Source organism: Salipaludibacillus daqingensis, assembly GCF_029891575.1.
Lineage (GTDB): Bacteria > Bacillota > Bacilli > Bacillales > Salisediminibacteriaceae > Salipaludibacillus > Salipaludibacillus daqingensis.
This window is the reverse complement of the sequence record NZ_JARZHF010000007.1, coordinates 173014-230684: the sequence shown is the minus strand read 5'-3', so window position 1 is coordinate 230684 and position 57671 is coordinate 173014. Positions and strand designations below refer to the sequence as shown.

The following is a 57671-nucleotide window of genomic DNA, read 5'->3' as shown; positions in this document are numbered from 1 at the left end:
ATCCCCTCTAGAGTTCTAAATCCACCAGTTAATACGAGAGGCACGTTTGATTTCTTTTTTAATTTTTCAGCATAATCCATGAAATATGCTTCTCTTTTCATGGTGCTTGCTTTGACATTTTTTCCTGTCATTTCAGGTTTTTCGTATGTTCCACCAGATATTTCTATGAGATTTACTCCTAAGTTGTCCAACTTTTCAATGACAAACTGAGACTCCTCTTCTGAAAAACCTGCTTTACTAAAATCTGAACTATTAATTTTCACACCAATTGGAAAATCATCCCCTACTTTTTCTCTCATCGTTAAATATATTTCAGATAGAAAACGGAATCTATTTTCAATAGGTCCTCCCCATTCATCCATTCGTTTGTTGTGGATCGGAGATAAAAATTGACTAATTAAATAACCGTGTGCTGCATGGATTTGTACACCAGTAAAGCCTGCTCGCTTTGCTAATAATGCTGTCTGAGCGAAACGATTAATAATCTCTCGGATTTCTAACACTGTTAAAGCCCGGCACAATGGAAAAAAGCGCTGTAGTTTTGATTCAAATGGAACAGCAGAAGGTGCCACCGCTTCTTTTACGACCCCTTTGAAAACTTGCTTACCTGGGTGATTGATTTGCATCCATAACTGAGTGTTGTTTTTCGTCCCAGCATTTGCCCACTTTTTAAACAAAGAAAGGTTATTATCATCTTCTAAAACAACATTTCTAGGTTCTCCTAATGCTCTTCTATCTACCATGACATTTCCTGTTACTACTAGCCCAGCACCACCCTCTGCCCAAGCTTTATATAATCGCAGAAGTTGATCATTCGGAAGGTGGTTTTTTGTAGATAACCCTTCACTCATAGCAGATTTAAAAATACGATTTTTAATTTTTACTTTATTACTTAATTCCATTGGTTCGGATAATAGGGTTGTTGAGGACATACATAAACTCCTTTTTTAATTTTGTTATGACGATTACTTAAGCGCTCCTCCAAGGCTCTAGTCTCCTGATGCCGTGATGATGTTTCTCAGAAATATGTTAATGAACAAGACACCTGTCCGAAACAGGTGTCTCATGATTATCAAGAAAAAGCTTTTTTGAAATCATTCATCACTCGACGCTGACGTTCAATGTAACGCCATACCCAAATGACGAACAAGATGGCAGCGATGAATAAACTAGCTATAATCCACACATTTAGAGTTAAATACAAGTAACTAATCGTAAGTAGTAATCCGGTGAATAAATGATGAATCGCCGTATGAGCATTACTAGATATAATATCTGTAGAAGGTTTATCATAGTTTCGTTGCGCATACTTAATGGCCTGAATCATAAAAGGTAAAGATAAATAAGATAGATATATACTATAAGGCGCTATGTCAAACAGCGGTAACATAGCAATTATACTATATCCTATGATAAACAAACTAATTAAGACGTTTTTAGATCCTTCTTTTCCTATTCGGACAACTAATGTATTCTTATCTGATGCTTCATCCGCAGCAGCATCTGGGAATTGGTTAATTAACAGAACATTAGTAATTAATAATGCAACAGGAACAGAAATAAGGAAGACTTCAAGGGAATATGATCCTGTCTGAACGTAAAAGGAACCTAACGTCATCCCAATACCATATGTGGTTGCTATCAATAATTCAGCAATACCTGGGGATAAATTGATAAATGAAAATTTTCCTTGTCCATTTGTATAGAAAAAGCCAGCTAATAAACCGTAAGCGATGAGTGGTAAAATCCCCCAACCACTTTGAAATACTAGAAACAAACCAATTAATCCTGCAGTTATCGTTAGTAAAATTCCGAAAAAGCCCATGTCCGCCTTTGAAATTAAACCTAACTGGATCATTTTCGATCCACCTGTAAATGGTCTAATACCTTGTGTATTGTCTGCATCTCGTTCTGCATCTTTCCAATCATTAATCATGTTCGTGCCTGCTTGAACCATCAAACCGCCTAATAGGGTGAGGATAAATAATGACCAAGTAAACATTTCTGTTAACGAAAAAGCCATCGCACCCCCTAGTAATAATGGAATCAAGGAAGCGGTCAATGATAGTGGTCGAACGGCCTCTTTCCATGCTCTAAATCGAGATTTCAATTCTTGACGATCATTAGAAGAATCCTGATTTTCTTTAAACTCATAAACGGTTGGTGCTTCCCCTTGGAGAATTTCAGGAACATATCGGTATTTAACTGTAAGGGGGGTAATTTTAATGAATTCCAACCGATCGAGTGCCTCCATGTCTTTGAATTGTGCAACAATTGGGGAACGAGGTGCTAAGAGTTGAGCTGCCTTTTCTCTCTCTTCATCTGTTCTTACAATCGAAGCACGCCCCATAATCTCGCATTCTTCCATTTCCATAAAAGATTTCCCTTGGTGGATTAAAATAGCCGTTTCAGGAATGTTGCTCCATTGAATCACTTTCGGATCACCTTTCATACTCGTTAAATATAAATGAAAGTCTTCGTCTGCAGCAAAGTGCATCATTCGTTGCCTAGGTTTACCCATGTTTGATGTTCCAACGGAACCTACTTCTGCTCTATTTAAGTATTCATAGATCTCTTTTTTAGTTCTTTCTGCCATGGTGGATAATCCCTCCTCTATATTTATTCACTTACATTAACGAATGTATTTCGGGCTAACCTCGCTTGAGGCTTTAGGTGACCTGCTCCATTTACCTCGGGTAGATGTCCCCTTACTTTTTTAATTACTGACTTATTCCCTTTTAACCAGCGTTTAAAAGGGAATGTGACAAACTGAGCATTCACCCCAATTCCAATATGAACAGTCAATGACCTTGTGTCATAAATAGCCGTATGAATCGTTCCAGACCAATTGCCATAGTCCACTTTTGCTATTCCATGCTGTCGCTCATTTAATAGCTGAGACATCTCCTTTGCAGTAGGATTTTGCTGTTGAAATTGTTGAAGAGTAATAAGTCTATTTTGAGACTCTTCAATTTTATAGCGATTTTCTTTTTGTTTGTTTTTCGTTTGAAAATGATTGGTACAAGCTCCTTGATGTTGTTGAAAAACTTCCACGCCTTGTGCTGAACCTTCCACTACAGCTGCATTTCCATGATAATCTGCTAGAGAGTAATTAAACGCATGGCGATGAGGGATTTTTTTCAATGTTAGTATCGCATCTGTTACATTTTCACATGAATCTAATACGAATCGTGCAATGCTCGTGCAAATAAATCCATCATTTGGTCTCAATCGATTAACAAAGTGATACCCGATAGCTAACCCTTTTTCATTCATACCATCCATGCGACCTATCATTCTTTGCGCAAAACCAATATGAGCAAACCCTTTATGAGGCTGCCAAAGTACAAATCGACCGTCGTAAGTTTTGGGATGATAGTCATAATTTCTACCATAAATCCCATTTGCCATGATCGCACTACATCCAGATTTACGCCAACTTTGTTGATAGCCACCGTATTCATGCATCACATCTTGTATGGACCATTCCAACCCATCTGCAATACCTTGTATTTCTTCCATCAACTGGGGGGAGTATTCCATCATATATTCCGTAGCCATTTTATAATCTGTTGTGTATTTTTTTATCGACTTTTTACGTCGTTTAGCGTGCTTCTCAAATAGAGGCATATTAATCAAGGAATATGCTTGTTCTAATCCAAAAGTATACGCATCACCCCGCCCTTGGATAACATCAACTTCCATCCGCATCATCGCTTAACTCCTCTGCTAGTCTTAGATTGATTGTTGAATGATTCGAATAAATACTATTTTTGTGTAAGTGTTTATAAACTTAAATCTTTGTTAAGTGTATTATATCGATAAAAGCTCAAAAGATAAAAAATAATGCACTAAAAAACTAGAAGGAGGTCCTTCTAGTTATATTAAAATCATCATTATTCTAATAAAACGCTGTTAAGATCAATGATTCGTTGATTCGTACTTCCTCGAAAATGCAAGGTTGTATCTCTTAAATTCTGTATGAAAGGTCCGTCTACAAGAGTATCGATATAAGTTAACAACGTCTTCTGATATTCATTCCCATGGCTGTGTAACCATTCAAATGTATAACCCGTATAACACCATATATTTTTTTCCATTGCTTTAATCTCTTTTGCTAATGGGATAATTTCCATTGCTTGATGAAAAGGTTCTCCTCCAGAGAAAGTGACCTGATTTAATGGAAAATCGGTAACTGTTTTTAGTAAAGCATCTACTGAATAAAGTTGTCCATTCTCATATAGCCAGCTTTCTGGATTGTGACAACCAATGCACTCATGAGGACAACCAGCAAAAAACATCGTTGTTCGTAAGCCTTCTCCATCCACAATAGAATCATGAATAATTGATAAAATCCGGATCATAAGTGTTTTACCCGGTTTTCTTCTTCTTTTCTTTTTGCTTTATTCCACCTTTTCATATCCCCAACAAGGTATCCCGTAATTCGCCTAATATGATGTAATTTGTGTTCATCCATTTCTCCACAGGACGGACATTGTATATTGATTTCACCTTGATAACCACATGTCATACAATGATCTACGGGATGATTAATCGAACCGTATCCAATGCCTGATTGTTTCATATAATCGACGATCTGCATGAGAGCTTTTGTGTTTTTACAAGCATTACCGTCAAGCTCTACATAAGTTATATGACCTGCATTACATAATGCATGAAAGGGTGCTTCTAGTCTAATTTTTTCATGAATAGATAGAGAATAATGAACGGGAATATGAAAAGAATTTGTATAGTAGTCCCTTTCGGTTACATTAGTAATCGAACCGAAATCATTACGATCAGTCTTAACAAATTTTCCTGACAAACCTTCTGCTGGCGTAGCAATGACTCCAAAATTCACACAATAATGTTGCGTTGCTTTGTCAGCTGCTTGTCTAAGTTTTGCAACAATCTCTATTCCTAATTCCCATGATGTTTTAGACTGTCCGTGATGTTCTCCAGTTAAAACGACTAGCGCTTCTGCTAATCCAATAAATCCTAGGCTCAGTGTTCCTTGTTTAATTACCTTTTCTACCTTCTCATTTAATTTTAGTTGGTCTCCATCTTTCCATATCCCTTGTGAAAATAAAAAAGGGAACTCTGCAGCAACTTTGTCACATTGATAGCGATAACGATCGAGCAATTGTTGAATGACTGTTTCAATCGCTTCTGATAAGCCAGACCAAAATTTATTCCTATCTCCATTAGCTAATAATGCTAATCGAACAAGGTTTAATGAAGAAAATGACAAATTCCCTCTACCGACAGACGTTTCTTCTCCGTGTATATTAGCCATTACCCTTGTTCGACATCCCATATAAGCAACTTCTGATTCTGGTTCACCATTGAAATATTGCTTATTGAAAGGGGCATCCAAAAAACTAAAATTCGGGAATAACCTTTTACTGGTTGTTAGTATGGCTTTTTCAAATAAATCATAATTAGGATCTTCTTCCTTCGCATTGACACCATTTTTCACTTTAAAGATTTGTATTGGAAAAATCGGCGTTTCGCCATTTCCTAATCCATTTCTAGTCGCTTGAAGTAATTCATCTACGAGCATTCTCCCTTCAAATGATGTATCCGTCCCGTAATTGATCGATACAAAAGGAACTTGGCCACCACCTCTAGAATGCATGCTATTGGCATTATGAATAAATGCTTCACAAGCTTGAAACGTTTCTTGTCTTGTTTCGTCCCAAGCAAACGCCTCTAATTCTTTTTCATTATTAAAGGATGTTTTATGTTTCTCAATCAATCGTTGTTTCATATTTTCATATGATTTGCGGACGAAAGGTGCCAAATCATAATCGAACTTTTGAAACGATTGACCGCCGTGTTGATTGTTTTGATTCGATTGCAAAATAATCGCTGCAAGGGACATGGCTGACTGAATCGATTTTGGTGCCCTGATATGACCATGTCCTGTATAAAACCCTTTATCCAATAACTTGTCTAACGGAATTTGGCTGCATGTCGTTGTTCCTGTAGGATAAAAATCTTTGTCATGAATATAGAGAATGTTTTCATTTTGAGCTTGTTTTGTTGTTTCTGATAACAGAAACTCATCTGTATACCATTTACACGTTTCTGATGCGAAAGTATTCATTTTACCCAACGGTGAACAGCCGTCAACATTTGCATTTTCTTTTAATGATTCACTGTTTATTTGTTCAATTTCTTGAAAAGATTTGATTAACTCCTTCATCGTTTCTCCCCCTAAATTAACAATCTTTACAGATCGTCAAACCCGTTATCCTCTGATACTTTTGTATATTGTCTTGATTTTTGCTCGAAAAAATCAGTCTTCCCTTGGTTCACATCTTCATAAACTTTAATCCATTTCATCGGATTGGACCGATGTCCCTCAAATGGTCGTTCAATTCCTAATTCATTTACACGTTTATTCGCCATGAATTTGATATAGTTTTCCAAATCGTTGATCGGAATTTCTGGTATCTTTTCACCAATAATGTGATTCGCCCATTTGATTTCTAATTCTGCTGCATGTATAAACGTTCGTTGAACGAAATCATCTACTTCCTCTGTTTGAAGTTCTGGAAATTCCCTTCGAAGTTCTTTAAACAGATTTGCAAAAAGAAACACATGAAGTTGCTCATCGCGATTGATGTAATTGATCATTGTCGATGTAGAGACCATTTTTTGATTTCTTGCCAAATGATAAAAGAAACTAAATCCTGAGTAAAAGTTTAAACCTTCTAAAATCACATCGTAAACAATTGATTCTAAGAGCGTCCGAGGAGTCGGATTATTTATGAATGCTTCATATCCTTCCGCGATAAAATCATTTCTCTCTCTCAATATAGGATCATGTTTCCAGTATTCAAATATTTCATCTTGTTCATCTTTGTTTACAAGACTCGAAAGCACATAAGAATAGCTTTGGTTGTGAACCACTTCTTGGAATGCCAATACGGTCATTAGGGCATTTAGACTGGAGTCTGTTAAATACTTCGAAACGTGCATGGCATAATCTGTTTGAATGCTATCAAGAAAGGCCAATAAACCGATAATTTTTTTAAAAGCTTCCTCTTCTGTTTCGGATAAATCTGCAAATTGTTTGGCATCTGAACTCATATTAATTTCAAATGGTGTCCAGAAGTTGCCTAACATGTTTTTGTATAGAGGATAAGCCCAAGAAAATCGAACATCATCCCAGTTCAGTACGTTTGAACTTTCCCCTAAAATAATTCCTGTAGAAGAATTCGGTGCTTGTACATCATATAGTTTTCTTTCCGTTAACTTTGTCATTGTTTTCCCTCCAATTAACTTGAGCAGCTTTCACAGTCTTCTAATTCACTAGAAGTTGAGCGTACATAATAAGTCGTTTTCAATCCGTTTTTCCAAGCATCACTATGCAAATCGAGTAATTCTTTCGCTTTAATATTATTTTTCACATATAAATTGAAAGAGACAGATTGATCGATATGCTTTTGTCTGGCTCCATTTTGTTTGATACTCCAATGCTGATCAATTGTATGGGCCGGCTTATAATACCATGTCGTATCTTGATTCAAGTTAGGCGCAGTCACTGGAATTTTGTAATTCTTTTTTTCCTCGGCATACTCTTTTTTAAAGATAGGGTCAATTGATGCCGTAGCCCCTGCGATCAGAGACGTACTGGAATTTGGAGCTACAGCCATTAAATACCCGTTACGTACTCCTTTTTCTTTTACTTGTTGCTTCAGGTCTGACCATCTTTTTGAATGGTACCCACGACTATCAAAATATTCTCCAGTAGAATAAGTGGACCCTTCAAAAACAGGGTATGACCCTTTTTCATTCGCAAGTTCCATGCTAGCTTTCACTGTATAATAATGGATGTTTTCATAAAGCTCATCCGCATATTGCACAGCTTTTTCTGATTCCCATGGAATTTTCATTTCTGCAAGTAAGTGATGCCAACCAAATGTCCCTAGACCAATCGCGCGATATTTTTGATTCGTCATTTCGGCTTGAGGGACTTCGATCGTGTTCAAATCGATGACATTATCGAGCATTCTGACTTGAATGGGAATCAGTCTTTCAAGAACATCGTTTTTAACAGCAGTCGCTAAAGAGATCGAACTTAAATTGCATACGACGTAGTCACCTGCTTTTTTCGTTGTAATAATTTCACCGTCACTAGTCGTTTGTTCACGTACTGTCGTCGCACTCATGTTTTGCATAATCTCTGTGCATAAGTTTGATGAATAAATCATTCCTTCATGACGATTAGTATTCATACGATTCACCGTATCCCTGTAAAACATATATGGTGTTCCTGTTTCCAACTGTGAAATCATGACTCGCTTCATAATGTCTATAGCTGGAACTTTCACAGAAGATAAGTCTTCATTTGCCACACATGCATAATAATAATCTCGAAAGCTTCCTCGTCCCTTTCTCTCGTCATAAACATCTTCTAACGAAAATCCCATCACTTGGCGAACTTCGTGTGGATCAAATAAATGCCAATCTTCTCTAGCTTCCACCTTTTCCATAAACAAGTCTGGAATACAAACACCAGTAAATAGGTCATGTGTTCTCTGACGCTCATCTCCATTATTAAGTTTGGCATCAAGAAAAGAAAAAATATCTTTGTGCCAAACATCTAAATAAACAGCAATCGCTCCTTGTCTTTGGCCTAGTTGATCGACACTGACTGCGGTGTTATTTAATTGCTTCATCCATGGAAGAACGCCGGATGATGTTCCTTTAAACCCTTTAATTGTTGAACCTTTTGCACGAATTTTCCCTAAGTAGACACCTAATCCCCCTCCGTTTTTGCTAACGGTTGCTGCGTCTGTATTACTATCAAAAATGCCTTTTAAACTATCATCTACCGTATCTATGAAGCAGCTCGAGAGTTGACCGTGCGTTTTACCGGCATTTGCAAGTGTCGGAGTAGCAACAGTCATATACAAATTCGAAAGAGCCCAATAAGATTCTTCAACTAGTTTTATTCGTTTTTGCTTAGACTCTTTAACCATCAAACTCATCGCAATGATCATCAATCTTTCTTGGGGTAATTCAAGCAATTGTCCCCTATGTGTTCTTGCCAAGTAACGGTCAGCCAGTGTTTTTAACCCGATGTATGTAAAGAATTCATCTTTCTTTTTATCGATGTAACTCCCTAAATGTTGTAATTCTTCTTCTGAGTACTCTTCGATTAATTCTTTTTTATAGAAACCTTGTTCAACTAGTTGTTTGATTAATAACGAAAATTGTTCGTAAGCTGGGATGTGACGTTCAGATGATACTTCCTCATATAGATTGTGAGAATATAGTTTTGATGCAACAAAGGTCCAATCAGCCTCTTGAGCAGTTAACTGATCCAACGCTGCCATAACTGGAATATTTGCTTCCGTTTGGTGCTGGCTTGTCATGGCCTTTAATCTTTCTAGGAACGGTTTCCATGTTAGGTGTGGAAATCGATGCCTTAATTCTCCTATGATTTCATCTAATCCATTCTTTGTAATAGTACTTTTGCTCATCTTATTCATCCTTTCAAAGTGTAGTAACTAACTCATTTGTGAATAGCGAATGCAACGGTCATAATAGGAAACGTCAAAGCATACAAAAAAGCCCCCTTGATTTCAAGGAGGCTGATAAAACGGCAGGTTAGGTCTGAAGACGAAGTTAAAAAATCGCAAAAAGCGATATCCACTACCGTTTCTCATTCTCAACCCCCGAAGATCAGAAACTATAGAAAATCAAGGCAGGTCTCCTGACTTATGCTTCACTCTACTTTGAGCCTTCCCATATAAGCACCATTTCCATGACGTTCTTATACAGTGGTTGTCTCAGTTCGTCCACATTTACAGTTGCGGGGACAGCTCCAGATTTACACTGAATTCCCTTTTAAGCCTCTTTAGAGGCACCTGATATTCCGTTCATATAAAATTGTATATACTATATATTGACATCACTATTAATTTTTTTGCAATATATTGATATAAAAACAGAATAACGTATTTTTTTATGAAAAGCAATGGTTCTTTTCCATTTTGAGAAAACATGTTATAAAGTCTTGAAAAGGGAATTATTCTCTAGTAAAATATGTACCTGTGTTTTAAATCGGAAACTACGTTGAAAGGAGTAATGAGTTATGTTAGCTCCTGCCGTTTATGAGCCAAAGCAGGATAAAAACAAAGAAACATTAATCGAAGAAATGGAAGATTTAGAGTTTCAAATGTTTCGAATGCAAGAAAACATGAAAGAGATCGCTAAAAAATGGAACGTTTTAGGAATAGATCAAACAAAAGAGGAAAAGTGGGTTATTGTCTATTCTTCAGATGATGGTAACGTTTGTAAAATAATGGCCCATGATTGTGAAGAAGCTTTTCAAGGTAATTGGGCTTTTTCCATTCACGCGCATTATAAGCCAAACTATCACATTCACATAGATGATATTCGAGGAGAAGAAAATCGCGGTTATGGATCCGTTTGCATGAAATTTCTTAAAGAATACACCATCGATCAAAATATCCATACGATCTCAGGAGACATCTCACACCGAGACTGGGACCACTTAGATCGACTCATTCATTTTTATAAGAAGCATCATTTTTATCTAGATCTTGAGCATTCAGAACAAAAAGGTGAAATTTATTGGCATCCTTAAATGAATCAAAAAATGGAAAGGGAGGTGGCGATAAAACCACCTCCCTTCTACCTTATTATTTAAAACTAGCTCATGTATTTTCAATTGGAACTTGGACATCCCACGGGAATGGATCAGTCATCTTTGTCCAATCGGTCTTCATCTCTTCGTCCGTTAATAAACAATTATTCAGTTCAGAAATGATTTGAGCTTTATCCATATCCGTCCCTATAAAAACAAGTTCATTTTTCCGATCTCCAAAATCCTCATTCCACTCCTCTTTCATGTCTGCATTTTCTTCTAAAAACTGCTGTTGTTTCTCCGAAGACATAGAGGCAACCCAAAACGATACTGGCTCTAAGGAAACAGAGGGTCCTGCTTGCGACATTAATAAAGCTAAATCATTACGAGTTGCGCACCAAGCAATTCCTTTCGCTCGAACGACCCCTTTAGGGAAATCATCTCCCCATTTGAAAAATCGTTCAGAATGAAAAGGTCGCTCACGTCGATATACAAACGAGCTAATCCCATACTCTTCTGTTTCTGGTACATGCTCTTCTGCTTCTAATTCTTTTAGCCAACCTGCAGACATACTTGCTTGATCAAAATTAAATAAATTTGTATTGATAATTTCTGAATAAGCTACCTTTCCGTGATTGCTTTTGATGATTTTTGCATCAGGCTGTAGCTTTCGCAAAATACTTTCTAATTTATTTAATTGAGGCTTCGTGATCATATCAGATTTGTTAATGACAAGGACATCACAGAATTCTATTTGATCAACGAGTAAATCTGATACATCTCGAATATCATCATCTGTAGCTGCTTGCTGTCGTTCTAATAAACTTTCCCCAGACTCATAGTCGTACCAAAAACGATTCGCATCGACGACCGTAACCATCGTGTCCAATTGACAGCTTTCCGTTAAATCAACACCAACTTCTTCATCGATATAAGAAAAGGTCTGAGCAACAGGAACTGGTTCTGATATACCTGAAGATTCAATGACAATGCAGTCAATGTCCCCTTGCTTTGCTAGTTTGTCTACTTCTAAAAGCAAATCTTCACGTAATGTACAGCAAATACATCCATTAGACATTTCTACTAGCTTTTCTTCCGTTCTTCGGAAGCCTCCTTTTTCAACAAGCTGCGAATCAATATTGACTTCACTCATATCATTAACAATCACAGCAACTCTCAATCCTTCACGATTATCGAGAATATGGTTTAACATACTCGTTTTACCTGCACCTAAATAACCGCTTAAAACGGTTACGGGGATTTTTGTATTCATATTTATTCAGTCTCCTTCGATTCAAATCGTAATTATTACTATTTAATATCTTACAAACGATTAGCTGATTTGTAAAGCAAATCATTATCTTACTTTTAGAAAGATTGATAAAATCAATTTATAAATAGCTAGAATAAATCTGTGAGGAGATAAATGATTATGTGGAGAAAAATTAAAAAACATGGATGGAAAATTGCAGTTGCTTTAATGACAATTTTGATTGTTGGAGGTTATTACTTATTACGCCCTTACGAGCCAAATCAGTTAGCGATGGAAGCCTTAAAAGGTGATCAGCGTGTTGATGTGGAGGAAATCGATCAGATCATTTATTTCAAATCTTATGAAGAAACGCAAGGTACAGTAATATTTTATCCAGGTGGATTAGTAAAAACAGAAGCCTATGCTCCTCTTGCATATAATTTGGCGCTTAACGGAATGGATACATATTTAGTTCATATGCCTCTGAACTTAGCTGTTTTTGGTGAAAATCGTGCCTCGAACCTCAATTTTGACGAATTAGAGCAGCCCATTGTTATTGGTGGACATTCACTAGGTGGAGTGATGGCTTCAAGATTTGCAACAGAAAACGAAGATCTTGTGGATGGTGTATTTTTCCATGCTTCTTATCCAGATGAGGACGGAGATTTATCAAACAAGAATCTTTCGGTGCTCTCCATTACAGCAACAAACGATGAAATATTAAACTGGGAATCACATGAACAGGCACAAATATATTTAGGAGAAGAAATAACGAAAATTGTCATCGAAGGTGGAAACCATGGTCAATTTGGATCCTATGGTCAACAACGAGGAGATGGAGATGCTGAGATAACAGAACAAGAGCAACTTCAAGAAATTACGGAAGCTATGCTTAATTGGATCCAAATAAATTGATAGCAGAGAGTTTAAAGGTATTGTATCCAAATCAAAGATCACACAATTTTTTTGTGCATTTAATTTCAATACATCCCTCCTCGTAAAAAGAGGTTAATGGTTCTATACATTCCCTTCTTTTTTATTTCGGTGGTTTACTGAAAGTAGCCGATGGTTTAATCAACCGAGTAATTAAACTTAATAAGTTATATTCTCCAGTAATTGCTTTTTTAGTTAAACGTCTCTGAACTAGTTTTACAATAAAATCGAAATCCCTATTATCAAACGATGACCAGACATCCCGAGCGACGATCCCTTGATGGTATGTTTTCCAAATTGGCTTTGTTAAATTCTCAAACTCTCCCATACCCAACAAATCTTGAGCGGCATATACTCCTGTTAACATATGAGTGAAGTACCCTGCTCCAATATATGGAAGTGCCGAAGAATAACAAGCGCCTATAAAAAAAGTATTTCCTATTCGTGGGTAGCGACAAAGTCCTGTCGCTCGATCATTTGCCTGATATTTTTTATTCGGGACGTGAAAAGACATTTGAAGGTTTTTTTCAGCACGTTCCATAAATGTTTCCCAATAATGATCTAATCCTCCATCACCAATGTGTTCTTTCGAAGGAATGGAAATGCCCAAACAAGCTTCTTTTGAATTATACGGAATAAGAAATCCATACCCTTTGGGTGCGATATTATTATCCAACCATGCTGTAAGCTCATATCGGTCAAAATTGCCTTTGATATTTTTCCAAGTAAGCGATCCTTGTTTCTCTTTCTCGAATAACCCAATTTTAGCCGTGAATTCTTCAGGTTCGGCTGTTGCAACTAAAACGTGAGAGTATTCGTGAAGTAACTCCTCGTAGCTTACTTTTGAATTGAAGTGAATAGGTGTCTTTATTTGTTCTTTAAGTTGCAAACTGATTGATGGTTTGTGCTGTGAATTTTGAATAAAATATCCGAACTGACCGTGAATAGACACCTGTTCACGTTCAGAAAATACTGTCAACTTACGGATATTCGCATCAGGACGGATAATGATTCCGTGTTCCTCTGTCATATATCTGACGACATCTCCTGTCAGGGGAGAAAGATTTGAGAACAAAACATGCCCGCAATCAAATAAATCGCCAACTTCCTCTTTTATTTCAAAAATATCAGGAAAAATGCCATGCTTCTCCAGCGTAATCGCTGCACATAAACCTGAAAAGCCAGCTCCTATAATAGCTACTTTCATGAAAGCACCACCTCTTTGAATACATTTTTATATTTTGTACAACAATATAAAAAAATATGACAAAGAAGTTTGATAGCTCAATTACAAGAATATGAAAGCTAAAATTTATACCCCAGATCGAAGAGTTGACGATTTAATTTTTGAAAATATTCTGTTGACACTCTTCCTTGAGCACCTCTTAATATTTCTGTCGCATAGTGTTCTGGTGGTGCAGTAGAAGGTTTTTTATCTATCACCGTAAAGGTTAAAACTTGCTCTACTAACTCTCCATTAATATCAACATTGACAAAAGTAGGTCGATAATTATGAGAATAGACCCCTTCCCGTTGAAACAAATAATTAATTGCTTCTTTTGGTAAGCTATACACAATTCCTTCTACAAATTCGTTGCTATTAGTTTCTATAATGTCTGCTCTAGCACCGTCTGGTTGCGGAAAGGAATAGGCAAAGCGATAACCATCTAGTTTACCGATTTTAACTTCCTTTGAGAAATGTTCAATCATTCCTGCTTTTTCGATCCGTTCTGTGTCCATACAAGACCCATAAGCAAAGTAGTATACATGTGTGAACGATTTAAACCACTGGTGGACATTCCAATCTTGAAATGGAATTGCTTCTCCTAACGATTTTTCATGACGTTCATCTAACACATATCCCCAACATGTATAAGTGTCTTCATCTGTTGTCACTTCTTTTTTGCAGCGATAATAAAGGTTTGACTCTCGTCCTTCTTCATACCCCTCCAGAACATCTAAACTATTGAGGGTTTCTTTGTTAACCTGATAAATTTCACCAAATACGTTCAGGTTATCATTCAGAAGTAAGGCTGGATAACCATGACCTGTGTCATAAAGCCCACCTATTATTTTGGCTTGCTCTGATATAAGGACTGCATTTTTTAATAACGCATGATTTGTTTGATTTTTCCTTAACGTTCCATAAACAAAAACATAATCTTCTCTATTATTCATTCAAACACACCTTCCTAAATAGTTTATAAATTAGTGCTGTTATTGCTCCATCTTGATATTGAAAAACTGCTCACTTAGATCCCTAAAAGTGTGATTTATAGAGGTAGCCTAGAACAAGACAAGGGGCAGAGTATTTATCCTTTAAAGAAAGTCTATCTTTATCGTAATCTATTCATTAAACAGCCCATTTTTTGTCTGCAGTAAATGAAACAGTTAACCATTTATTATAAGGAATCTTAGACAGTAATAAATCTAGTTCTTCCCTAACACGATCTTGTTCACTAATTTTATTAATCGGTTGAGATATATCATCTTCAACTATAAAATCTACTTCTATAAAAATACCACTACCTACTTTTTGTACTCGAGTGATCGATTCATGAATATGATATTTCTCTTCTAAAGACTCAACTGCTTCTTCAATCATCTGAACCAATGAATGGTCTGGTGCCATTCCGATTATCTCTCTTCCATTCTTAAACATTTCTGACAACGGTACTTTTAAGAAATATATAGAGACGAGCAAAACCATCACTGGATCTACATATGGGATGATATAATCAAACGGGGTGAACACGAGGGCAAACGCAATGAGAAAACCGCCTAGTACCCCTGCACTTAATAACATATCCATGTACCATTGATTCGCTTCCGCTTTTACAAAATCTGATGATGAACTAGTTTGTTTTCTTCTTAAATACTTGAAAACGAAAAAACATGCAATAGTTGAAATAGCAGCGTAACCTAAAGCGATTCCTACGGACACTTCTCGACCACCAGATATCAAATCACTTATCGCAGAAATCATAGCAGCAATACTGATGACACCAATCATAAAATATTTAAACATGATTACTATCGGTTCAAGCATATCTTTTCCATATGGGAACCTTCTCATATCATGCTTTCTAATAAACTTTGCAGCAACAAATGACATGCCTGATAGAAGTACACTAATAAAAGAGTATAAACCATCAAACAGAATCATCTGTGAACTAGCAATCAACCCCAAGGTAACGCCCCCTGCGGCAAAAAACAATGCACCCATTACCGAAAATTTAAGTAATCGATCTTCTAATGAATGATCATATTCCATTTTTCCACCTCAAAAAATATATTCTGTACCTAATCATATATCAAATGAAAGAACTCTTCAAAACAATTGCTTTAGGTTGAGTTATGTTTTGAAATAAGAATAAGTACAGAAATACATCCATTAGTTTACATAATATTATTATCGTAACTTAAGCTTTTTCAATCATTTTAATCCTCTTTATTGATAAATCATTTAACTTTTCGAACATCTCTTTTTGTTTCTTTTGAAGCTGATAAATCGTTTTGTTAACGAGACTATTTGTTGCCTCAATTTGATTTGCTGCATCTGAAATTTTATCATGAACCATCCAATTGACTATTATTCCGTCGAAGAAATAATCTGCGAAAGTGAGAAGTTCTCCAATATTTAAGTCTACTTTCATATGATTTTTAATATCCAATAGTTCATCTTGAAACTGCCTTAACCTTCTTTCAGCATGGTGAACGGTTTCTTTTGCTGTATCTAAATGACTATGTTTTATTGCGGTAGTTATAATACCTCCACCAAACAAATCAAAAGTAGACCATCCTTTTGCCTTATCGAAAGAAGCGGATGCTTTGTTCAAAGCATTCTGAGCAATCTCTCCTGCATCTAGTGCTTCTTGAACCTCTTCTATTTGCCCTGCCAACTCCGCTTCTTGTTCCGTGATATCAAATAGTTGTTGACTCCATAAACTCGTTTCATTGTGAATCAACTCTTCTTTTCTATTGATTAAAGAATGATAGTCTCGCTCCACGTCTCCTAGTTGATTGACAGAAAATTGATACTCATCATGTTCGGCTTTTAATTCCTTTAACGTTTGATAAGCTTCTTGATATTTTAATTTTGCTTTGACAACCTCTTTTTTTCGTTCATCCATTTTTTCTTGCTTATTACCAGCGATGGTAGAAAAAACATTCGCCAAGGAAAAGCTATGTAATTTTTCAACATCCTCTTTTTCTAACATTAATTCATTCTCCAATGACTGTACTTCTTTTTCATTTAATTGAAGACTTTCCTCTAATCTTCCAAGGTGTTCATTCCATTTTGTGTGCTTTCGTATTTTCTCTTTCACTTCTCTAATTTCTTCATTCAAACTTATCATGTATAAATCCCCCTTCATTTTTTATACGAACTTAAATAAAAAATGTTCCACAAAACGATAATTTTATAATTAATATCCAAACAAATAATTGGTCTTCTGTTGCCAAAAATGGAAAAACGTTCCTAATATATATTAGGAACGTATGTATTACATATTACTTTTAGTATCAAATGCATCTCTTAATCCATCACCAATAAAGTTAATCGCTAATACTGTCAACAATATGGCTAAACCTGGTGGTACCCATGCTTCCGGATGTTGTGTTAATACTCTTAAACTTCTTGCTTCGGTAACCATATTTCCCCATGTCGGTGTAGGTTGCGGTATACCAAACCCAATGAAGCTTAGACCAGATTCAATGATGATTAAAGTTGCCATCATAATAGTTGCATTTACTATAATAGGTCCAATTGCATTTGGCAAGAAATGTTTAACTATAATTCTTAAGTCAGAACATCCAATAGAACGTGCTCCTATAATGTATTCTTTTTCTCTTAATGATAAGAATGTTCCCCTCAATATCCTCGTAATATTAGGCCAAGTTGTTAGAGCAATGATTGTAATAAAAATACCAATCGTCACACGATCTAAAATTGCCATGACTGTTAATACTAAAAGTAAGAAAGGGAAAATTAACATTAAATCTGCTGCTCTCATAATTAAGCTATCTACTTTACCCCCATAAAAACCAGACAAAGAACCAAGAACAACGCCAATTGCCAATGTGAATAACATCGCAAAGAATCCAATTAAAAGAGACACTTGCGAGCCATATACGAGTCTAGAAAAATTATCCCGCCCTGAACTATCCGTTCCAAGCCAATTTTCTCCACTCGGTTTCTGCATAACATTAATTAAGTCCGATTGCCTCGGGTCATGTTGTGCTAGTAAAGGGGCGAAAACAGCAATACTAACCATAATAATGATGATAACAATTCCTGCTACAGCTAACCGATTACGAAGAAAGCGACGCATGGCAAGCTGTAATGGACTTTTACTTTTTTCTGGTTGTGATGATTTTACGTCTTCTGTTTTTCTAATTCCCAATGCGCTCACCTCAATCGTAACGTATTCTAGGATCAACTATTGCATAAAATATATCTGCTAATAGGTTTCCAACTAATATAGTAACAGCAAGTATTAAATTAATCGCCATGATTACAGGATAATCACGATTTTGTATTGAATTCAAAAACAATGTTCCTAACCCTGGATAATTGAATACAGCTTCTGTAATAACGGCTCCACTTAATAACGTTCCAAACTCAAATCCTAGTAACGTTATAATAGGTATTAAAGCATTTCGAAGCGTATGCTTGTACAATACAGAACCAGGGCCTAACCCCTTTGCTCTAGCTGTACGGATAAAGTCACTTCCCATAACTTCAAGCATTTCTGTTCTTAAGTAACGCATATATATAGCCGTGCTTGCTAACCCAAGAGTAAACCCAGGTAAAATTAAGTGACGAAGTTTATCAATAAAATACTCAAATCCTGTTAGACCAACGGAAGAAACAGTTCCTTGTGATGGGAACCATCCCAACTGAAACGAGAAGAAATAAATCGCTATTAATGCAGCGAAAAAGTTCGGTGTTGCAAGACCGAGAAAAGCAAATGTTGTTGCACTATAATCAAGTAATGAATATGGTTTTTTAGACGAATAAATCCCTATAGGAATGGCCACAAGAATCGTGACTGCAAGTGCAAATAAAGATAGATATAATGTATTCATTATTCGTGATGTTACTAACTCAGAAACTGATCGGCCTGTGTAATGCATCGATTGACCGAAGTCACCAACTGCCACAGAACTAAGCCAGTTCCAATATTGCACAGGAATTGGATCGTTCAATCCTAGTGCTTCTCTTCGCTCTTCCAATACTTCAGCTGGAATATCAGGATCTAAAATCTCCCCACTCATCGGATCACCTGGCGCTGCTTGGGCTAATCCATATACGACCACTGTTACTAAGAAGAGCATTGGAATAAACTGTAAAACTCTTCTAGTTATGTATTTATACATACAGGTTTCCTCCCACTCAATAAAAGGGGCGCATGGCTGGTCTAGACCATACGCCCAAATATCATTTATCGTTAGCTAATATTATTGTTCTAGATACCATAGATGAGAATCATCTAGGATTTGATGTGTTTTAAATGTAATACCTTGTAAATTTGCATTGTGTGCATAAATAACATTTTGTGAATACAAAGGAATAACTGGAAGTTGCTCAGACATATATTCGCTCCACTCGTTATACTTTTCTTCTCTGTATTCTTGATCAAAAGCGTCAGGAGCAGTAATTGCTTCTAGCATTAATTGATCAAACGTCTCATCATCGTAACGAGGATAGTTATATGCTGCTGTAGACAAGAAGTAACCTGATGGATCTGGATCACCAGAAGCTAGACTCCATCCAGCAAGGTAAAGATCCATATCTGTATCATTTTCTTCAATTCTATCAAAGTGAGCACTGGCCTCACGTGGACTATTTAAGTTCACTTGAATGCCTACTGCTTGAAGGTTTTCTTGAATAATTGGAGCTGTTCTTTCGCGAATCTCATTCCCTGTTGGGTAATCAAGATTTAACGTGAACTCTTCTCCATCTGGGTTGGTTCTGAAATCGCCATCCCATTCATATCCAGCTTCATCTAAAATTTCATTTGCACGATCTTCATTGTAATCATATTTAATTGGTGCATCTTCATTGTATGCCCATGAAGCTTCAGGGAATGTTGCGTGCATGACCTGACCCGCTCCATACATTAAACCATCGACAAAACCTTCTCTGTTAATTGCATGAGCAATTGCCTGGCGAAGTGCTACATCTTGCACTTTTTCATTTGGAACCCAAGAATCTTTATCTGTAAGACTGTCATTAGGTCCGTGATTATGTTTAAATGCCATATATTGATAACCTAAGTCTTGCAATTCAAGGATTTCAACATTGTCCATCGCTTCTACGTCTTCTCGATCAGCTGCTGGAACACCACCTGGTCGATTAAGTAAATGAATTTCGTCATTTTGAAGCATACCTGTCATAATTGCTTGGTCAACTACTTGCCATACGACACTATCTAAATAAGGAGTACCTTGCCAATAGTCTTCGTAAGCTTGAAGGATGTATTGCTCACCTTCTTGATATTCAGTAAGGTTAAAAGGACCTGTTCCAATAACTTCTTCCGCATTATAAGCTGATGAATGTTCAGCCATTTCTGCTACTGGAATATCTCCTAAAATATGTTCAGCTACAATAAAGAAACTAGTATCTGCTAAAGCTTTAATGTTTGGTTCAGCAAAAGTAAATTTAACTGTATAATCATCAAGAGCTTCAACACCTTCTAATGTATCCGCATCTCCTGACACATACTCTTCATATCCTGCAAGAGTGCTGGCATAGTTTGTTCTTACCCCACCTGCTGCAACATAATCAGGGTCTGCGATAGCTGTGTAAGTAAAGACAACATCGTGAGCTGTCATTGGCTCTCCATCATGCCAAGTAACATCTTCTTCCAATTGATAAGTTAATTCTGTAAACTCATCATTAAATTCCCAGTCATGAGCTAATCCAGGAATAAATTCTAAGTTTTCATCTTGTTTCACAAGGCTTTCAAACGCTATATCTAAAATATTTGCGTCATAAGCAGAACTGTAGAATAAAGGATTAAATTGGTGATCTGGAGCTGAATACATTGCAGCTGTAATCGATCCACCTGATTGAGGTTCTCCGTCAGAATCCTCTGCATCATTATCATTATTATTGTTGTTAGCATCATCGTTGTTATTATTCACTTCATTGTTTACGTCGTTACCGCCATTTTCTGTTCCTTCTTCGTTATTTCCACCACAAGCTGCAAGAGCAACCATAAGTGATAAAAGAAGAACAATCATTAGCCAAAAGCTTTTCTTCATAATACTAATTCCCCCTATTTTTTAATCTTGACCAAATGAAAACCTTAAATAGTTACAATACTTTGCTGCCTTTCTTGCCTCACCTCCCTTAAATCATCAAATTTAGGCTAAATATCAGCTTTGTAAATCTTCAGATGATTTAGATTCTGGGTTTGTATATAAGTGGCAAGCAACGTAATGTTCTTCTCCCATATGTACAAGTTCAGGTCGATCAACTTTGCAACGGTCATGTACTTTCGGACATCTTGTATGAAAAGCACAACCAGTTGGAGGATTGGATGGACTAGGTAAATCTCCTTTTAACGGAGTCTTTTCTCTTACATTCAAAACATCTGTTGAAGGAACAGCTGCAATAAGTGCTTGTGTATATGGATGTAATGGTTTGTCATATAAAGATTTCTTCGGTGCAATTTCTGCCATTCTTCCTAAATACATGACCCCTACTCGGTCACTGATATGTTTGACCACACTCAAATCATGAGCAATGAAAAGATATGTAAGTTCAAATTCATCTTGTAAATCTTCCATTAAATTTAATACTTGTGACTGAACAGAAACGTCTAATGCAGAAACTGGTTCATCACCAATAATAAATTTAGGTCTTGTAGATAAAGATCGAGCGATTCCAATTCTTTGACGCTGACCACCAGAGAACTCGTGAGGGTACTTCATCCTTGCTTCTGGACCTAAACCAACTTTGCCCAATAAATCAACAACCATCTGTTTTCGATCTGCTTTTGATAATGTATTTTGAACGATCATAGGTTCTTCTATTAATTCTCCTACACTCATTCGTGGATTCAAAGAAGCATATGGATCTTGAAATACCATTTGCATATCTTTTCTTAATGGTCTTAACTTCCCTTGCCTTAAACTAGCAATATCTTCATTGTTGTAAATAATTTCGCCTTCTGTCGGATCCAACAATCTTAATATCGTTCGCCCGAGTGTCGATTTTCCTGAACCAGATTCTCCTACAATCCCTAACGTTTCTCCTTTGTAAATAGTGAAACTAATATCATCGACTGCTTTTACGTGACCAACCGTTCGCTGTAATACTCCACCCTTAACCGGGAAGTATTTTTTTAAATTCTTTATTTCGAACAACACTTCTTGTTTTTTACTAGTTTTACTTGACATGAGAGACTCCTTTGCCGCTTCCATCGTATAATACACAGCGGACTTTGTGATTCAAGCCATCTTCAATTAACTCCGGAAGGGCTTCTGTACATTGCTCCATTGCATGTTTACATCTTGGAGCGAATCGGCATCCTTGAGGAAAGTTATGAGCTGGTGGAACCATTCCAGGAATGGATTCTAACCGCTCTGTATCTTGTTCAATTTTCGGCATACTATTTAAAAGACCTACTGTATAAGGATGTTTTGGATTAACGAATAACTCTTTAACAGAAGCTGATTCGACGATCTGTCCAGCGTACATAACAGCTACACGATCGGCCGTTTCCGCTACAACTCCAAGATCGTGAGTAATCATCAAAATCGAAGATCCAGTTTTCTTTTTCATATCTAACATCAGATCAAGAATTTGAGCTTGTATTGTCACGTCAAGAGCTGTTGTAGGCTCATCAGCAATAATTAATTTAGGAGCACAAGATAGAGCCATCGCAATCATTGCTCTTTGACGCATACCACCTGAAAGTTGGTGTGGGTATTCATGAAAAATATCTTCTGCTCTCGGAAAACCAACAAGTTTCAATAACTCAATCGTTTGTTTTTTCGCTTCTTTTTTTCCCATCTTTTTATGCTTTCTTAAAGGCTCCGAGACTTGAGTTCCTATCGTAAAAACTGGATTTAACGACGTCATTGGCTCTTGGAAAATCATCGCAACGTCATTTCCTCTTGTTTCGGTCATTTGTTTTTCATTAAGTTTCAATAGATCGATACCGTCAAGTTCAATAGAACCATCTACAATCTTTCCTGGTGGACTTGGAATGAGTTGCATAATCGATAGAGCAGTAATACTTTTCCCACTACCAGATTCTCCAACTATCGCAAGTGTCTCTCCTTTTTCGATGTAAAAGTCTATGTTGTCTACGGCTTTGGCAACTCTTGTTTTATCTATTTTGAATTGTGTTTTTAACCCTTTAACATCTAAAATTCTGTCTTTCTTCATTCCTGCACCTCAAATCAAAATAATTTAATGAACGTTCCAATTAAACCAGTATGTTAATTCTTCTTTTGCTTACGCAATATTCGTTTAAAATGAATATTCGGAAAATTTTAGGCTTTTAAACTTCTTCACTTAAGGAATATAGGAAAAGGAATCTTTATATTGTTTTAATTCAACATTCACTTCTTCACTCTCAATACCATCAATTTGAGCTAATTTTTTATTAACAAAATCCATCAATTCTTCATTGTTTTTAAAATAAGCTTGAATAATAATATCGTGAGTTCCGGAAAAAGCCCCTACAAAACGAACTTCCGAATAACTTCTTAATTCTTCTGCTATTTCCTCATGTTTTCCTAATTTTGTTGTTATTCCAATAATAGCTTGAACGTTCAATCCAATTTTATTTGGATTAGTATGTATAACAAATTCAAAAACATCATCTTTTAACATTCGATTGATTCGAGTACGAACTGTCCCTTCACTCACATTAAGTAGTCTAGCTATTTCGGTATATGAGCATCTACCATTTTCTTGTAAGTAATTTAAAATTGCTAAATCCTTTTGATCAAGTTTTCCCATTAGATTATCACATCTCTTTACCTTTTCGATTGAAATTGCTAAATAAATTACGAAATTAATCGTTTTTCTTTAAATATTCTGCGTATTCCGAAATCATTTAATAAAATTAGTATAATTCAGTAAATTTAGAATTACAATATAAATTTCAAAAATTGTGAAATAATCTAACATAAAAACTAACATTTTAGCGAAAACCTTAATATACCAGCAAAAATTATGTAATAAATCTAATTTAGTCTAGAAATCCATAGAAATATACATACATTAAAAGATGTGTATTCTATTTATAAATTAAAACCCCCTCTGTTATTAAACAAGAGAGGAGGACGTCATTATACAATTCACATTCTTTATCACATAGTCAAATGACATGTTCGATAAATTACATCTAACTGTTGGTCTTTTCTAAGTTTAATAAAGTTACAAGCATATCCTGAAACTCGAATAGTGATTTGCGGATAATGGTCTGGACATTTCATGGCTTCAATCAAATGTTCTCGATTAATGATGTTCACATTCATATGATGACCACCTAAGTCCATATAACCATTTATAATCCCAATTAAATTAGATATCACCAATTCTTTTTCACTACCTAACGCTTTAGGTGAAATGGAAAAAGTGCAAGATGTTCCATCTTTCAATTGATCATAACTAATTTTAGCAATAGAACTAAGGGAAGCTAGAGCGCCTTTTTGATCACGCCCATGCATTGGATCTGCCCCAGGAGCAAATGGTAATCCTGCTTTCCGACCATCTGGTGTACTTCCTGTTTTTTGACCGGAAATGATATTTGATGACATTGTACACACAGATAACAGCGGTAAGGAAAATCGATACGTATAAATATTTTGAAGCTTAGAAAGAAACATGTTAGTTACTTGTATGGCTAATTCATCAACTTTCGTGTCATTATTTCCATACTTAGGGAAATCTCCTTCAATTTCAAATTCTTTCGATAAACCATTACTCCCACGAATAATTCGGACTTTCGCATATTTGATTGCACTCAGACTATCTGCAACAACAGACAAACCTGAAACACCAAGCCCCATCTTTCGTACTGTGTCATGATCGTGAAGGGCCATAGGCATGCGTTCATAAGCATATTTATCATGAGAATAATGAATCATATTTAAGGTTTTTACATAAAGAGAAGCTAACCATGCTAATACTTTATCAAATTTGTATATTACTTCATCAAAATCCAAGTAGTCTGATTTTATTGCTTCTATTTCAGGAGCTACTTGTTCGCCCAAAACTTCATCTTGCCCACCATTAATTGCATACAATAATGCTTTTCCAAAGTTCGCAACTCCTCCGAAATATTGGACTTCTTTACCAATTCTCAGAACAGATACGGAACCTCCAATAGCATAATCATCTCCCACTGCTGCACGTATTCGATCATCATTTTCATATTGAATGGAACTCGTTTTAATACTCGTTTTTGCACAATAATTTTTGAAATTATTAGGGAGTTTAGTTGACCAGAGTACTGTTAAATTAGGCTCAGGAGATGGACCTAAGTTCGTAAGTGTATGAAGAAAACGATAAGAGGTTTTCGTAATCATAGGTACTCCATTCATCGCTATTCCCCCAATAGATTCAGTAATCCACATTGGAACTTCTCTAATGGGATGGTTATCTAACGGCGTTCTTAGAAACCTTACCAGTCTTAACTTCATCACAAATTGGTCAACAAGCTCTTGTGCTTGTGACTCATTAATGAGACCTTCTTCCAAGTCTCTTTCGATATATATATCTAAAAAGGTTGATATTCTTCCGATGCTCATACCTAATCCGTTTTGCTCTTTTATCGCGGCTAAAAAACCAAAATAAATCCACTGAAATGCTTCTTTTGCAGTTTTAGCTTCATGTGATATATTAAATCCATAGGATAAAGCCATTTGTTTAAGGTCAAATAATGCTTGTATCTGTTCTGAAACTTCCTCTAACTGACGAATGACATCTTCTGTCAACATCCGTTGTTTTTCTAACTCTTCTCTTTCAATCCATTTATCTCGTATTAGTCTATCAACACCATAAAGCGCGATTCTGCGGTAATCGCCTATTATTTTACCTCTTCCTTGAGTGTCTGGAAGATCAAAAAAAACACCTGCATGTTTAGCAAGTTTCATTTCTTCAGAATATAATTGGAGAAGATTCTTTTGATGCGTTTTTCGGTTAAGTAAAACGGACTTTTCTAGATTAGAATCTAATTTGTAGCCATAATGTTCACAGTTTTGTTTTATAGTTTGAATGCCGTCATAAGGAATAATTCCACGTTTTAGTGGTTCATCTGTTTGCAAACCTACAATTATCTCTAAATTTTTATCAATGTACCCAGGATCGTGAGAGGTAATGGTTGATACGGTTTTTGTATCAATATCTAACATTCCATTCTTTATTTCTTCTTGTTCAATGAGAATTTGAACCTTTTCCCATAACTTATTTGTTCTATTTGTAGGTGATTCAAGGAAGTCATCATTTCCTTTATAAGTAACCATATTTCGTAAAATAAAATCTCTAACATCAATTTCTTCACACCATACACCTTGTTTAAAATTTTCTACCGTTTGCATTGCAATCTCTCCTCTATGAAATCATCAAGAGAAATAAAGATATGTATAGGAGGATAAACCTCCTATACATATTAGAATTATTTTCTAAACGCCCTTATATGCTAAACGATAAATTTCAGCTAATTCTGTAACTAGAGGAAGTTTAGGGTTTGCAGTTGTACATTGATCTTCAAATGCTCGATCTGCAAGATAGTCCACTTTTTCTTCAAAGACTTTTTTGTCTACTCCACATGCTTCAATACTCATTGGAATATTCATTTCTTTTGCCATTTTAATAATTGCTTGGGCAAGACTTTCTACACCCTGTTGGGTATCTTTTGCTGGCAAACCAAGCATTCTAGCAATTTCAGCATAACGCTCATCTGCTTTAAAATGGTTGTATTTAGGGAAAGATGCAAATTTCCTTGGTTTTGTAGCATTATATCGAATGACGTGTGGCATCAAAATGGTATTTGCACGACCGTGAGCAATGTGGAATTCTGCTCCCATTTTATGTGCCAAACTATGATTAATTCCTAAGAACGCATTAGCGAATGCCATACCAGCAATGGTGGAAGCATTATGCATTTTTTCACGAGCTAATTCATCATTTCCATTCTTGTAAGCCTTTGGTAAATATTCGAATACTAGCTGGATTGCTTTCATAGCTAATCCATCCGTATAATCATTCGCTAACACAGAAACGTAAGACTCAATCGCATGTGTAAGGACGTCCATTCCTGTATCTGCTGTCACAGAAGGTGGGACTGATTTAACGTAAACTGGGTCAATAATCGCAACGTCAGGTGTTAACTCATAATCAGCCAATGGATATTTTACATTATTCTCTTTATCAGTAATAACAGAGAATGACGTTACTTCTGAACCTGTACCTGATGTTGTAGGAATTGCTACAAATTGGGCTTTATTTCCTAATTTAGGATATTTGAAAACTCTCTTACGAATATCTAAGAATTTTTGTTTTAAACCATGGAATTCTAAGTCTGGGTGCTCATAGAAAACCCACATCCCTTTCGCAGCATCCATCGCAGATCCTCCACCTAATGTTATGATTACGTCAGGTTCAAATCTAGCCATCGCTGCTGCTCCTGCCATAACTGTATCAATAGATGGATCAGGTTCTACATCTGAGAAGACCTCATATTGTACTTTATCTTCTCGTTTGTTCAAGTAGTAAAGAACTTTATCTACATATCCCATCTTTACCATCATTTCATCTGTTACAATCATAGCTCGAGTAATATTAGGCATTTTTTCTAAATATTGAGTAGAATTCTTTTCAAAGTATACTTTTGGCGGAACTTTAAACCACTGCATATTATTTTTTCTCATCCCTATTTTTTTGAAGTTTACAAGATTAATTGTACCTACGTTTTGTGAAACGGAATTACGTCCGTAAGATCCACATCCTAGTGTTAATGAAGGGAGGAATCCATTATAAATATCACCTATTGCACCTTGAGAAGAAGGAGCGTTTGAAATAATTCTTCCAGCTTTCATTTTCATGCCATATTGACGAATGACGTCTTCTCTACCTGAGTGAATAACTGCAGAGTGACCAAGTCCTCCAAATTCGAGCATTTCTTCTGCTCTCTTAAAACCTTCTTCTTGATTTTTCACTTTAAAACACGCAAGTACTGGACTTAATTTCTCTCTTGATAATGGAGATTCAGGTCCGACCGTTTTTAATTCAGCAAGTAAAATCTTCGTTTCATTATGAACGGTAACTCCGGCCATTTTAGCAATTTCAGCTGCTGGCATACCAACAATCTTAGGATTTACTGCACAAGTATCCTCATTAATTACTAACGTCTCAACTTTTTTGCGCTCGTCTTCCGTTAAGAAATGGCAGTTGTTTTCTTGTAATTCTAATTTTGTCTCTTCATAAATTTCTTTATCAATGATAACTGCTTGCTCAGAAGCGCAAATCATACCGTTATCAAACGTTTTTGATAGGATTAGATCGTTGACAGCTTGCTTTACATTAGCAGTTTTTTCTATATAACAAGGTACATTTCCTGGTCCAACACCTAATGCTGGTTTTCCAGTGCTGTATGCTGATTTCACCATACCAGCTCCGCCGGTTGCCAATACAACAGCCACTCCTGGGTGATTCATCAATTGTTGCGTTCCTTCTATTGATGGTTTTTCTACCCATTGAATACAATTTTCTGGCGCCCCCGCTTTAACAGCGGCCTTGTAAACTACTTCTGCAGCAGTTGAACTACATTTTTGTGCTGATGGATGGAAAGCAAAAATGATAGGGTTTCTAGTTTTAATAGCGATCAGTGCTTTGAACATTGTTGTGGAAGTTGGATTTGTTACAGGTGTAACTCCAGCTACAACCCCAACAGGTTCAGCTATTTCGACCATTTCTTCATGTTCATTTTCATGTACAATTCCTACTGTTTTATCATGTTTAATCGTATTATGAATATATTCTGTAGCAAAAATATTTTTGATAATTTTATCCTCATAAACACCGCGTTTTGTTTCTTCCACTGCCATTTTTGCTAAAGGCATATGTTGGTCAAGTCCAGCTAACGCCATTTCTTGAACGATATGATCAATTTGTTGTTGATCATATTCAAGAAATTCTTCAAGTGCTTTTTTTCCATTTTTCACTAACTCATCAATTACTTGAACTGTCTCATTAACTTTTGTCATCTTCTTTTCATTTACAGCCATTTTAATTCCTCCTAAAGATTATGTGATGTGTTTCACATGTTTTCTTAAAAAATAAATCGCCTTGCTGTTCTGTTGATTACAATTGTATTATAGCGCGTATTCACATAAAATAAAATGACCAATTTGTGAAATGATTCACATTCACAATGATACCGTATTCATTTTGTCGATTTATTGACAGTTCCTTTCAACACTTGATTTTCATTGTTTTTTTCATAGCAAACGACTCAAATAAAATAAATCTATTTATATTTTGTTTTTAACACTATGTTGTTTTGTTTAAAATAAATAGAAGCGAAAGTTCGTGAGTTCTGTCTTTACTAATTGTATCTTTTTTGAATATAGCTAAATAAAACGAACTCCATTATGTAAGATCATTCAGCTACCTTCTATATAATTAACAATATTGTAATACATTTATGTTAAAAGGTATTTATTTTAACGTATTAATAGGATAATATATAAACTTGTGTGAGAAAATTATATAAGGGGTTTTAATATGGACATTGTAGAACAAATTACGAACTTACAGTTGTTGAATCAATTTTGGATTCTTCTGTTTTTTCTAATACCTATGGTAATTATATCTAGAACAGTTGTAGCAGGAACAAGGTACTCTCCAATACTTATTATAGTTATCTTCGGATTGTCGTTAGGTTACATATTAGTTATTAGTGATGTTTCCACTCCAGGCTTATCAGAATTTCCTTTTGTCAATTTAATGGCTAGTACGACAATCATCGCTTTAACAGTTTCCTTTTTTGTAGGGGGACAAGAATTACGAAAAATTCTTGGTAACAAAAAAGAAATTGCAGATAATATGGTTGTTCCATCTGAAGAAGAAACAGTGTTAGGAACGACCCGTACACAATTTATTTTCATTTTACGTTCTTTCTTCTTACTATTAGGTATTGAAGGTTTAATTAGACTTATTCTAGGTACAGGGCAAGATGCTATGTTAAGTAATTATTATCCACTTATCGCCTACATCGGTCTTGTTGGTGCTATTATTTTCATTGATAACAAAGCGCGAATAACAAATAAACGTTTATATATAAGAAAAGGATTAATTGAAATCACAGGCATTGTTGCCGTTTTGTTTCTTTCCTATCAAGTTGCGCAATTGATTAAACCAATTATCGCTCTTCCACAAATTTTCTTTGCGATGATGATCGCAGCAGCTATTGGGGCTGTCATGTACCGCTGGACATTTGGTCCGACAATTCGAGCGCTGTTATTCGGAGGTATTCCAGTTGTTTTAGCTGCAAACTTTATGGTTGGTGGTTCCAGAATAGGAGAAGCATTTACGATCGACGGCATGAATGCTGTTCTCGCATATGGATTTTTCGGACAATTGTTATGGATGTTTGGTGGTATTGCGTTAATAATGTATTTTTCAAAAACAACGAATGCAAGAAACTTAGCACCGGGTATGGCCGGTGCACTATCTCACTCAGGTTTAACAGGGGCTTGTACAGCTGGGGACTTTGGAAATGTAGCAGCAAAAAGAGCGCCAATTATGATCAACATTCCGTTTTTCGGTCACATTTTTGTTTTCTCCATTTTGGCTATTAGTGCAGAGAGAGGAAACTTATGGTTATTACCTTCCTTTATTCTCGTGTCGATTGGTATCCTTTTGACGATTTATGCGTTACGCAACTTAAGAGATGCACAAGGGAATGATAAAAAAGAAGTCAATGCCTTAATGCAGTTTTCATTCGGTTGGCAAATTTGTGCAGTATTCGGTGGGTTAACACTATTGAGTCTAAGTGCTATGCAAATGGATTATGGTGCGATGGCTCAAACAAGTGCTATTTCTCACTTCGGGTTATTTGCAGCGATTCAAGAAGGTATGTTTGGTGCAGATGCTGCTGCACTCATTCCGTTTATTTTCTCTATGCCTTTCTTAGTTCACCCATTAGTATTCTATATGTTTGGTAAAGCGATGGAAAACGATGGTGAAATGCCAGTAAAACCAGTATATATCCTTGCTCTTCTCGGAGTAATAGGAGTTACTGGTGCGCTGATCATCTTTTAATATGAATATAACTAAAAAACCATTCCACATTTAATTGTGGAATGGTTTTTTATCGAAATTTAGCAAGAACTCTCTTTCCTCAAACATTGGTTAGAATTTAAGTAGTGGGAAGTTCACATATACTGTATGCCTCTTTTTTCAGCCGCACGTATTAACATACTTAAACTCATTAGTCTCTGTATAAAGTAATCAAGTTCTTGAGTATGAAAATCATGAAGTGAAATCATATCGTGTTGATGAAGTTCCCATTTTTGTAATATCATATTAATTTTATCGGTATCCTCAAGGCTTAATGTATGATCTATCTGAGCTACATCCGTATAAAAAATTCCACTATTCCAATCAATACATGAATTTAGATCCATCTTAAGTTTAAAAGACTCCTGTTCGTTTGAAGTTGCCTCTTCTTTTGTTATTTCTTCTAAAAGAACAGTTAGAAAACGAGGTTTTTTCAAATATCCTTTAACATTTTCATAAGAAAGAACAAGTCTCCCCTCATATTTTAAACGATGATGATAATATATTTGGAATGTTCTTTGTTTACAATTATCATCTCCGCTTACTTCTGTTGATAATTCTTTATCAGCAACAAGAATCGAAAAGTCTGACCAACTAGTGTTCAAGTCAGCTCGTAATAAGCTTTCTGCGAAAAGAATAATTTCATCATTTAAACGATAATTATTTTGTTGTGTAATCGAAAATTGTTCATGAGGTTTATTTTTGCTATTGTTCAGTTCTTCTAATTGACTAGCTCGCAGCTCAACATAGTTAATTTTCAAATGGTCAAATAGCTTTTTGTGCTTCTCACTGATTCCTATGCTTGCTACTATGAAGTTTTTATTAGAATTAGTTAATAAATTTTTTGCCATATCGTCAAAGAATTTTCCGAGCTGATTTTCTACTATCGTTTCGTGAAAATAATAAACAATCCACATTTTTTTATTTTTATCTTGGTAAATCAATTGAGTCATTTTTTTCGAAAAATAAGTAAATGCTTGTTTAAAAGAAAATGTTGGGTCTATCATTTCTGGGTGTTTTTTCATCAAAAGTATGAAGTCATGTTCGTTGTTCATTTGAACATCCTCTCTCCAATCTAAAAAGCTGTCTTCTATGTCACGTTATTTTATAACCTATATTTTTGTTTGGTAAACATGTTTACTACTCATATCATTAATCATAGTAAAACCCTTGTGTTAAGCACGTCATGCAAATTCACAAGGGTTTCATTTTATTTACCGTTTCACTATGTAGTTTTAATAGGCTTCACAATAAATATTTCATGTTCTTTTAGAGTTTTTTTCTGTTAATAAATATAGAAACCAAACAGCATGATTTTGTTCCTCTGCTGCGGCTCTTTCAAATTGTCTTCTAAATAAAGGTGTTGGCGCTTTTGTGCTTAAATTCAAATACAACTTGACATTTTTTTGTTCGGCTTTAAATAAATCAGAAAAATCTTCTTCACTATTTTTAAACCAATCGTTAAATATTACAGGATCCGGTTTCCTTCCTGTTAAATGTTGATACATGTCACTCAATTGTTCGTAATGTTTGTTCTCATCTTCCATAATAGTTGCAATCACTTCTGTTTGATGGTTGTTAGAATCATGAATGAGTTGTTGATAACGATGTTTTGCTGAATACTTCTGATTAATTGTTTCTTTAAGCTCATTTAAAAATACTTGATAGTCATTTTCTAACTTTATCTTTGTAAAAGAATTCATCTCATCACTCCATTTTTTCCAGATATTATATCTTATGCGAAGATTTAATCTTTAGAACACTTTTCTGACCTCGTAATTATCATCAATAGATGTTATAATTCTTAACGTAATTTAACGTAGAGGATGAGATATATATGATTAACGTAACAGATGTCAGCTTAAGGTTCGGAGACCAGAAGCTGTTTGAAGATGTGAACATTAAATTTACTCCAGGAAATTGTTATGGACTTATTGGAGCAAACGGTGCAGGGAAATCTACTTTTTTAAAAATATTATCAGGAGAAATTGACTCTCAGTCAGGTAATGTGCATTTACCGCCAGGACACAGGATGGCTGTATTAAAACAAGATCACTTTGCTTATGAAAGTGAGCACGTTCTTGAAGTGGTCATGAGTGGTCATGAGCGGTTATTTAGTGTTATGAAAGAAAAAGACGAGATTTATATGAAGCCAGATTTTTCTGATGAGGATGGCATGAAGGCAGCTGAATTAGAAGGTGAATTTGCTGAAATGAACGGCTACGAAGCGGAATCAGATGCTGCTGTTCTTCTCAAAGGATTAGGAATAGATGAAACAGCTCATGACAAAAAAATGGCTGAACTTACAGGTGGAGAAAAAGTTAAAGTATTATTAGCTCAAGCGTTATTTGGTAATCCAGACGTCTTATTACTAGATGAACCTACAAACGGCTTAGATATTGAAGCAATTCAATGGCTTGAAGACTTTTTAATTAATTTTGATAATACTGTCATCGTCGTTTCTCATGACAGACATTTTCTAAACAATGTTTGTACGCATATTGCTGATGTTGACTTTGGTAAAATCCAAGTTTATGTTGGTAACTATGACTTCTGGTATGAGTCTAGTCAACTTGCACTTAAAATGGCTCAAGAACAAAACAAAAAGAAAGAAGAAAAAATCAAAGAACTAGAAGCTTTCGTTGCTCGTTTCAGTGCAAATGCATCTAAATCTAAACAGGCAACTTCTCGTAAAAAATCGTTAGATAAAATCCAACTAGATGATATCAAACCTTCATCTAGAAAATACCCTTATATTGCTTTCAAACCAGAACGCGAAGTTGGAAATGATCTTTTAACTGTAGATGGATTAACAAAAACGATTGACGGGGAGAAACTACTTGATAATGTTAGTTTCACATTGAAAAAAGACGACAAAGTCGCATTAGTTGGACCAAATGAAAACGCGAAAACTCTTTTAATGCAAATCTTAATGGGCGAAGTAGAACCTGATAGTGGTTCCTATAAATGGGGTGTCACAACATCTCAATCTTATTTCCCAAAAGACAATACTGCATACTTTCAAAGAAATGATTCAGACCTTGTTGACTGGCTTCGTCAATATTCACCTGAAGATCAAACAGAAACGTTCCTTCGTGGATTTTTAGGAAGAATGCTTTTCTCTGGTGAAGAAGCGAAAAAGAAACCAAGTGTCCTTTCTGGTGGAGAGAAAGTTCGTTGTATGCTTTCAAAGATGATGTTAAGTGGAGCAAATGTCCTTCTACTTGATGAGCCAACAAATCATCTTGACTTAGAATCAATTACCGCTTTGAATAATGGTTTAGTAAATTTCAAAGGATCATTGATTTTTACGACTCATGACCATCAATTTAATCAGTCCATTGCAAATCGTATTATTGAGATTCGAGACCAAGGGGTCTTCGACAAAGAAATCACATATAATGAGTATATTAATTTAAAGGTGAAAGCAAAATAACCTTTAATATGTTAAAAGAGTCAAACCGAGAGTGTTTTCTCAGTTTGACTCTTTTTTTGAGACAATTAATCCTTCATAACAACTTTATTCAAACTTTTTTTGTATCGAATTTAGAAGTTCTTTATCCATTTTTCCAGACTCAAGCGACTGCATGTCAAAATCAATTCCTAATTTTGTTTGGAAATCATCTCGATGCTCTTCATATAGAATACCCGTCACAAGACCATTATTTTCTCGTATGCTTTTCACGGCTTCATCACGAGATTCAAAAGGTTGTTCAATCGTTACAAGATTCTCTTTATAGTAATCGTACGTATTAATTTTATTAAATGTAACACACGGACTATAAATGTTAACATGAGAAAAACCACGATGTTCTATCGCTCTTTTGAGAATATTACTTAATTCCTTAATGTTTCCTGAGTAGCCTTGAGCAACAAAAGTCGCTCCGTTAATAATAGATGTAGAAATCGGATCTACTGGATATTCTTTATTATCCGTTGCCGCAGACTTTGTAACGAAACCATGTTGAGATCGAGGAGATGTCTGCCCTTTCGTCAATCCATAAATGTTATTATCCATAACAATATAAGACATGTCTATATTACGTCTCGAGGCATGGACAAAGTGACCTAATCCAATACCATACCCATCACCATCACCACCAGAGGCAATGACTTTAAGATCAGGATTCCCCATTTTTACACCTTGAGCAACTGGGACCGAACGTCCATGAATCGAATGAAAACCATTACTTCGTATATATTCAGATACCTTTCCAGAACAACCAATACCTGAAATAATCGCAAATTCATGTGGTTCGTATCCTAGCTCAATGATCGCTTTTTGAATACCTGCCATGATACTGAAATGACCGCACCCAGGACACCATGTAGATACGTCTCCTCGTAAATCTTTCATCGTAGCCATGATTACACCACCTTCTTCATTTGTTCTAGTACTGTTTTTATCATAAAAGGATTCCCATCAAATTGGACAATACTATCTGAATGTTCATGAATAGGTAAATACTGTCTCAATAACAACAAGAGTTGACCATTGTAATTATTTTCAACAGTAATGATTTTTTTGTTTTTGAACAATGAAGTTAATTCATTTAACGGCAAAGGATAAAGTTGCTGAATATGCAAATGAGCATATGTTTCATTACCTTCTTCATTAAGCTGGATCATTGATTCACCAATAGCTCCATAAGTTGATCCCATACCTACGAGTAAGACGTCTGCATCTTCTGGCTTAATATCTCCAGAACTTTGAAGCTTAAACGGTTCTTGAATCATCGCATTTTTCACTTTTTCTAATCGTTTACGCATCATCTTCACACGTAATTCAGGATCTTCTGATATATAACCATCTTCTCCATGTTCATTAGAACTTGTCAAATGTAATCCATTTTTCATTCCAGGTTTAGGTCTTGGCGAAATTCCATCATCTGTCAATCGATAACGTTTAAAAAACGCTTCATCGTACTCAGCAGCTTCTTCATTAGTAATAAGTTTCCCACGATCAATATTTACACGACTATGATCGAATGATGGGATAGTCATTTTATTCATCGATAAACCAAGGTCCAGACCAACAATGACAGGGCATTGATAAATTTCTGCTAAGTTGAAACTTTCAGCAGCTATATAAAACGCATCTTCAATTGTGGCAGGATATAATACTATTCGTGGTATTTCACCATGAGTGCCATAAATCATTTGTTGTAAATCACTTTGCTCATGTTTTGTTGGAAGTCCCGTAGATGGACCACCTCTTTGAGAATTCACAATCACGATTGGTACTTCCGTCATCCCTGCCATCCCTAATGCTTCTGTTTTTAAACTTAATCCCGGTCCTGAAGTACTAGTCATTGCCCGCACACCACTGTAATTGGCTCCGATAGCAAAACAAATTCCCGCAATTTCATCTTCTACTTGCATCACAGTACCACCAACAGCAGGAAGTTCTTTCGCAAGCCATTCCATTACTTCACTTGCTGGAGTAATTGGGTACGCACTCAAAAAGCGACACCCTGCCATTAAACTACCAAAAGCCGTCGCTTCATTTCCAGATATGAACAACTGATCTGTTTTATCAGATTTCTCTAAAGAAGAAATGCGATGTGATAAATGTTCATTAGTTAAATCATACCCTTTTTGTACTGCTTGAATGTTTGTTTGAATAACCCCATCACCTTTTTTTGCAAATATTTCTGAGATAAAGTGACTCAATAAGTCTTTTGGCAAATCGATAAGCGCAGAACTTATCCCAATTGCGATCATATTTTTAGCTAATGGATTACCTAATTCAGTTGCAATTTTTTTCATTGGAACAGTTAATATATCATATGACATCGAACCATCGTTTTTTGTCACACTTATTTCTTTGCCTTCACGTATCACAACGGCATCATCTGACAAATAACCCTCATTTACTTCCAACGATTCCTTGTCTAAACAAAGGAGAATATCAATTTTATCCCCAGCATAATAGTTTCTTTCTTTAGTGGCCTTTAATTTAAAATTAGAATGGCCGCCTTTAATTCTAGACATAAATTGCTTATAGGTTGAAACTGAATATCCATATTTCACTAATGTTTTAGCAAATAACTCACCAGTGGAATCAATGCCCTCCCCCTGCTGACCTCCTACCATCCATTCAATCGATTGTCTCATGAATAACCTCCTTATAGTAATGAAAACTTATTAATCTGAATTTTACCACATTTCATTCATTATGCGGTAAAGAAACATTTATTGTCACTTATTGGTTGGAATTATTTTTCGTACAAAACCATCATCATAGTTAATAAATTTGGTTCTATTATCGTTCCATTTAGATTTTTAAGGCTGTTTTCTATGAGATTGTTGCTATAACTGCTTAGACACACTCGCTTTCGCTACAAGCGGACGCTTTCTCGAGAAAAACTACTTACAGGATCTTCAGTTGATACAATATCCGCAGATGTTGGATAGATATTTAACATAAATAATATGCTTTAATAGAATTAATAATTGTATTATTCTGACTTTTTAATGTATAGATACAGAGAATTTTTACCTTTTATTTCTTTTCCAGTATTATTAAGGACATCATCAAGCTTATTAAATTCTGACATAAGATGTGCCTCATCAAACGGATGGTTGGGCATTTCAGCTAATCTATCAACCACCATTTTTCTGAACTTTAAATACCCGCTCACCTTATTATTTGAATGTTGTTGAGCTAAACCTGCAATACTAGCAAACAATTTTGCTAATTGTTTATCCTCTCCGTTTAGTAACATTTCTCTGCCAATATCATGACCTTTAATGTAATCTTTATCAACATTGATTGCATGAAGAAATTGTTCTAGCCGGTCATGTATCTTTTTATCCATATTTTTCTCCTTTCTTGATATTCTTATGAACGAGTGAAGTGAGATCTAAAGTATCGGTATTTATACCTATCATACATAAATATCCCGAATAACTCAAAAAAGCTACACAAAAACAGCAAAAACGCTACTCTTCTATATGAGTAGCGTTTTTATTTAATCTTAATTTGTTATAGGAAAAGTAGGGCGATGATAATCCTTTACTCCCATAATCGCATCGATATTAATATAGCCATATACGTGCGGTTTCATCATTCCACTTTCATGAACATCTTCATAAATTATGACACTTTCTAGCTTTTGTGGATCAATGGATACTAAAACTAGGGGGTCATTTTTTAACATTAACTCATCGACTAGATGTTCCGTTTGACCAGGGTTAGCACATGGAATATAGCCTCGATCATCAAAGTCAGATGGCCAATACTCATCTTCCTCTTTAGCTAATTCCCACTCTTCCTCAGTTAAAACATAATAAATCATCTAAATCCCCCCCTCAAAAAAATTGTATCATTGATGATTAATCTGTTTTTATTATAACGAATGGATTGTATTTATTGGTGTCAAACTAGTGACAATTTAAATTGTCACTATTAATAATATGTTTATATCACATTCCGTTCACTTTTCTCCATTATTATAAATAACTAATACATACAAAACAATCATTTTTACACAGAAAAACACCTCCGGATGTCCGGAGGTGTTTTTTATTCCCTATCATGAAGATGTTGTGAATTGTTCCTCTTCTGTAGATCCTTTAAGTGCAGTGGTAGAAGAGGTACCACCTGATACTACCGTTGATACAGCATCAAAATAACCCGTACCTACTTCACGTTGGTGTTTTGTTGCTGAATACCCATCTTGTTCAGCAATGAATTCTGATTCTTGAAGTTTAGAATAAGCTGTCATTCCGCTTTCTTTATATCCTTTAGCCAACTGGAACATACTATGATTTAAAGCATGGAAACCTGCGAGCGTTACAAACTGGAATTTATAACCCATCTTTCCTAATTCATCTTGGAAACGAGCAATTGTTACGTCATCAAGTTTCTTTTTCCAATTAAATGAAGGTGAGCAGTTATATGCAAGTAGTTTACCTGGATATTGTTCATGAATGGCATCTGCAAACTGTTTTGCTTCTTCTAAATTAGGTTCTGATGTTTCGCACCAGATCAAATCAGCATAAGGTGCATAAGCTAAACCTCGACTAATCGCTTGATCAATGCCTGCATTTGTTCTATAAAAACCTTCAGGCGTTCTTTCTCCATGAATAAATGGGTGATCATATTCATCCACATCGCTAGTAATCAAATTGGCTGCGTTTGCATCCGTTCTAGCAATGATCACTGTTGGAACACCTGACACATCTGCTGCTAATCTTGCAGAAATAAGGTTTTTCACTGCTTGTTGTGTTGGTAACAATACTTTCCCACCAAGGTGTCCACATTTTTTCTCAGAAGAAAGCTGATCTTCAAAATGAACGGCTGATGCACCAGCTTCAATCATGCTTTTCATTAATTCAAATACATTCAGCTGACCACCAAAGCCAGCCTCTGCATCGGCTACAATTGGTGCAAACCAATCTCTTTTTGCTCCACCTTCACTATGTTCGATTTGGTCCGCTCTAGTCAAAGCTTGGTTGATCCGTTGAACGACGTTCGGAACACTATTTACAGGATAGAGACTTTGATCAGGATACATTTGCCCTGAAATATTTGCATCAGCAGCAACTTGCCAGCCGCTGAGATAAATTGCTTTAAGTCCAGCCTTTACTTGTTGGACTGCTTGGTTTCCTGTTAGGGCACCTAATGCTGCAATGTAGTCTTCTTCATGTAACATTTTCCAAAGTTTTTCTGCACCTCTTCTTGCTAGTGTATGCTCTACCGTTAATGAACCAGATAGCTGATAGACATCTTCCGCAGTATATGGTCTTTCTACCCCATTAAAGCGCTCGCTTTTCCAAACTTTTTCTAAATGATTGATCATTTCTTCTTTTTTCATGTTAAACCCTCTCCTTTTGTTTAATCATATTTTCATAAGCTGGTATCGTCATAAATTCTTCGAAGTCTTTTTTCTCTACCATTTGTAATAATAACGTCTTTGATTCTTTAAACTTACCTTGCTCTATCATGGATCGACCAAATGATTTTTCTAGTTTATCCATCTCTTCTTCTATCAATTGTTTCACTAGATTTTCTGTGATTTTATCTCCACTTTTGAACTTTCCATCTGGATGATGAATCCACTGCCATATTTGCGCTCTGGAAATTTCAGCAGTAGCAACATCTTCCATGAGATTAAAAATTGGAACTGCTCCTTGTCCTCTTAACCAAGCTTCCATGTACTGTATTGATACAGTAATATTTAATCTTAGTCCTTTTTCTGTAATATTCCCTTTAGGAACAGCTAACAATTCTTTTTCCGTAATCGCATAATCGTCCCTTTGACGATCGACTTGATTTTGCTTTGGCATATGTTCATTGAATACATCTAAAGCAATGGGAACTAACCCTGGATGTGCAACCCATGTTCCGTCATGACCATCCTTTACTTCCCGTTCTTTATCTTCATGGACCTTATTCATCGCTTCTTCATTTTTCACAGGGTCATCTTTCACTGGTATTTGGGCTGCCATTCCTCCGATCGCCTGTGCTCCTCTTTTATGACACGTTTGGATGACATATAGAGTATACGCTCTCATAAAATTCGTCGTCATTGTCACTTCTGATCGATCAGGCAATATGAAAGCTGGATGATTACGTAAGCGTTTAATATAACTGAAAATGTAATCCCATCTACCACAATTGAGGCCAGCACTATGATCACGAAGTTCATATAATATTTCATCTGCTTCAAATGAACCAGTAAGCGTCTCGATAAGCACTGTTGCTTTAATGGTACCTTTATTTAACCCCAGTTTTTCTTCAGCAAAACTGAAAACTTCATCCCATAATCTCGCTTCTTTATAGCTTTCTATTTTAGGAAGATAGAAATAGGGTCCAGAATTTCTAGTTAATAATTCTTTCGCATTATGATAAATGTATAAACCGAAATCAAATAATGATGCTGAAATTGGTTCCATTCCAAAAAATGCGTGCTTTTCTTCTAAATGCCATCCTCTAGGTCTTACAAATAATGTAGCTACCTCTTCTTTTAATTGATAAGATTTGCCGTTATCAGCTTCAAAATCAATTTTTCTGCGAATCGCGTCATACATATTTTTTTGACCGTTCATTGTATTTTGCCATGAAGGAGAATTAGCATCCTCAAAGTCAGCCATAAACACTTTCGCTCCAGAGTTGAGAGCATTAATGACCATTTTTCGATGACTTGTAGGACCGGTAATTTCTACTCTACGATCTTGAATATCATCCGGAATCGGCTTAATCTTCCATTCTTTCTCTCTAATGTGTTTTGTTTCAGGTAAATAATGCGGCAGTAGTCCACCATCAATTTCATCTTGACGTTCTTTACGTAATGTTAGGAGTCTCTTCCTTTCTTCTCCAAAACGATGATGGAGATGTTGCAAAAATTCTTTCGCTCCTTCCGTCAATAAGAAGTCACAACCTTCAGGTGGATTCTTAGTAAATGTTAGTTCCTGCAAGATGCTTCATCTCCTCTTCTCGATACTGTTATAATACAGAAAGTATTATGTAATGTATTGTATAACAGAGAGAAAATATTGCAACCCTTTTTTCAAAAAAAACATAGCTAATTTTACACAAAAAAACTCAAAGCCTATTCTCATAAGCTTTGAGTGTAAAAAATTCACAATCTTTTTTTAGTAGCTTGCCAGTTTTTTTCCCACCTGTTAACTGCCCTTCGCTTTGCTGAAAGAAACTATACACAAGTTTAGGTCTACGCATTTATTTCATTTTACATATTCTCGATCGCCACGCGACTACCTTTGCCTCCGGATTCAGCTGGCGTGACAATTAGTTTTCTTGGAAGTCGCTCCCTTAATTCTGGCACATGGCTAATAACCCCTACTGAAAGTTGATCTGTGTGCAATTGCTCAAGCGCCGTCACTACTGTTTCTAGTAATTGAGGATCTAGCGTACCAAAGCCCTCGTCTAAGAAGAAGAATTCTAGGGCGTGATCTCCTTTTAATTGGATCGATGCCGATAGTGACAGAGCTAATGCGAGAGAGGTCAAGAACGTTTCTCCACCGGATAGCGTTGTGACAGGGCGCTTTACTCCGCCATTGGCATCGTCTCGCATAATAAAACCACCGCCAGAATCAACTTCTATCGCATAGCGACCTCTCGTTAATACGCGCAGCCGATCTGACGCCAATTGACTCACTTGAACAAGCTGTTCTTCAGCAATAAATTCAACAAATTCTTTGCCACGGAAAACTTTATCAAGTTTCGCTAACTTCCCATGTAACTCTTCATATTCTTTTCGTTGTTTTTCAAGGTTTTCAAAACGATCGGCTTTCTTTGTCAATTCATCATAGAAATGCTTTGCCGCTCCAACTGCTGTTTGAAGCTGTTCTAATCTCCCCTTCGTTTCTTTATAAACTGTTTCCATTTGTTTAAATGATTCTTCTGTCATCACATCATTTTGTAATTGTTCTTGAAGTTCGCTTTGCTTAAGGGTGGAGTCGCGGCATTTGTTGTCATAGTCCACCACTGTTTTTTCCCACTCTTTGATTGTTGCCGTTGGTTTCGTCCACTTATCGACGTCATTCATTTCACTAAACGAAGATTCTTTTCGTTGCTCATCCCATCGATTCAGTGAACGTTCATAGCGAATGTTTGATTCTTTTAATGAATGAGTCTTTTCTGCAAGGGCCGTTTCGGCTTGGGACAATTTCTCTTTCATGCGATCAAGCAGATTTTTACTGTCTGCTGTTTCTGAAATCATCTTATCTAATTCAAGCTTTTTCTGATGTAATTGCTCGTCCACATCTTGACCCTTCACAACTTCTTGGATATGACGATCCATTTCCTCAATTGTTTTTAGACGCTCATCATACTCCGATTTATATTTTGAGATATCGACTAATCCTTGCTGGATTTGCTCATTTATCGTTTCCAATTTTTGATGAATCTCTTCGATAATTGGCACACTCTTATCAATTCTCATTCTAAGAGCATCCGCGTCATCTTCTCTTTTTTGTAAATCTTTCGCTACATGATCAATTTCACTGTAGTTAATTGTTTGGAAACTTTCTTGCCACCTGACTAATGCCTCATCATACGTTTGCTGTTTTTGTTTGTTTTCTTGAAGAATCTCATCGTAACGAGCAATAACTTGAGTGAGTAGGAGCTCCATTTTAGATAACTCTTCATTCGCAGTCGTGAGTTGCTGACGTTCTTGCTCCCATGTACTGAGAAGAGTGGTAATCGCTTCCTGCTCCTTTTCCCATTGATGCATCTCCTGCTGCCATTGAGCCAAAAAGTGTACGTCATTGATTGAAAGGAAATCAAGTTGTTCTGTAACAGGATCATCTTTTTCATTGAATTCCGGTTCAACTGGTGACTGCTGTGCCGTTTGGTTTAACTTCCAGATCATTTCATCCATTGATCGCTCAAGATGTTGGGCATTTTGTTCTAATTCTTCTATTTGATTGCGATTTAATGATCCATGACCGTCATCAATAGCACTAGCTACTTCCCCTTGATCGAGGTAATGGTCTTTAGAGCCGCAGACAGGACACGGTGAGCCATCTTTTAACGTGTGTCTTAATTGAACAGTCGCCATCTCCAAGCGATGGTCTTCTAACGATGTTTTATGTTGAGAAATCTCATGACCGACTTTCGTTATCTGCTTTTTTTTATCCATGATCCCATTGTACCAACGATTAATCTGAATAAATCGTTGGTTTAACTTTTCTTGCTTTCGTTCATGATTCCATTTGACTTCCTCATGTTTTTTTTCCACTGTTTGCTTTTCTTTTGCGATCTCCGTTTTTTGTCGTTCTTTCTCGCGGATTTGATCTTCTAGATGACGCAACGTAAACTTTTGTTCATTGGCTTGTTGAACCGTTCTTTTTTCATCTGCACTAGGGAGAATGCCTGATAACTGTTCTTTTAATTGACGTTGACCCTCTTCGTATTTCGTTCGATTCTTTTTTGTTACCTCTTGTTCATTTTTCAGTTTCTCGATATGCTGTTTCAATGAATCAATCTTCTTATGCACAAGGTCGGCGTCTGATTGACGTTTTTTCATGTCTTCGGTCTTCGTCTTGATGTGGCGAAGATTTTCAAGTTCCATCTTCAGCGGCACTTCATGATTCTGCTGATAATTATAGGCTTTTTCAAAATGTCCGTTCGTCAATTCAACTTCTTTAGTCAAGTCATTTACCGTTTGTTTTGCTTCTTTTTCTTTCTGTTGCCATTGGGATATCTGGTCTTTACTTTCCTTTACTTCTTTCACATACGGAAAAAGAATATTCGCTTCTTTTGCTAATTTGATTTCTTCTTTTTTAGAAGACATCTGTTCTTCTTGACGGTCTAATTCTTTGATCTCCTCATTGACAGATTGAAGTTTCAATGACCAATCTCTCAATTGTTTTGCTTTATCGTAATCTTCCTGGCTTTTCTCCATAAGCTGATGTTGTTTCGTAATATCTTTTTCTAACTCTTTCACTTGAACCTTCGCTTGTTCCAACGCTTCCTTGGACGCTTCGCCAAGTCCAGCTTGTTCTTTTTCTATCAGTTCTTTCTCATGTTTCGTTGCCATCAGCCGTTGCCTTAGTTTGTGATTGAGTTCGTCTCCGTATTTTTCCAAGTGAAACAGACGTTGCAACATTTGTCTTCGTTCGGTTCCTTTCAAAGATAAAAACTCAGAGAATTTTCCTTGTGGAAGAACAACCGCACGTGTAAAGTCGTCAATCGATAACCCGAGTAAAGACTCGACTTCCCTTGTCACATCTCCCGCTTTATCAGCGATTACTGCTGAATCCTCAATTACATGGATAAAACGAGCGGTTGCCTGACGAAGTCCGCCATCTTTCACTCTTTTAAACGATCGTTCAACTTTATATTTGTTTTCTCTTGTCCCTTTTCCTAGAGAAAACGTGAACGAGACCGCTAACTGATCTTCAGCATGATTCAAAATCCCTTGGGTATTACTTGGAGCTCGTTCGACTTTTCCATACAACGACAATGTCATCGCATCTAATATCGATGATTTCCCGCTGCCTGTTGGTCCAAAGATACCGAACACACCCCCTTCGCAGAGAGCAGTGAAATCTACGACTTGTTTTTCACGAAAACTATGAAGTCCTTGAATCGTTAATTCGATTGGTCTCATTAAACTCCCGCCTCCTCATCATTAACCATCTCTAGAAACAGACGAGTTAGTTCGTCATCAGGGCTCGCGCCGCCTGTTTGACGTTCATAGAACTGCTTGAATAGTTTATCGATCGCCACATGTTTTCTTTCTGGTCCATCCACACGTTTGGTATCAGGAAAAATAGGTCGAATCGTTAGTAAACGCGGATAATTTTTCTTCAGTCGATGAATGTCTTCCATCGATGGCGTATCATTCATATGTACATCAAGCTCAATCCACGCTTGCGCATCTTTTTGGATATCCATCCATGAATGTACTTGAGCCAATCCTTCTGTCGCCTTCCACTTAACGAGCGGCCGTCCTGATCGCAAAAATACTTCTTTTACGTCTGCCGCCTCACCAGGTTCTACATCAACGATTGTGACTGATTTTGCGTAGCCTGCTTCCGAGAAACTAAACGCTAACGGCGACCCAGCATATCGCGCCGGAGCTTTGGATAGCTTGATGTCTTGTGGACGGTGAAGATGGCCGAGCGCCGTATATTGCACGTGTTCCGGGAGCTGTGTAGCCCGAACCGTATACGCTCCACCGACTTCAATTGGTCGTTCTGACTCTGTACTCGCCCCACCAGCAACGAACAAGTGACTCATCGCAACGCGAATATCATTCTTTGAAAACGAAGACGTCAGTTTTTCAAAAATTCCGCTAATTTTCAAATCATACGCTTCTCTAATCGCCAATTCATCATTGATATCTGTGAAACTCTCTTTCAAACGAGATTCTGACGGATAAGGTAACCCTGCTACACAAAGTTGGACCTCACTTCCGTCAATCGGAATCTTAAGTGGATCAAGAGTTGGATAGCCTTGAATATAAATCCGATGTTTTCTGAGCAACGTTCTTGCCGCCGCAAGTCGATCTGGATGATCATGATTTCCGGCGATGATCACAACAGGACGCTTTCCTTTATTTGATAAACGAGCCATACTTTCGTAAAACAGTTCCTCCCCTCTAGCAGAGGGATTCACGGAGTCGAACACATCTCCTGCCATCAAAACAGCATCGACTTTTTCCTCATCGGCAATCTCAACTAACTCATCAAAAAACGCTTCGTGTTCTTCATGGCGATCTCGCCCTTCAATCGTTCGTCCAATATGCCAATCAGATGTGTGTAATAATCTCATCATTTTCCCCCTTACATCTTAATTAGGTAATCTCCATCAAACATATATAGATAACATTCATCGACAGATTTTGACCAACTGTCACTCAAGGCCTCTCGATACAATTCAATCTGATAACGGTACTGTTCTCTGAAATGCTGTTTTATTTCTTCAGTCGTTTTGTCTGGGAATCTAGCAGCGATCGCATCCGTTTTATAGTCGACTAACACAAGATTTCCTGTTTCATTCCGAAAAACAGCATCAATTACCCCTTGCACAAACACCGATTCATCCTCTGATTGCTGCCATGTAGTGTACGCTTTCGATGCGGCTACATGATAACTAAATGGGATTTCTCGTTCGATTTCCGTTGCCAACTTCATTTGCTTTCCGATGTCTGATTGCAGAAACTGAACGATATGAGCGACATTGATTTGTTCTGCTTCTTCGGTCGTGATGATTTCCTTTTCCACGAGCTTGTCTCGTTCCTTTTTAACAGACTCAGTGTCAGCGTCGACCGACAATGAAATATGCTGCATCATTCCGTGCATGAGTGTCCCCACTTCAGCAGGAATAAACGATTTTTTTTGCAGAAATTTAGGGCGATCGGCGTATTTTGACTGAAACCCTGTTGCCATCATCTGTTCGCTATACTCATCTTGCATCTCCCGCTTCAAATCACTGACAGATTGCTTGGCTCTGTGAACAGTAGCATCTTTGTACTTATAAGACCACTCCAGTTGCGATACCACTTCGTCTTTAACAGCGGATTCGATGGGAATTGGTTCTAGTGCCTGTAAATGACCGTCAATTTCGTCGTCTGTTGCCTCGAGAACCGTCTCTTCCTCTTGAAGCGACCCTTTATCTACAATATCAACAATCCATGCTGACGGGTCATTACTGACTGTTTCATCGACAAGGGAAAAATCCACATCAAATTCGGTTAGTAATGGAAACACGGATCGGTGCCGGAAAATGGCCGGTGCAATCCAATCGAGAAAGCTCCCTGCCTTTTCTCTGTTCACGTTTGGCAATAGCCAGCCCGTTTGGTTGATCGGTTCACTCCACTTTTCCAACGATTTCTCGGTATCTTTCACCGTTCCTGTTAAAAACAACTTTTCCTTCGCTCGCGTTAAGCCAACGTAAAGAACGCGCATTTCCTCTGCTAACGATTCGTGCTTAATTCGTTCCTTGATCACCTGTTGTGGGATCGTTGGATAAGATAATCTCATGTGAGGATCGATTCGTTTCGAGCCTAAACCTAGTTCTTTATGAAGGAAGTAGTCTCCGCGAATGTCTTGCCTGTTGAACATTTTATTCATCCCTGCCATGAAGACAACAGGAAACTCTAGTCCCTTACTTTTATGAATCGTCATCAAACGAACGACATCTTCTTGCTCGCCTAAAGCTCTCGCGGTTCCAAGATCATCCCCACGTTCTTGCATTCGCTCCACAAAGCGTAGAAAGCGAAACAATCCTCTAAACGAGGTCGACTCATAGGAGCGGGATCGGTCATAAAGGGCGCGTAAATTGGCCTGACGCTGCTTCCCGCCTGGCATCCCACCAACATAATCAAAGAATCCAGTATCTTGATAAAGTTGCCATATGAGTTCAGACAATGACCCAGATCTAGCGCGTTTTCTCCATATAGATAATTGTTCGATAAACGACCGACAGCGATGTTTCAAAGACTCATCGTCGTTTTCATCACTTGCGGCAACTGTTAATGCTTCATAAAATGACGTACCTTTTGCCAACAAGCGAATTTCAGCCAGTTCAACTTCTGTTAGATTCATAATCGGAGAACGTAAAACAGATGCGAGCGGTATATCCTGATATGGATTATCAATAATCTTCAACACCGACATCATCACTCGAACTTCGATGGCTTCAAAATACCCGGTTGATAATTCAGCGTATACAGGGATTCCTGCTTTTTTACATTCCTCAAGAATCGTTTCCGCCCAGGGCATGGATCTCATCAAAATCACGATATCACGATACGTAATCGGACGAGTTCGCTTCAGGCCTTTGTCAAAAATTGGATATTTCGACTGAATCAATTGTTTCATTTCCGCAATCATTGCTCTTGCTTCAAGTTGGGATGTTTCCAGTTCCTCTTCAAAGGATTCATCCGTCAAATCGTCATCATCATTCCTTTGTCCTTTGTTTTTAACCGGCTCCCCTTTGTTAATCAAGATCAAATTTGCTTCTAACCCTTCCTGCTCTGGATAACCCTCGTTTCCAAGCTTGAGTTCAGCAGCGTCGTTATACGCAATTTCTCCTACTTCTTCATCCATCGTTTGTCTGAAAATAAAGTTCGTCCCGTCCAAAATTTCAGCGCGGCTACGAAAGTTTTTCGATAAGTCGATTCTCATGCCGCTTCCTGAACCATCTAACTCAAATTTCTTGTACTTCTCCATGAAAAGTGTCGGTTCTGCGAGACGGAATCGGTAGATGGACTGCTTTACATCTCCGACCATAAATAAGTTATGACCGTTAGATAACAAATTGATAATCGTCTCCTGAACAAGGTTTGTATCTTGGTACTCATCTACGAGAAGTTCAGAAAAGTAATTGGCGAATTCATCCGCCGCTTTTGATGGAACCAACGAACCCTCAGTTGACTTCTCCTGATCAGATAATACTTCCAAGCAAAGGTGCTCTAAATCACTGAAATCGAGGACACCCTTTTCTCTTTTTTCGTGCATATACCGCTCTGAAAAAAGATTGACGAGAGTCGTCAACTTTGAAATCGTCGGCCCCATGAATTGTAGATCTTCTAATACAGAATCCGGTTCCAGTTGGAACAAAGACGACTTGCAGCTATTCACCACGTCTTTCGCTTGATCTCTCAACGCTTTCGCTTTTTCTTTCAACCGACCATCCACTTGATCTTTCTTCGTAATCGATGGAATACGACCGAAATCAATGTTCTTAAAGTGATCAAACATGTCTTGCCACGTCGTTGATGATGCTATGTTTTTCACCTGAAGCCGTTCTGCTTCCAATGTTTCAACATATTTCAACGGACCTTCTGGTTCTTCGGTGAATATAAGAGCTTTTTCAATCATTTCCATTGCTTGGGACAACTGCTTACGAACATGGTTCATCGCTTCTTCTGTCCATGGCAACTCATCAATTGATTCCACGTGCTCAAGCTCGTATCCTGCTGCGATGTCATCCAACCATTTCGTTGGCTGTGGATTGGACCGAGAGAAGTTATATAAATGAAGAACAAGGCTACGAAGTTTATCATCACTTCGATCCCCGCTATATTGGTCAACGAGATCAAAGAACGTTTGATTTTCTTCTGTTCCATACTCCTCTTCAAAAAGATCGTCGATGACTTCTTCTCTAATTAGTTGTCCTTCTGTGTCATCTAAAATACGAAAATTTGGATCAATGTCAATGTCGTAATAATATTTTCGAATCACGTTCATGCAAAAGGAATGAAGTGTTGAGATGTTCGCTCGGTGTAACAAAGACAGTTGACGACGCAAATGCAATGAACGTGGATCATCGTTTAATTTCTTTTCGATTGCTTCGCCAATGCGATGACGCATTTCGGCCGCAGCCGCGTTCGTAAACGTCACAACAAGTAACCGATCAATATCAATCGGATTGTCCGTATCAGAGACTTTTCGAATCATTCGCTCGACTAAAACAGCTGTTTTACCACTTCCTGCCGCGGCGGCAACGAGGATGTTGTTTCCATCGGCTGAAATCGCCTTCCATTGATCGTCCGTCCATGTCACGTTACTCGGTTTCGGTGTGAGATTCATCGGTTTCTCCTTTCTCATCGCGGATAAGCTCCAAGATGTCATCATTCGATTTCCCTGATAAATGTCGATAGTCATTTGACTCGATGCTAGGGTCAAATTGACAAAACGATTTATAGGAACAAAATGTACACGGTGTCTGCTGTTTCTTTTTATATGGGGTTAAATCGATATTCCCTTGCATGATCGATTCCCCGACTTTTTTCACGTGGTTTCGTAAATACGAGCGAAGCCATTCATAGTCAGTATGAGAAATGACTTTTGAATCGTTATAAGCTTGACCATCTTTTTTCAAACCGACAGGAACGATGTCAGATCGACCTATATCAAGCCCAAGGTCCATCTGTTTAATGGCGTTTAATGATGACGATAGAAGACCTTTCATTTTGAATTCCTTTAAGATCTTTGCCTCAATTTCTTCTAGAGACAATTTCTGATCCGATTGAATCATTGGATTGTGCACATGAAAATACAGGACGCCAGCTGGTGTTACTTCAGTCCCTAACCATTCTGAAGCATAGCTCACAACCACATCTAAATAAATCAGCATTTGCAGCGCTAGTCCTTCATAGACGTCATCAAGTTTAATATCTTTACTACTAGACTTATAATCTAGAATTCTGACAAATACGCCCTCTTCGTCTTCGGCTTTGTCGACACGATCAATCCGACCGATCAGTTCAATTTTATGACCATTATCTAACTCAAACGTTAACGGAGGAAGCTGTTGTTCAGGTCCAAACCCGACTTCAAGACCAGCAGGGGAAAAACCCGTTCTTTTAGCTTGTTCTGCCAAAACCGTCGACGCTCTTGCGACAACTTCTTCTAATTTTTGTTGAATATACGTAAATCGGCTAGAACTTAATAAGATTTCTCGTTGAATTTTTGGTGCCAAATTCCCTACAATCGTTTTCGACATCGACGTCGCCATGTCTTTCGTTAAATGAGAAAAGTCTTTTCCATCATGACGCAACGCTTCAGCCATTTCTTTTAATGCCGCATGAAACAGCGTTCCAATATCAGGAGCTTCAAGTTTAAACGTTTCTCTTTCTTTTAACTTCAACCCGTAATTCGCAAATTGTGAAAACGGACAAGCATTGTATTGTTCCATTCTTGACACGCTCGTTTTCAACGTTGTTCCATATAGTTCTTCAGTCAAGTATGTCGGTAAATGAGAAGGTTCGTTTTTATAATGCAAACTTTTCAAGACGTGCGACACTTTGCGGTTCCACGTCGGTTGATTGATAAACCAGTTATACACATCCCACCACATCGAAGAAACGTGATACCCCCGTTGCCAGCCTTGCAGCTGTTGCGTTAATTGAGACAATGTTTTCTGCGGGTGGGTGATAAACGTTTGTTCTTCTTGTTCACTAACTTCCAATGGTGAATCAAAAGCAACTTCGACCTCCATCTTCGGAAACAACTCTTGAATATAATTTAACATCATTGATGGCTGGAGACTTCGACCTTCCTCATCAGCCAACGGATAAGTGAAATATAACTTTTCTTGTGGAATTGCTTGGGCCATATAAATCAGAAAAGATTCATTTAACAGCTGTCTCTCGGCTCCTGGTGCAAGTTGTACACCTTGTTTTTCTAATTGCGTCCGTTCCTCTTCAGAAACGAGACTGCTTTCATCTGGTTTTGCCGGAATCACGCCGTCGTTCACACCCATAATAAAGGCGCAACGAACATGCGATAAGCGAGACATTTCCATGTCGGCAATCACCACTTGATCAAAAGCAGGTGGAATGATTGAAAAAGTCAATCCTTCCAAACCTGTATCAATCATCTTCATAAACAGATCAAAACTGACTTCCTCTTCTCCACTGATCTCGACCATCTGATCCATCAAATGAATGATTTGATTCCACAATTGATCATGCTCATTCGCTTCTCGTAAATCTTCTAATTCAACCGCTTCATTTCGCAAGAGTTCTAGTTTCTCTGCAGCTTGAACGTCTTCTAATAGTTGAAATAGACTGTGACAATATTCCTGAACTGTTTTTGCTCGTTTCACCCTAGTCTGAAATTGAATCAGTGGGTTCATCAGTTGCTGACGTAAATCATTGATTTCGATTTCAAACGTTCGTTCTCTCGTTGTTTGTTCCCCGTCATGTTCGGCCGTTGTTGCCATTCGTTTATACGTCCAAGGTTGATCGGAGTACCATCGTTTCCCTTTAATGCCATAGGAGAGGACATAATTTTCTAGTTGATCGACTTTTTCACGGATATTCTTAATATTTAATGGAAAGAGGATCTCCGTTTTTAACGTGCGAAACACCGCTTCATAACCCCAATGCCGCTGAATAACTTCCATTGACGAACGAATAAATTCGACAAGAGGATGGTTCAACGCAGATCTCTTTTGGTCTGTAAAAAAAGGGATTTTTTCGTCGTGAAATACTGTTTCGAAGTAATCCGAGTACTGACCAACATTCCTTAATAGTATGGCAATCTCTCCATAACGGTAGCCTTCATCTCTCACTAACGAGATCACTTCACGAGCGACTTTTTCTACTTCTCCTCTTCGATGAACGGCACTGATCATTCGAATTCCTTCATGATCGTTTGTCGGGATTGCTGGTCGTCGATTTTGGTTCGCTTCTAAATAAGCTAGTCCTTGAGAACGAAACCGTTTCTGTTCTTGGAAAACGTTTGTCGTTACGTCTGATAGCTTGCACTCTTCACATAAAACGTTTAACTGTTGATACGTATTGCCCGTCTCATAAAACAAATCAAGTGGATGAAGAATGTCATCTGTTGCTAAAGGTTGATCCAACGTTAAAGCAATGTGCACGTCTTTTACCGTTGTAAACAACGTCCGAAGAACATTCATCTCAATGGGGGTAAAACTATGAAAGCCATCGATATAAACGATCGCGTCTTTCAGTTTCGATGATTCGCTCATTTTCTCGGCCAAAAGCTGTAGATAATCTTCTGACGCTATGTATTTGTCGGCCAACTCCTGTTCTACTCGAGAAAGGATCCGATGAATATCGTGAAGTTTATCTTGTAACGTCCGTTCTGTAACAGAATCGTCAGCAGAGTTCTGTAATCTTGTTAGTTCAGTCTGTAACACGTCTGAATCAATATCATAACGCTTGAATTCTGTTAACATTTGTTCTAGTTGTTCTACAAAACCTTGACTCGTTGTCGCTTTTTGAAATAATTGAAAGTGTCGCTTTTCTCTTTCAATTATTTTTCTTAAAAGCATCTGAATCCCTGATTTTTCTATATGATAGCGGGTTAATCCACCGACTTCTTGTAAAACTCTTAACGCTAATCGAGAAAAGCTTAATACTTGTGTACGCGTCATCCCTTTTCCGAGTGATGTGACAAGATTTTTCTCCGCTTGAAACGTCATTTGTTCTGGAACAAGATAGATTACAGGCGTTCCCGTTGGATTTTCTTTCATTCTATGAATCATTTCCGTTTGCATTTTTGTTGTTTTGCCAGAGCCTGAGCGCCCTAAATAAAAGCTGATAGTCATATGGTTCACCTCATTGGATGGAATTAGCTACACAATCATACGTTCGTACACTATTGTATCAAAAATTATCTTTTTAAAATAGATTCCTTTCCGATACAACGATTTAATTATCGACACATCGTGATATAATCAACGAACAGAACACAATAAACGTTTTAGTATACAATATTTACTAAAATACATAGCTTCTTACACCTACTTAACGGAGTGAGTCACGATGGACATCAAACCTAAAAAAAAGTCATGGATTGGAGGACGTGTAATTAAAACGGCCATATCCGTGTTTATTACGTCTTTCATTTGTTTAGCTTTTAATTTACCTGCTATTTTCGCCGTCATTACAGCGATTGTAACGATTGAACCTACTACTCACGATTCGATTAGAAAGGGGATCGTTCGATTTCCCGCTTCTGCAATTGGGGCAGCACTTGCAGCGACTAGCGTTTATTTTTTGGGAGAAAGTGCTCTTACATATACAATAGCTGCCACATGTACTATTATTCTTTGTCAAAAGTTAAAATTATACGAAGGAACCCTTGTTGCCACATTAACATCTGTAGCGATGATTCCTGATTTACAAAATTATTTGCTATTATCTTTTCTAATAAGATTAGGAACAACTTCCATTGGAATTACCGTCTCCACATTAGTAAATGTCTTAATTTTACCAGCAGATTATTTAGATGATATCTCTTATAGAAATCGTCGACATATTGATCAAATAAAACAAGCACTCGTAGAATCACTCAAACGATTAAGAGACGGCTACACTCCTCAACAACAAAAAAATGATGGACCATATGAAACTTTAAATCGACAGTTAGCAAAAACAGATCAGCTTCTATATTTTCAGAGGAAAGAACTCAGGTACCACCGCTTCAAAATAAAGAAATACAGGCAGTTTTCATTTGAAAAACAAACCACTCAATTTATACAAAGAGCTGCATTACACTTAGGAAATCTTCAATACATTCAAAAAGCGATCAGCTTTACGGAATACGAACAAAATATATTAAAACGAGCTGAAGCAGAATTTAGTTTTTTACTGAATGAATTAGATAAACCCATTGATGATAGTTATTTTCAGTTCATTGATGATTTAAATAATCACCTTCAATATGAATTTGCTCAATCAAGACCTTTAGCTGTGCACCAGCATACCAACCATGATCACCAATTAAGTGAAAAAGTAATTTTATTTTATGAATTATTGGCAATCCATGATTTAATAGAGGACCTCCATCATCACTTTTTAAAAAATCAACCTGTTCCCGTAGAGAAATAATTTTGAGTTTCCAGCTTACAGTTTTTAAACGAGACTCGCTAGTGTTGTTAACAATATTTAGATTTTATCGATGAAAAATAAAGGAATGGTCGCTGAATCACGACCATTCCTTTTCTATATTTATTCAGGAAATGCCTTTGTCTTGAAATTATCTTCGACGTTGCCTTCTTTTGATAAAACGTTTTATGATAGAACCTGCCTTTAACATAAGAAGTATCTTTGGAATATTTAGCCTCATTATCTCTCCTCCTTCTTTTACCAGACCTTTTATAAGGAGTGCTTGTCCTTGCCTCAAACAAAAAACATGGTCAAACAGCATTCGTAACCTCATAAGAAAGCATCGTTTGCTTTAAGAGAATCAGTTGTTAAACTGCTCCTACTTCACTTGTTTATTTTGCCAAGGATAATCATCTTGTTCAGAAAATATAACTGCTTTCTTTTTCGTATTGAAACGACTTTTAAGATACGCGTTTCTAGGTCCTAAAAAGCGAAATCCGTCAACAATACTATAAGGCCACCAACCAACACCTGAAATATTCAACATATGTTTATAATGCAAGATTGGGTGTCTTTCCAACCTCTTTAGAGCAAACATTCTTGATTTTTGATACCACTTAAACGGCCATGTATAAGCAAGTGCCGACATATGACTAAGTCTGGATAAACGATCAGATCGTTTTTTGCGAACTTTCTCATAATATTTTAAGTAATGAGATTCAAATCGTTGTTCTTGGAACATCCAAACTAGTAATTCACCTAACACAACAGCATCTTGAATAGCTAAGTTCATTCCTTCTCCTGCCATAGGATGAACGGTGTGTGCAGCGTCTCCTATTATGACTGCATTCCCTTTAACATATTGATGAATATTATGACGAATTGGAATCATTAATTGTATATCTTTCCACGTTTGAATCGACTGGACATCCTCGTATAAATCAGGTTCAAATCGTTTAAATGGTTCATGAAACGTATGGATTCCTTCTTTTTTCATTTTTTTATATTGACCTGGTTTTATTAACATGACACTTCGAACTTGGTTATCAGGTAATGGAAAAAGGCCAATAAATGAATCATGAGATGCATACATTCTCGCTTCTAGAAAATTTTCAGGTCGAGGAAATGTAACCGTTAAAAATTGATGGTTGTATTGTGTTGTCACTACGTGCTGATTCATCGCTTTTCTCATTAAGGAAGAACGCCCTTCAGCGCCCACAAAGTAATCCGCCTCTACTTCCATCACTTCATCATTATATCGAACCTCTGCTCGATCATATTGCTGATTTTTTTCATCTGTTTTTGTGAACTTTTGAAAAGTTGCAGGGTTCCAATATTCAAAACTTGTATAGGACTTAGCCTCATTTAAAAGTATTGCTTTTAATTTTTCGTGTGGGATCATTCGTGCTTCTGGAAAAGGACTGTACAAACGATCATATTCTAATGGAATATACAAAGCTTTCTCTAATGATCCATCATGTTTTTGTTTCATTTCATACGTATGAATGATAGGTAAAGAAAGACTTTCAGCAACGATAGGTTCAGAAATCCCCATTTCTAGAAAACCTTCCAATGACTTCGGTTGCAATAATTCTCCTTTGTAAATTTTACCGGGTTGTTTCGTTTTTTCTATTAACAGAACATTTATATTTGCTTTGGCAAGTTTAACGGAAAGTGTTAATCCTCCAACCCCTCCACCAATGATAACAACATCATATCTTTTCAAAACTTCACCGCCTCTAAAACTAATACGTCCATCATTTCATTTTTTCATCTGACAACAGATGAAAGTCCATGTTCTTTTTTTTCATTACATTTCTACTGATGAAATGAATGGAAAAAACAACTAAAAAAGTTACCAATGTAATGACAACCATCCTTGTATTTAGGTCTACAAAAGAAGCCCCTAGGAAATTAAAAGCAAGCGTTCCTGGTATAATACCTACCATTGTAGCTGTCATGTATTTTTGCAGTGGAATTCTAGATAGTGCAGATAAATAACTGACAAAATCGAAATTTATAACTGGAATGATTCTTAATGCTACGACGTAGAAAAAACCATTTTCTTCGATTTTCTTTTGTAATTCTTCTCCTTTTCCTTGCCATGTGTTTTCTCTGAAGTTGTTTCCTAAGTAGCGGATAACAAGGAAAGATAAGAACGCCCCTGACAACGAGCCGATATAAGTTACAAGTGGACCAATGAAAGGACCAAAAGACAGCCCACCCGCAATCGCTAATATGGAAGCTGGAAACAGAACAAATGGACGAAAGCTGTAAATACCGATAAAAATGAGTGGTGCCCAAATTCCGAATGATAATATAGCCTTTTGTATTTGTTCAGGGTCAACGTTAATGTAAGCATGATTAATATAAATCAATGAACCAATGACAATTGTAAATGCAATAACTTTTATTAGTAATTTTTTAGTCATCTCTTCGGTGCTCCCTTTGAACATTGTCTTGTTCATACACTATATATAACCGTTATTAAAAAAGACTAATCATTGGATTACCATTAATAAAAATGGTTCTGCTTATTTTACCCAAAAAGCCAAACGTAATATTTAGTATTTATAGATTCATTTTACTTAATTTATACTCCAGTCTCAATGAAGGTGCATTATACAAAGGATTACACCCCATTTTTAACAAAATTTGTTTATAGTTAAATGAATTTTTAATGATTAATGAATTTTTTGTTGCAAATTTTAGTCCTATTTGATAAGGTAGTTTCAAAGTTCATAATATTTACTTCAA

General features: G+C 36.8%; 39 protein-coding genes and 1 riboswitch (1 of these 40 running past the window's edge). Of the genes, 5 read left to right on the top strand and 34 right to left on the bottom strand.

All coding sequences use genetic code 11. The features are described from left to right. The 7 genes from QDN89_RS14895 to QDN89_RS14865 all read right to left on the bottom strand — a co-directional run. Positions 1 to 932, bottom strand: partial view of an NADH:flavin oxidoreductase/NADH oxidase family protein gene (locus QDN89_RS14895; RefSeq protein ID WP_280770949.1) — the 5' portion only. 301 nt of this gene lie to the left of the window's left edge; 932 of the gene's 1233 nt are visible here — the first part of the coding sequence; its start codon is at positions 930 to 932; the stop codon falls past the left edge of the window. A 140-nt stretch (positions 933 to 1072) separates the two neighbouring features. Further along, the gene (locus QDN89_RS14890) at positions 1073 to 2596 is read right to left on the bottom strand and encodes a UbiA family prenyltransferase (RefSeq protein WP_280770948.1); all 1524 of its coding nucleotides are present in this window, start codon (positions 2594 to 2596) and stop codon (positions 1073 to 1075) included. 23 nt (positions 2597 to 2619) lie between these two features. Beyond that, the gene (locus tag QDN89_RS14885) at positions 2620 to 3714 is read right to left on the bottom strand and encodes a C45 family autoproteolytic acyltransferase/hydrolase (protein ID WP_280770947.1); all 1095 of its coding nucleotides are present in this window, start codon (positions 3712 to 3714) and stop codon (positions 2620 to 2622) included. A 182-nt stretch (positions 3715 to 3896) separates the two neighbouring features. Next, entirely contained in the window at positions 3897 to 4361 is a 465-nt protein-coding gene (nrdG, locus tag QDN89_RS14880) for an anaerobic ribonucleoside-triphosphate reductase activating protein (protein WP_280771041.1), read from the bottom strand. Then, positions 4361 to 6208, bottom strand: a complete 1848-nt coding sequence (locus tag QDN89_RS14875; RefSeq protein ID WP_280770946.1) for an anaerobic ribonucleoside triphosphate reductase — start codon at positions 6206 to 6208, stop codon at positions 4361 to 4363. The genes nrdG and QDN89_RS14875 overlap by 1 nt, the downstream gene beginning before the upstream one ends. A gap of 26 nt (positions 6209 to 6234) precedes the next feature. Continuing rightward, entirely contained in the window at positions 6235 to 7272 is a 1038-nt protein-coding gene (locus QDN89_RS14870; RefSeq protein ID WP_280770945.1) for a ribonucleotide-diphosphate reductase subunit beta, read from the bottom strand. Positions 7273 to 7286: 14 nt separating this feature from the next. Further along, the gene (locus QDN89_RS14865; protein WP_280770944.1) at positions 7287 to 9506 is read right to left on the bottom strand and encodes a ribonucleoside-diphosphate reductase subunit alpha; all 2220 of its coding nucleotides are present in this window, start codon (positions 9504 to 9506) and stop codon (positions 7287 to 7289) included. Between the two features lie 197 nt (positions 9507 to 9703). Then, a riboswitch (cobalamin riboswitch) is annotated at positions 9704 to 9902 on the bottom strand. A 209-nt stretch (positions 9903 to 10111) separates the two neighbouring features. Here QDN89_RS14865 and QDN89_RS14860 point away from each other — a divergent pair. Next, positions 10112 to 10627, top strand: a complete 516-nt coding sequence (locus tag QDN89_RS14860; RefSeq protein ID WP_280770943.1) for a hypothetical protein — start codon at positions 10112 to 10114, stop codon at positions 10625 to 10627. A 70-nt stretch (positions 10628 to 10697) separates the two neighbouring features. Here QDN89_RS14860 and QDN89_RS14855 read toward each other — a convergent pair whose 3' ends face one another. Continuing rightward, entirely contained in the window at positions 10698 to 11900 is a 1203-nt protein-coding gene (locus QDN89_RS14855; RefSeq protein ID WP_280770942.1) for a GTP-binding protein, read from the bottom strand. 159 nt (positions 11901 to 12059) lie between these two features. Here QDN89_RS14855 and QDN89_RS14850 point away from each other — a divergent pair, with 159 nt between their 5' ends. Continuing rightward, a complete protein-coding gene (locus QDN89_RS14850; RefSeq protein ID WP_280770941.1) occupies positions 12060 to 12794 on the top strand; it encodes an alpha/beta hydrolase in 735 nt (244 codons plus the stop codon). 121 nt (positions 12795 to 12915) lie between these two features. Here the strand turns inward: QDN89_RS14850 and QDN89_RS14845 are convergent, their stop codons facing one another. The 12 genes from QDN89_RS14845 to adhE form a co-directional block, all read right to left on the bottom strand. Next, positions 12916 to 14019, bottom strand: a complete 1104-nt coding sequence (locus QDN89_RS14845; protein WP_280770940.1) for an FAD-dependent oxidoreductase — start codon at positions 14017 to 14019, stop codon at positions 12916 to 12918. A 98-nt stretch (positions 14020 to 14117) separates the two neighbouring features. Continuing rightward, complete coding sequence (locus QDN89_RS14840) at positions 14118 to 14990, bottom strand: gamma-glutamylcyclotransferase family protein (protein ID WP_280770939.1); 873 nt, start codon at positions 14988 to 14990, stop codon at positions 14118 to 14120. Positions 14991 to 15165: 175 nt separating this feature from the next. Further along, positions 15166 to 16086 carry a cation diffusion facilitator family transporter gene (locus tag QDN89_RS14835; protein ID WP_280770938.1) on the bottom strand — a complete coding sequence of 307 codons (921 nt, stop codon included), beginning with the start codon at positions 16084 to 16086 and terminating at the stop codon, positions 15166 to 15168. Between the two features lie 148 nt (positions 16087 to 16234). Beyond that, positions 16235 to 17170, bottom strand: coding sequence for an AAA family ATPase (locus QDN89_RS14830; protein ID WP_280770937.1), 936 nt, complete (start codon positions 17168 to 17170; stop codon positions 16235 to 16237). 147 nt (positions 17171 to 17317) lie between these two features. Continuing rightward, positions 17318 to 18217 carry an oligopeptide ABC transporter permease gene (gene opp4C / locus QDN89_RS14825; protein WP_280770936.1) on the bottom strand — a complete coding sequence of 300 codons (900 nt, stop codon included), beginning with the start codon at positions 18215 to 18217 and terminating at the stop codon, positions 17318 to 17320. Between the two features lie 10 nt (positions 18218 to 18227). Further along, a complete protein-coding gene (locus tag QDN89_RS14820) occupies positions 18228 to 19193 on the bottom strand; it encodes an ABC transporter permease (RefSeq protein WP_280770935.1) in 966 nt (321 codons plus the stop codon). An 81-nt stretch (positions 19194 to 19274) separates the two neighbouring features. Next, entirely contained in the window at positions 19275 to 21083 is a 1809-nt protein-coding gene (locus QDN89_RS14815) for an ABC transporter substrate-binding protein (protein WP_280770934.1), read from the bottom strand. A gap of 114 nt (positions 21084 to 21197) precedes the next feature. Then, entirely contained in the window at positions 21198 to 22223 is a 1026-nt protein-coding gene (locus tag QDN89_RS14810) for an ABC transporter ATP-binding protein (RefSeq protein ID WP_280770933.1), read from the bottom strand. Then, positions 22213 to 23217, bottom strand: coding sequence for an ABC transporter ATP-binding protein (locus tag QDN89_RS14805; RefSeq protein WP_280770932.1), 1005 nt, complete (start codon positions 23215 to 23217; stop codon positions 22213 to 22215). The genes QDN89_RS14810 and QDN89_RS14805 overlap by 11 nt, the downstream gene beginning before the upstream one ends. A gap of 129 nt (positions 23218 to 23346) precedes the next feature. After that, positions 23347 to 23796, bottom strand: a complete 450-nt coding sequence (locus QDN89_RS14800; RefSeq protein ID WP_280770931.1) for an Lrp/AsnC family transcriptional regulator — start codon at positions 23794 to 23796, stop codon at positions 23347 to 23349. A gap of 353 nt (positions 23797 to 24149) precedes the next feature. Next, positions 24150 to 26381: a pyruvate formate lyase family protein gene (locus QDN89_RS14795; protein WP_280770930.1), complete on the bottom strand. Its 2232-nt coding sequence runs from the start codon at positions 26379 to 26381 to the stop codon at positions 24150 to 24152. 84 nt (positions 26382 to 26465) lie between these two features. Continuing rightward, entirely contained in the window at positions 26466 to 29069 is a 2604-nt protein-coding gene (gene adhE / locus QDN89_RS14790; RefSeq protein ID WP_280770929.1) for a bifunctional acetaldehyde-CoA/alcohol dehydrogenase, read from the bottom strand. A gap of 499 nt (positions 29070 to 29568) precedes the next feature. Between adhE and QDN89_RS14785 the strand changes: the two genes are divergently transcribed. Next, a complete protein-coding gene (locus QDN89_RS14785; protein WP_280770928.1) occupies positions 29569 to 31107 on the top strand; it encodes a hypothetical protein in 1539 nt (512 codons plus the stop codon). 113 nt (positions 31108 to 31220) lie between these two features. Here QDN89_RS14785 and QDN89_RS14780 read toward each other — a convergent pair whose 3' ends face one another. Together QDN89_RS14780 and QDN89_RS14775 are read right to left on the bottom strand one after the other, a co-directional pair. After that, on the bottom strand, positions 31221 to 32180 hold the full coding sequence (locus QDN89_RS14780) for a hypothetical protein (protein WP_280770927.1): 960 nt from the start codon (positions 32178 to 32180) through the stop codon (positions 31221 to 31223). A 204-nt stretch (positions 32181 to 32384) separates the two neighbouring features. Continuing rightward, positions 32385 to 32828, bottom strand: a complete 444-nt coding sequence (locus tag QDN89_RS14775) for a ferritin-like domain-containing protein (RefSeq protein WP_280770926.1) — start codon at positions 32826 to 32828, stop codon at positions 32385 to 32387. Positions 32829 to 32962: 134 nt separating this feature from the next. On the opposite strand from QDN89_RS14775, the gene QDN89_RS14770 reads away from it, so the two are divergent. Continuing rightward, complete coding sequence (locus QDN89_RS14770) at positions 32963 to 34561, top strand: ABC-F family ATP-binding cassette domain-containing protein (protein ID WP_280770925.1); 1599 nt, start codon at positions 32963 to 32965, stop codon at positions 34559 to 34561. Positions 34562 to 34645: 84 nt separating this feature from the next. Here QDN89_RS14770 and QDN89_RS14765 read toward each other — a convergent pair whose 3' ends face one another. The 10 genes from QDN89_RS14765 to addB form a co-directional block, all read right to left on the bottom strand. Next, positions 34646 to 35491 (bottom strand): thiamine pyrophosphate-dependent enzyme, encoded by an 846-nt coding sequence (locus QDN89_RS14765; protein ID WP_280770924.1) that lies wholly within the window; start codon positions 35489 to 35491, stop codon positions 34646 to 34648. A 2-nt stretch (positions 35492 to 35493) separates the two neighbouring features. Further along, positions 35494 to 37242, bottom strand: coding sequence for a 2-oxoacid:acceptor oxidoreductase subunit alpha (locus QDN89_RS14760; RefSeq protein ID WP_280770923.1), 1749 nt, complete (start codon positions 37240 to 37242; stop codon positions 35494 to 35496). 344 nt (positions 37243 to 37586) lie between these two features. Then, entirely contained in the window at positions 37587 to 37946 is a 360-nt protein-coding gene (locus tag QDN89_RS14755; RefSeq protein ID WP_280770922.1) for a hypothetical protein, read from the bottom strand. A gap of 159 nt (positions 37947 to 38105) precedes the next feature. Then, the gene (locus QDN89_RS14750) at positions 38106 to 38426 is read right to left on the bottom strand and encodes a DUF952 domain-containing protein (RefSeq protein ID WP_280770921.1); all 321 of its coding nucleotides are present in this window, start codon (positions 38424 to 38426) and stop codon (positions 38106 to 38108) included. 237 nt (positions 38427 to 38663) lie between these two features. Then, complete coding sequence (gene aceA / locus QDN89_RS14745) at positions 38664 to 39947, bottom strand: isocitrate lyase (protein ID WP_280770920.1); 1284 nt, start codon at positions 39945 to 39947, stop codon at positions 38664 to 38666. A 1-nt stretch (position 39948) separates the two neighbouring features. Then, positions 39949 to 41550 (bottom strand): malate synthase A, encoded by a 1602-nt coding sequence (aceB, locus tag QDN89_RS14740; protein WP_280770919.1) that lies wholly within the window; start codon positions 41548 to 41550, stop codon positions 39949 to 39951. 272 nt (positions 41551 to 41822) lie between these two features. Further along, the gene (locus QDN89_RS14735; RefSeq protein ID WP_280770918.1) at positions 41823 to 45209 is read right to left on the bottom strand and encodes an SbcC/MukB-like Walker B domain-containing protein; all 3387 of its coding nucleotides are present in this window, start codon (positions 45207 to 45209) and stop codon (positions 41823 to 41825) included. Beyond that, positions 45209 to 46375, bottom strand: a complete 1167-nt coding sequence (locus QDN89_RS14730) for a metallophosphoesterase family protein (RefSeq protein ID WP_280770917.1) — start codon at positions 46373 to 46375, stop codon at positions 45209 to 45211. The genes QDN89_RS14735 and QDN89_RS14730 overlap by 1 nt, the downstream gene beginning before the upstream one ends. An 11-nt stretch (positions 46376 to 46386) precedes the next feature. Continuing rightward, entirely contained in the window at positions 46387 to 50139 is a 3753-nt protein-coding gene (addA, locus tag QDN89_RS14725; RefSeq protein ID WP_280770916.1) for a helicase-exonuclease AddAB subunit AddA, read from the bottom strand. Then, positions 50114 to 53632 (bottom strand): helicase-exonuclease AddAB subunit AddB, encoded by a 3519-nt coding sequence (addB, locus tag QDN89_RS14720; RefSeq protein ID WP_280770915.1) that lies wholly within the window; start codon positions 53630 to 53632, stop codon positions 50114 to 50116. The genes addA and addB overlap by 26 nt, the downstream gene beginning before the upstream one ends. A 217-nt stretch (positions 53633 to 53849) precedes the next feature. On the opposite strand from addB, the gene QDN89_RS14715 reads away from it, so the two are divergent. Continuing rightward, on the top strand, positions 53850 to 54917 hold the full coding sequence (locus tag QDN89_RS14715) for an FUSC family protein (protein WP_280770914.1): 1068 nt from the start codon (positions 53850 to 53852) through the stop codon (positions 54915 to 54917). A gap of 376 nt (positions 54918 to 55293) precedes the next feature. Here the strand turns inward: QDN89_RS14715 and QDN89_RS14710 are convergent, their stop codons facing one another. Beyond that, complete coding sequence (locus QDN89_RS14710; RefSeq protein WP_280770913.1) at positions 55294 to 56640, bottom strand: FAD-dependent oxidoreductase; 1347 nt, start codon at positions 56638 to 56640, stop codon at positions 55294 to 55296. A 31-nt stretch (positions 56641 to 56671) separates the two neighbouring features. Further along, a complete protein-coding gene (locus QDN89_RS14705; protein WP_280770912.1) occupies positions 56672 to 57346 on the bottom strand; it encodes a TVP38/TMEM64 family protein in 675 nt (224 codons plus the stop codon). Positions 57347 to 57671: the final 325 nt, after the last annotated feature.

Coding starts and splice junctions, on each gene's coding strand:
- QDN89_RS14885 (WP_280770947.1), bottom strand. CDS start 3,714: ATGATGCGGATGGAAGTTGATGTTATCCAAGGGCGGGGTGATGCGTAT.
- QDN89_RS14765 (WP_280770924.1), bottom strand. CDS start 35,491: ATGGCTACGATGAAAGATTTACGAGGAGACGTATCTACATGGTGTCCT.
- QDN89_RS14815 (WP_280770934.1), bottom strand. CDS start 21,083: ATGAAGAAAAGCTTTTGGCTAATGATTGTTCTTCTTTTATCACTTATG.
- QDN89_RS14870 (WP_280770945.1), bottom strand. CDS start 7,272: ATGACAAAGTTAACGGAAAGAAAACTATATGATGTACAAGCACCGAAT.
- QDN89_RS14795 (WP_280770930.1), bottom strand. CDS start 26,381: ATGCAAACGGTAGAAAATTTTAAACAAGGTGTATGGTGTGAAGAAATT.
- QDN89_RS14805 (WP_280770932.1), bottom strand. CDS start 23,217: ATGAAGAAAGACAGAATTTTAGATGTTAAAGGGTTAAAAACACAATTC.
- QDN89_RS14810 (WP_280770933.1), bottom strand. CDS start 22,223: ATGTCAAGTAAAACTAGTAAAAAACAAGAAGTGTTGTTCGAAATAAAG.
- adhE (WP_280770929.1), bottom strand. CDS start 29,069: ATGGCTGTAAATGAAAAGAAGATGACAAAAGTTAATGAGACAGTTCAA.
- QDN89_RS14800 (WP_280770931.1), bottom strand. CDS start 23,796: ATGGGAAAACTTGATCAAAAGGATTTAGCAATTTTAAATTACTTACAA.
- QDN89_RS14855 (WP_280770942.1), bottom strand. CDS start 11,900: ATGAATACAAAAATCCCCGTAACCGTTTTAAGCGGTTATTTAGGTGCA.
- QDN89_RS14775 (WP_280770926.1), bottom strand. CDS start 32,828: ATGAATTCTTTTACAAAGATAAAGTTAGAAAATGACTATCAAGTATTT.
- QDN89_RS14845 (WP_280770940.1), bottom strand. CDS start 14,019: ATGAAAGTAGCTATTATAGGAGCTGGCTTTTCAGGTTTATGTGCAGCG.
- QDN89_RS14730 (WP_280770917.1), bottom strand. CDS start 46,375: ATGAGATTATTACACACATCTGATTGGCATATTGGACGAACGATTGAA.
- QDN89_RS14890 (WP_280770948.1), bottom strand. CDS start 2,596: ATGGCAGAAAGAACTAAAAAAGAGATCTATGAATACTTAAATAGAGCA.
- QDN89_RS14835 (WP_280770938.1), bottom strand. CDS start 16,086: ATGGAATATGATCATTCATTAGAAGATCGATTACTTAAATTTTCGGTA.
- QDN89_RS14840 (WP_280770939.1), bottom strand. CDS start 14,990: ATGAATAATAGAGAAGATTATGTTTTTGTTTATGGAACGTTAAGGAAA.
- aceA (WP_280770920.1), bottom strand. CDS start 39,947: ATGAAAAAAGAAGAAATGATCAATCATTTAGAAAAAGTTTGGAAAAGC.
- QDN89_RS14860 (WP_280770943.1), top strand. CDS start 10,112: ATGTTAGCTCCTGCCGTTTATGAGCCAAAGCAGGATAAAAACAAAGAA.
- addB (WP_280770915.1), bottom strand. CDS start 53,632: ATGACTATCAGCTTTTATTTAGGGCGCTCAGGCTCTGGCAAAACAACA.
- QDN89_RS14735 (WP_280770918.1), bottom strand. CDS start 45,209: ATGAGACCAATCGAATTAACGATTCAAGGACTTCATAGTTTTCGTGAA.
- QDN89_RS14755 (WP_280770922.1), bottom strand. CDS start 37,946: ATGGATAAAAAGATACATGACCGGCTAGAACAATTTCTTCATGCAATC.
- QDN89_RS14760 (WP_280770923.1), bottom strand. CDS start 37,242: ATGAGACAATCGATTGAATGGATGGTAGGAGGTCAGCAGGGGGAGGGC.
- addA (WP_280770916.1), bottom strand. CDS start 50,139: ATGAATCTCACACCGAAACCGAGTAACGTGACATGGACGGACGATCAA.
- QDN89_RS14780 (WP_280770927.1), bottom strand. CDS start 32,180: ATGAACAACGAACATGACTTCATACTTTTGATGAAAAAACACCCAGAA.
- QDN89_RS14850 (WP_280770941.1), top strand. CDS start 12,060: ATGTGGAGAAAAATTAAAAAACATGGATGGAAAATTGCAGTTGCTTTA.
- QDN89_RS14750 (WP_280770921.1), bottom strand. CDS start 38,426: ATGATTTATTATGTTTTAACTGAGGAAGAGTGGGAATTAGCTAAAGAG.
- QDN89_RS14830 (WP_280770937.1), bottom strand. CDS start 17,170: ATGATAAGTTTGAATGAAGAAATTAGAGAAGTGAAAGAGAAAATACGA.
- QDN89_RS14785 (WP_280770928.1), top strand. CDS start 29,569: ATGGACATTGTAGAACAAATTACGAACTTACAGTTGTTGAATCAATTT.
- QDN89_RS14705 (WP_280770912.1), bottom strand. CDS start 57,346: ATGACTAAAAAATTACTAATAAAAGTTATTGCATTTACAATTGTCATT.
- QDN89_RS14770 (WP_280770925.1), top strand. CDS start 32,963: ATGATTAACGTAACAGATGTCAGCTTAAGGTTCGGAGACCAGAAGCTG.
- QDN89_RS14865 (WP_280770944.1), bottom strand. CDS start 9,506: ATGAATAAGATGAGCAAAAGTACTATTACAAAGAATGGATTAGATGAA.
- QDN89_RS14875 (WP_280770946.1), bottom strand. CDS start 6,208: ATGAAGGAGTTAATCAAATCTTTTCAAGAAATTGAACAAATAAACAGT.
- QDN89_RS14820 (WP_280770935.1), bottom strand. CDS start 19,193: ATGTATAAATACATAACTAGAAGAGTTTTACAGTTTATTCCAATGCTC.
- QDN89_RS14715 (WP_280770914.1), top strand. CDS start 53,850: ATGGACATCAAACCTAAAAAAAAGTCATGGATTGGAGGACGTGTAATT.